This window comes from Chitinophaga agrisoli, from assembly GCF_008386695.1.
Classification (GTDB): domain Bacteria; phylum Bacteroidota; class Bacteroidia; order Chitinophagales; family Chitinophagaceae; genus Chitinophaga; species Chitinophaga agrisoli.
On the sequence record NZ_VUOC01000001.1, the window covers coordinates 576,715 to 634,385 of the forward strand.

General features: G+C 49.1%; 46 protein-coding genes and 2 tRNA genes (2 of these 48 only partly in view). 20 read left to right on the forward strand and 28 right to left on the reverse strand.

The window, feature by feature from the left end; all coding sequences use genetic code 11:
• On the reverse strand, positions 1-244 hold the 5' end (the start) of the coding sequence (locus F0L74_RS02350; RefSeq protein ID WP_149836223.1) for a hypothetical protein. 470 nt of this gene lie to the left of the window's left edge; the window shows 244 of its 714 coding nt (coding positions 1-244); the start codon lies at positions 242-244; the stop codon falls past the left edge of the window.
• Positions 245-460: 216 nt separating this feature from the next.
• Here F0L74_RS02350 and F0L74_RS02355 point away from each other — a divergent pair, with 216 nt between their 5' ends.
• Entirely contained in the window at positions 461-1,006 is a 546-nt protein-coding gene (locus tag F0L74_RS02355; protein WP_149836224.1) for a hypothetical protein, read from the forward strand.
• A 129-nt stretch (positions 1,007-1,135) separates the two neighbouring features.
• Here the strand turns inward: F0L74_RS02355 and F0L74_RS02360 are convergent, their stop codons facing one another.
• The 5 genes from F0L74_RS02360 to F0L74_RS02380 all read right to left on the reverse strand — a co-directional run bounded on the left by F0L74_RS02360 (position 1,136) and on the right by F0L74_RS02380 (position 6,911).
• The gene (locus F0L74_RS02360; RefSeq protein ID WP_149836225.1) at positions 1,136-2,560 is read right to left on the reverse strand and encodes an RtcB family protein; all 1,425 of its coding nucleotides are present in this window, start codon (positions 2,558-2,560) and stop codon (positions 1,136-1,138) included.
• Positions 2,561-2,571: 11 nt separating this feature from the next.
• Positions 2,572-3,633 carry a DNA polymerase beta superfamily protein gene (locus F0L74_RS02365; RefSeq protein WP_149836226.1) on the reverse strand — a complete coding sequence of 354 codons (1,062 nt, stop codon included), beginning with the start codon at positions 3,631-3,633 and terminating at the stop codon, positions 2,572-2,574.
• On the reverse strand, positions 3,575-4,384 hold the full coding sequence (locus tag F0L74_RS02370) for a nucleotidyltransferase domain-containing protein (RefSeq protein ID WP_149836227.1): 810 nt from the start codon (positions 4,382-4,384) through the stop codon (positions 3,575-3,577). Before F0L74_RS02370 ends, F0L74_RS02365 begins: the two co-directional genes overlap by 59 nt.
• Before the next feature lie 72 nt (positions 4,385-4,456).
• Positions 4,457-6,694, reverse strand: a complete 2,238-nt coding sequence (locus tag F0L74_RS02375; RefSeq protein WP_149836228.1) for a hypothetical protein — start codon at positions 6,692-6,694, stop codon at positions 4,457-4,459.
• A 91-nt stretch (positions 6,695-6,785) separates the two neighbouring features.
• Positions 6,786-6,911: transfer RNA gene (locus F0L74_RS02380), tRNA-OTHER, on the reverse strand.
• A 258-nt stretch (positions 6,912-7,169) separates the two neighbouring features.
• Between F0L74_RS02380 and F0L74_RS02385 the strand changes: the two genes are divergently transcribed.
• The 4 genes from F0L74_RS02385 (at position 7,170) to F0L74_RS02400 (ending at position 12,200) form a co-directional block, all read left to right on the forward strand.
• Positions 7,170-8,180, forward strand: coding sequence for a helix-turn-helix transcriptional regulator (locus tag F0L74_RS02385; protein ID WP_149836229.1), 1,011 nt, complete (start codon positions 7,170-7,172; stop codon positions 8,178-8,180).
• A gap of 218 nt (positions 8,181-8,398) precedes the next feature.
• A complete protein-coding gene (locus F0L74_RS02390; RefSeq protein WP_149836230.1) occupies positions 8,399-9,529 on the forward strand; it encodes an RtcB family protein in 1,131 nt (376 codons plus the stop codon).
• A gap of 265 nt (positions 9,530-9,794) precedes the next feature.
• Positions 9,795-11,300 carry a Gfo/Idh/MocA family oxidoreductase gene (locus F0L74_RS02395; protein WP_149836231.1) on the forward strand — a complete coding sequence of 502 codons (1,506 nt, stop codon included), beginning with the start codon at positions 9,795-9,797 and terminating at the stop codon, positions 11,298-11,300.
• Positions 11,301-11,327: 27 nt separating this feature from the next.
• On the forward strand, positions 11,328-12,200 hold the full coding sequence (locus tag F0L74_RS02400) for a sugar phosphate isomerase/epimerase family protein (protein ID WP_149837210.1): 873 nt from the start codon (positions 11,328-11,330) through the stop codon (positions 12,198-12,200).
• A 60-nt stretch (positions 12,201-12,260) separates the two neighbouring features.
• Here F0L74_RS02400 and F0L74_RS02405 read toward each other — a convergent pair whose 3' ends face one another.
• Positions 12,261-13,493 carry an RNA polymerase sigma factor gene (locus tag F0L74_RS02405; RefSeq protein ID WP_149836232.1) on the reverse strand — a complete coding sequence of 411 codons (1,233 nt, stop codon included), beginning with the start codon at positions 13,491-13,493 and terminating at the stop codon, positions 12,261-12,263.
• Positions 13,494-13,574: 81 nt separating this feature from the next.
• Positions 13,575-13,937 (reverse strand): YciI family protein, encoded by a 363-nt coding sequence (locus F0L74_RS02410; RefSeq protein WP_149836233.1) that lies wholly within the window; start codon positions 13,935-13,937, stop codon positions 13,575-13,577.
• Between the two features lie 301 nt (positions 13,938-14,238).
• Here F0L74_RS02410 and F0L74_RS02415 point away from each other — a divergent pair, with 301 nt between their 5' ends.
• From F0L74_RS02415 to F0L74_RS02435, 5 genes are all read left to right on the forward strand, one after another.
• Positions 14,239-14,655: a DoxX family protein gene (locus tag F0L74_RS02415; protein ID WP_149836234.1), complete on the forward strand. Its 417-nt coding sequence runs from the start codon at positions 14,239-14,241 to the stop codon at positions 14,653-14,655.
• 275 nt (positions 14,656-14,930) lie between these two features.
• Positions 14,931-15,665: a hypothetical protein gene (locus tag F0L74_RS02420; RefSeq protein WP_149836235.1), complete on the forward strand. Its 735-nt coding sequence runs from the start codon at positions 14,931-14,933 to the stop codon at positions 15,663-15,665.
• A gap of 94 nt (positions 15,666-15,759) precedes the next feature.
• Positions 15,760-16,821, forward strand: coding sequence for a helix-turn-helix domain-containing protein (locus tag F0L74_RS02425; RefSeq protein WP_149836236.1), 1,062 nt, complete (start codon positions 15,760-15,762; stop codon positions 16,819-16,821).
• Between the two features lie 75 nt (positions 16,822-16,896).
• A complete protein-coding gene (locus tag F0L74_RS02430) occupies positions 16,897-18,396 on the forward strand; it encodes a serine hydrolase domain-containing protein (protein ID WP_149836237.1) in 1,500 nt (499 codons plus the stop codon).
• Positions 18,397-18,514: 118 nt separating this feature from the next.
• Positions 18,515-19,180 carry a Type 1 glutamine amidotransferase-like domain-containing protein gene (locus tag F0L74_RS02435; RefSeq protein ID WP_149836238.1) on the forward strand — a complete coding sequence of 222 codons (666 nt, stop codon included), beginning with the start codon at positions 18,515-18,517 and terminating at the stop codon, positions 19,178-19,180.
• Positions 19,181-19,202: 22 nt separating this feature from the next.
• On the opposite strand, the gene F0L74_RS02440 is transcribed toward F0L74_RS02435, so the two are convergent.
• Entirely contained in the window at positions 19,203-19,580 is a 378-nt protein-coding gene (locus tag F0L74_RS02440; RefSeq protein ID WP_149836239.1) for a VOC family protein, read from the reverse strand.
• Positions 19,581-19,733: 153 nt separating this feature from the next.
• On the opposite strand from F0L74_RS02440, the gene F0L74_RS02445 reads away from it, so the two are divergent.
• Together F0L74_RS02445 and F0L74_RS02450 are read left to right on the forward strand one after the other, a co-directional pair.
• Positions 19,734-20,993: an alpha/beta hydrolase-fold protein gene (locus F0L74_RS02445; protein WP_149836240.1), complete on the forward strand. Its 1,260-nt coding sequence runs from the start codon at positions 19,734-19,736 to the stop codon at positions 20,991-20,993.
• Positions 20,994-21,068: 75 nt separating this feature from the next.
• A complete protein-coding gene (locus tag F0L74_RS02450) occupies positions 21,069-21,935 on the forward strand; it encodes an alpha/beta fold hydrolase (RefSeq protein WP_149836241.1) in 867 nt (288 codons plus the stop codon).
• Positions 21,936-21,964: 29 nt separating this feature from the next.
• Here F0L74_RS02450 and F0L74_RS02455 read toward each other — a convergent pair whose 3' ends face one another.
• From F0L74_RS02455 to hflX, 5 genes are all read right to left on the reverse strand, one after another.
• A complete protein-coding gene (locus tag F0L74_RS02455) occupies positions 21,965-22,726 on the reverse strand; it encodes a hypothetical protein (protein ID WP_149836242.1) in 762 nt (253 codons plus the stop codon).
• A 63-nt stretch (positions 22,727-22,789) separates the two neighbouring features.
• Positions 22,790-22,863: transfer RNA gene (locus F0L74_RS02460), tRNA-Asn, on the reverse strand.
• An 84-nt stretch (positions 22,864-22,947) separates the two neighbouring features.
• Positions 22,948-24,609, reverse strand: coding sequence for an ArnT family glycosyltransferase (locus tag F0L74_RS02465; protein WP_246197610.1), 1,662 nt, complete (start codon positions 24,607-24,609; stop codon positions 22,948-22,950).
• 92 nt (positions 24,610-24,701) lie between these two features.
• Positions 24,702-25,049 (reverse strand): Rieske (2Fe-2S) protein, encoded by a 348-nt coding sequence (locus tag F0L74_RS02470; protein WP_149836243.1) that lies wholly within the window; start codon positions 25,047-25,049, stop codon positions 24,702-24,704.
• Positions 25,050-25,077: 28 nt separating this feature from the next.
• Positions 25,078-26,268 (reverse strand): GTPase HflX, encoded by a 1,191-nt coding sequence (gene hflX / locus F0L74_RS02475; protein WP_149836244.1) that lies wholly within the window; start codon positions 26,266-26,268, stop codon positions 25,078-25,080.
• Between the two features lie 471 nt (positions 26,269-26,739).
• On the opposite strand from hflX, the gene F0L74_RS02480 reads away from it, so the two are divergent.
• Both F0L74_RS02480 and F0L74_RS02485 read left to right on the forward strand, forming a co-directional pair.
• Entirely contained in the window at positions 26,740-28,767 is a 2,028-nt protein-coding gene (locus F0L74_RS02480; protein WP_149836245.1) for a S9 family peptidase, read from the forward strand.
• 174 nt (positions 28,768-28,941) lie between these two features.
• Complete coding sequence (locus F0L74_RS02485; RefSeq protein ID WP_149836246.1) at positions 28,942-29,718, forward strand: enoyl-CoA hydratase-related protein; 777 nt, start codon at positions 28,942-28,944, stop codon at positions 29,716-29,718.
• 67 nt (positions 29,719-29,785) lie between these two features.
• On the opposite strand, the gene F0L74_RS02490 is transcribed toward F0L74_RS02485, so the two are convergent.
• Entirely contained in the window at positions 29,786-30,484 is a 699-nt protein-coding gene (locus F0L74_RS02490) for a porin family protein (protein ID WP_149836247.1), read from the reverse strand.
• Positions 30,485-30,659: 175 nt separating this feature from the next.
• Here F0L74_RS02490 and F0L74_RS02495 point away from each other — a divergent pair, with 175 nt between their 5' ends.
• Both F0L74_RS02495 and F0L74_RS02500 read left to right on the forward strand, forming a co-directional pair.
• Positions 30,660-32,777 carry a PAS domain-containing hybrid sensor histidine kinase/response regulator gene (locus F0L74_RS02495; protein WP_149836248.1) on the forward strand — a complete coding sequence of 706 codons (2,118 nt, stop codon included), beginning with the start codon at positions 30,660-30,662 and terminating at the stop codon, positions 32,775-32,777.
• Positions 32,778-32,807: 30 nt separating this feature from the next.
• Complete coding sequence (locus F0L74_RS02500; RefSeq protein ID WP_149836249.1) at positions 32,808-35,801, forward strand: PAS domain S-box protein; 2,994 nt, start codon at positions 32,808-32,810, stop codon at positions 35,799-35,801.
• 3 nt (positions 35,802-35,804) lie between these two features.
• Here the strand turns inward: F0L74_RS02500 and F0L74_RS02505 are convergent, their stop codons facing one another.
• From F0L74_RS02505 to gcvT, 13 genes are all read right to left on the reverse strand, one after another.
• Positions 35,805-37,505, reverse strand: coding sequence for an ATP-binding protein (locus F0L74_RS02505; protein WP_149836250.1), 1,701 nt, complete (start codon positions 37,503-37,505; stop codon positions 35,805-35,807).
• A complete protein-coding gene (locus F0L74_RS02510; protein WP_149836251.1) occupies positions 37,502-38,629 on the reverse strand; it encodes a sensor protein KdpD in 1,128 nt (375 codons plus the stop codon). The genes F0L74_RS02505 and F0L74_RS02510 overlap by 4 nt, the downstream gene beginning before the upstream one ends.
• A gap of 108 nt (positions 38,630-38,737) precedes the next feature.
• Complete coding sequence (locus tag F0L74_RS02515) at positions 38,738-40,096, reverse strand: porin (RefSeq protein ID WP_149836252.1); 1,359 nt, start codon at positions 40,094-40,096, stop codon at positions 38,738-38,740.
• Positions 40,097-40,295: 199 nt separating this feature from the next.
• Entirely contained in the window at positions 40,296-40,859 is a 564-nt protein-coding gene (locus F0L74_RS02520) for a K(+)-transporting ATPase subunit C (protein WP_149836253.1), read from the reverse strand.
• 18 nt (positions 40,860-40,877) lie between these two features.
• Positions 40,878-42,929, reverse strand: coding sequence for a potassium-transporting ATPase subunit KdpB (gene kdpB, locus F0L74_RS02525; protein WP_149836254.1), 2,052 nt, complete (start codon positions 42,927-42,929; stop codon positions 40,878-40,880).
• 85 nt (positions 42,930-43,014) lie between these two features.
• Positions 43,015-44,730 carry a potassium-transporting ATPase subunit KdpA gene (gene kdpA, locus F0L74_RS02530; protein ID WP_149836255.1) on the reverse strand — a complete coding sequence of 572 codons (1,716 nt, stop codon included), beginning with the start codon at positions 44,728-44,730 and terminating at the stop codon, positions 43,015-43,017.
• A gap of 55 nt (positions 44,731-44,785) precedes the next feature.
• Positions 44,786-44,866, reverse strand: a complete 81-nt coding sequence (locus F0L74_RS02535; RefSeq protein ID WP_149837212.1) for a potassium-transporting ATPase subunit F — start codon at positions 44,864-44,866, stop codon at positions 44,786-44,788.
• Positions 44,867-44,997: 131 nt separating this feature from the next.
• Positions 44,998-45,357, reverse strand: a complete 360-nt coding sequence (locus F0L74_RS02540) for a DUF7674 family protein (protein WP_149836256.1) — start codon at positions 45,355-45,357, stop codon at positions 44,998-45,000.
• 185 nt (positions 45,358-45,542) lie between these two features.
• Positions 45,543-49,283, reverse strand: a complete 3,741-nt coding sequence (locus F0L74_RS02545) for a DEAD/DEAH box helicase (RefSeq protein WP_149836257.1) — start codon at positions 49,281-49,283, stop codon at positions 45,543-45,545.
• A 461-nt stretch (positions 49,284-49,744) separates the two neighbouring features.
• Positions 49,745-50,545, reverse strand: coding sequence for an MBL fold metallo-hydrolase (locus tag F0L74_RS02550; RefSeq protein ID WP_149836258.1), 801 nt, complete (start codon positions 50,543-50,545; stop codon positions 49,745-49,747).
• 128 nt (positions 50,546-50,673) lie between these two features.
• Complete coding sequence (locus F0L74_RS02555; protein WP_149836259.1) at positions 50,674-51,411, reverse strand: 2-phosphosulfolactate phosphatase; 738 nt, start codon at positions 51,409-51,411, stop codon at positions 50,674-50,676.
• Positions 51,412-51,561: 150 nt separating this feature from the next.
• Positions 51,562-52,035 (reverse strand): SRPBCC family protein, encoded by a 474-nt coding sequence (locus F0L74_RS02560; RefSeq protein WP_149836260.1) that lies wholly within the window; start codon positions 52,033-52,035, stop codon positions 51,562-51,564.
• 337 nt (positions 52,036-52,372) lie between these two features.
• Positions 52,373-53,470 (reverse strand): glycine cleavage system aminomethyltransferase GcvT, encoded by a 1,098-nt coding sequence (gcvT, locus tag F0L74_RS02565; RefSeq protein WP_368732342.1) that lies wholly within the window; start codon positions 53,468-53,470, stop codon positions 52,373-52,375.
• 184 nt (positions 53,471-53,654) lie between these two features.
• Here gcvT and F0L74_RS02570 point away from each other — a divergent pair, with 184 nt between their 5' ends.
• The 4 genes from F0L74_RS02570 to F0L74_RS02585 all read left to right on the forward strand — a co-directional run.
• Positions 53,655-55,271 (forward strand): M28 family peptidase, encoded by a 1,617-nt coding sequence (locus F0L74_RS02570; protein ID WP_149836261.1) that lies wholly within the window; start codon positions 53,655-53,657, stop codon positions 55,269-55,271.
• A 2-nt stretch (positions 55,272-55,273) separates the two neighbouring features.
• Complete coding sequence (locus F0L74_RS02575) at positions 55,274-55,666, forward strand: hypothetical protein (RefSeq protein ID WP_149836262.1); 393 nt, start codon at positions 55,274-55,276, stop codon at positions 55,664-55,666.
• 9 nt (positions 55,667-55,675) lie between these two features.
• Positions 55,676-57,097 carry a nicotinate phosphoribosyltransferase gene (locus F0L74_RS02580; protein WP_149836263.1) on the forward strand — a complete coding sequence of 474 codons (1,422 nt, stop codon included), beginning with the start codon at positions 55,676-55,678 and terminating at the stop codon, positions 57,095-57,097.
• Between the two features lie 244 nt (positions 57,098-57,341).
• Positions 57,342-57,671, forward strand: the 5' portion of a protein-coding gene (locus F0L74_RS02585) for an RNA polymerase sigma factor (RefSeq protein ID WP_188315827.1). The gene runs 264 nt beyond the window's last position; only the first 330 of its 594 coding nucleotides appear in the window; its start codon is at positions 57,342-57,344; its stop codon lies off the right edge, out of view.

The window sequence follows — 57,671 nt, forward strand, 5'->3', positions numbered from 1 at the left end:
GGGTTACCTTTTTTTGGCCAGCGACGTGAAATAAAAAATAAATGAGGCCGATAACCGGCCATGGAAGCAATGCAGACCAAAAAACGCTTAAATATGTATTAAGGGTGATCCCCAACACCACAAAAGCAATAAGAAGAAAGGAAAAAAGTAAACAACCAGACAAAGCCGAGTCGCTCTCATTTATTTTGGGGGAGCTTCCTTTTCTGAGAATTTTTATTTCTTCAGCGTTAAACGGTCTTTTCACAGGCGTGGTTTATCTTGCTAAGATACATTTTAAAAGATATGACATACCGTTATATTCCAGTTTGCGCTTATTGATTATAGTTCCAGCAACCAGCTTTCACCCGCATCAAGAAAATAATTCGTATTTTCTGCCCAATAACAAACGCAGGGAAAGTAATTGTATAGTATGTGAAAATCCTCAAAAATCAGCGTGAAGCGCTCACCCTAAAACAAGAAAATGGAAACATTAGTAATCAAAGAAAGGAAGAAAAAATATAAAACCGACCTAATTGTTATGACGATAATATTCGGTCCATTACTTTTTTGGTTCATAAAATATTCCGTTGAGCCGGGATTTGCTATCTTTTTGACCATTGTATTGCTGATCATCCCGTTATTTATATTTGCCGGATATATATGGGATGTTAAATCGAAAATAGAATTATCGAAAGACGGGGTAGTGCTTTCCTATGGCAGAAGCATTTTTGACATTGTACATTTTGAAGGCAAATTCGCTATTCCCCCGGATACAAGACTTACGTGGGGTAATATCGCTGAATTTGATGTAGCATCCATCTCGCAACAAAGTTCAGGTGGTAGCGACGGGGCTGCCACTACTACGACTAATCACTATCTTTTTATATCGTTTTCCAACCAAGATGATTTCCCTGTATCCCAGCGTCTGGCCTCAATGAGGTTGAGACGTTTTGAAAAGACCCCGGGTGAAATTTTAGCCCTTTGTAAACAATATCAAACTGAATTTGGGAAGATAAAGAAAGGTTGAAATGCCCGGAATAATAGAATTGGCAGGAATAAGAAAGCGTTATCTGCGTTGTGGTGGCAAATGTCTGCAGTGCAAAAAAGTCCCGGTAAAACTGCCGCTTCACCAGGACTTCTATTTTATTCTGACAGTCTAATCTTCGCTGGTACCATCGTCCGCCATACGCACAATACGCGGGGAGAACCTGGCCACTACATCTACCAGGTCCCGCTGCGCGGCCATTACCTGGTTAATATCCTTATAAGCCATGGGCGCTTCATCCAGGCCGGCGCCAATCAGCGTTACATTATTTGCTGCCAGTATGGCCAGGAAATCTTCCTTAGCAATATTCTGTATGGCTTTTGTACGGCTCATCTGGCGGCCGGCGCCGTGAGAGGCGGAGTTCACCGCATCTTCATTGCCTTTACCCCGTACCAGGAAACCAGGCGCGGTCATACTACCCGGAATGATCCCCATCACGCCTTTACCTGCCGGCGTAGCGCCTTTACGGTGTACGATCACTTCCTGGCCCTGCCAGGTTTCTTTCCAGGCAAAATTATGATGGTTCTCCACCCTGGCCAGGATGGTACCGCCTATAGCCTGCGCCAGTTTGTTATGGATAGTCTCATGGCAGGCGGCTGCATAATCGCCCGCCAGGTTCATGGCCAGCCAGTATTCCTGTCCGGCGGCGGACTGCATATCCAGCCAGGCCAGGTTGGCCGCTTCTTTTGGCAAACGGCACAGCTGTTTTGCCAGGCGGGTATAATAACCCGCTATGGTAGCGCCTAAACCACGGGAACCGGAATGCGTTAACAGGGCTACGTATTTTCCTTTGTTGATATTCAGTGCCTCGTCCCGTTCAGAAAATTCGATCACGCCCCATTCTACAAAGTGGTTACCACCGCCAGAGCTACCCAGCTGTGACCAGGCTTTATCCTTTAGCTGTTTAATAAACTGCGTGAGATTAAACTCATCCCGTGACAAGACCGCGTGATCCGCACGGTAACGGCCATGGAAGCCAGCGCCTGCGCCGAATTTAGTATGTTCTATCAGTTCCTTCTTAAAGACATCTTCGTGCTGCAGCAGGTGTGTTTCCGGGATATCGAGGATAGTCAGCGCCATACGGCAACCAATATCCACGCCTACGCCATAAGGAATAATGGCGTTATTGGCAGCCAATACCCCGCCGATAGGCAGGCCATAACCCTGGTGGGCATCCGGCATCAGCGCACCTGCAGTGGTCACCGGCAGGCGCATGGCTACGCTCATTTGCTTACGGGCGCCTTCATCAATATGGGCAGCGCCGTAAATGGCGTAATCCTTTGGCTCCTCTGATAAGGCAATGGTAGTATCTACCGGGGCATTGGCATCCTCTATAATGGCGGTAGCCAGTGGTTCCAGCTTCTCGTCGTCCAGGAATTGCTCCGGTTGTTCCTTTACCTGTTTTAACAGGGCCAGCGCAGCGTCGTGCTCCTGTGGCAGACCTGGCTGGTTTAACAGTTCCAGCGCCATACCCAGGGTACGCCCCTCTGTATAACCGATAGCAATTAAGTCCCGTCCGTTTATTTGTTTTTCCATTGTATTCCTTTTTAGGAGTGATACAGGGTATCCCTCATGTGTACTAAAATAGCGGTTATTTTTTCTTTATCCGGCACATCCCGCAAAGTGCTGGCCGGGTAGGCGGTGGTGATCTCTTCCATTAGTACATTTGCCTTTTGCAACAGTTCCTCATAGGAGTAGTTACCTGCCTTTATGGACAACAGCTCCTCCCGGTTGGGCCGTTTTACCTGCAGCTTGTTTTCACGGGCTATCTCTACCGCCACCTGCAGCAGGCGGATGGTGTGCATCATGTTCTTGGCGTCGTAGCCTTTGCCGTGGGCCATGTTCCCCTGGTAGCGGTGCTCATTGCGCAGTTCTACCCAATCCCAGTACTCCCGGTATTCTTTGCAGTAAGCGGAATAGCCTTCCTGGTTAAAGCTCATGTAAGCCTGTACCGTTTGTCCTTTAGGGATGGGGGAAAGGGATACATCGTCCGCCGCGGGGCCGCTCACAATACCATTGTACCTGAACGTACCATCCGCATCATAAAACAGCGCGTACATACCTTTTGCATGTGGCACGCTGCTTAGCCCGCAGCGTTGCTGTATCCGGTCATGGGCAGCCAGCCAGCCCTGCAAGGGAACAGTGGTATGCCCCTGTAATACGTAGCAGAAATCCGGCACCGCTTTCCGTTCTTTAGGTATAGGGTTTACGATCTTCTTTTTATAACCCCGTGCCTTTTGCACCTGGGTGATAGCATAACCGGCAAAAGTATCCTTACATAGTTTTGACAGGAACATATCTACCTGTAGCTGTTCCATGATGGGATGCCGGTACCGTATCTCGTCTTCCGGCGTAGCCAGCAACTCCAGGATATTGGGATTATTTTTGAGCAGCAGTTCCAGAAAACGGCCGAGCTCATAATATACCTCATCATTTGTTTCGTTAGTGAGCTGTGTTACGCCATCCAGGCCATAGAACTGTTCCTTGGGCAGGTAGTACACGCCTTTCAGGTCTGTATCGGATGTAGGGGTATCCAGCCCATAAGCTTTGCTACCGCTCACACATTCCAGCAGCAGCCAGCCGTTCTGTTTCATTTCTGCTATTGTCATTGTATTCCTGCAAGGTTTTTATGAAAAATGCATCCAGCCTTTCAGTTTCGAATTCATTCCTGGGCAAGCTGGCCGAAGCCGCTGATATACTGGCAAACTCCTGTGCTATAAATGATCTCAGATCAGCAGCCAACCGTATCATGTATCCCTCTGCCGCAGTGGCTTTGAAGTCTATAAGCTCCTGTACCTGTTGCCGTAGGCTGTACGGCAGCAGTACCATCAGGGGCGCCATTTCCATGGGGGCTATGCTGTTACGCTCCAGGCACCATTTTGCCGCCAGTAGCGGCCGCAGGACGTAGAACAGTTTCTTGATCCGTATCTCGTCACCCTGCATGGTGTCCATTGCGCCCTGGGCTATCCCCAGGTAATGATGCATATTGCTCCGCTGGCTAAAGAAATGCGGGCACAGCGCCCACAGGTCTTCCCTGAATCCCGGCCGTTGGTCATATATTACCGGCGATTGCAGCCATTCAAACGGGGTGGTGTTTGACTTTCTCATCAGTTGCAATACCTTACGCAAATCCCATCCATAGATATCCAGCTCGTCATTTATGGGAAAGCTCAGCTGATACTGACTTTCCTGTACTGCAAGATAGTGGTTCAGGGGGCGTATATAGATAAATCTAACGTCATAATCGCTGTCCGGGGAGGGAAAACCCCAGCCCCGGCTGCCGGATTCGCAGGCGTACAACAGCTGTATGCGGTTGGCGGCGGCTATTTGTTTTAGCTTATTAAGTATTATAGTTTGCATTGGATCTTTGTTTTAAAAATAATGCCGGCTTTTGCTGGGCCGGCATTATTGTCATCACATAGTCGCTGCGCTTTAATCGCCCAGCAACAGTTTTGTCACGGCGGCCGCATTTTGTGCCCACTTAACGGTATAAGATTCTTCTGCGTCTGCTGTTTCCAGTTCCTGCAGGCCCTGTGCTTCCGCTTTTATGCGTAGCAGCTGACCAACGGACAATTTGCTATCCAGCTTCTTTAACATGGCGGTAATATTCCGCATATCCAGCCGCTGTACTATCTGGCCTTCGAACGGCATTTCCAACCACACGATCTCTGCCTGCTGCACATCCAGCACGCCAAATACCAGGCCTTTATCCAGGCTGTTGGTGATACGTACCTGGTACTGTACGCAGGACGGATCATATGCCACACCGCTATGCGCAGAGATCTTCATGGGGTATTTGCTGTTCATCCAACCCACTACCAGGTTAGGCGAAATACTACCATTGCTGTACGCATTACAGGTGAAGGTAACATAGCGGGCGCCGGCTTGTTGCAGATGGTACACGTCTATCTCAATGTATTCTGCCGTACCTACCCTGTTCGGGATGTGCCTGATATCGCCACTATGCTTACAACCTGATATCACCAGGGAGCTGTAAGAACAACGCTCCTGCCTGTTATCGTAGGTGACCATACAGCTCAGGTCCATATCCAGGTGCTGCGCCATCATACCGGTACCCCACTGCATGAACAAACGTACGGTATTGCCTTCTACCGTAAAACGGGTACCCATTAGGGCCGCCGGCAGGTCCTGCACGGTATTGCTCCTATCGCCAATAGCCATCGGCATTTTAAACAGCTTCGGATCTATATAGATAGTTTTGGCGGTGTTTTCTATGGCTTCAAAGCGTTTCTTCACTGCCAGTAAGCACAGGTCTGCCACGGCGTCTTTCATTTCCTGCAACTGCTCATTGCTGTACAGCTTTAACAGGCGGTTAGCCGGTATATTTTTGTTTACGCCACCCAGGGGCTTTACCACGCGGTTATTGTCCGGTTCAAAACAATTCTCCGCATACATGCTCAATGTTACCAGCAGGCGGGCCGGCACTTTATCCACTATGCGTGAAAAAGCTTCGACAGTGCACTGGTTACCGAACCACAGCATATTTGCAAACAGGGAGCGTGCAAACAAGCCGGGACGGTCCTGCAGCAGGTTGAAAGTGCTATCCGCATCAAAGCGCAGGCGGTAATGCTGCACATGAGCGTCCCATACATCGTACCGCTGATGGTAGAACATATCCAGCAGGGCATGCAGCTTCTCAAACCCTTTACGTTTGCTGTATTCCGGCAGGCGTAGTGCGCGGATGAAACGTACCCACATACCCCGTTTAGCGTGCATGTTCTCACACATGGCCGCCACATCCGGCGCCATATTATTTAACCAATCCGCCACCATCAAACACTCTTTACGGCCATATTTAAGCTTCAGATCATTTTTAGCATTAATCCGGGCCTTTGCGCTGTTATCCAGCGGGCGGTGTATATGGCTGTTATTTTTCTTTATACGTTTAACGATGGTCTTAGGCGCTATTATCTGCAGGAAACCGGTATGTTTAAACCACAGGTAACGCAGCACATCTGTAGGAGAAGCCAGTAACGGCTGCACCTTCTCTGGCTGGCCCGCATTGATGCAGGTATCTATCACCTCCATTAAGGTTTCTTTCATACCCACCTTTACTTCCGGCAAAGGCAGTACATTCAGCAATAAACGCAGGCTATCCGTCTGCGTAGCATCCAGCGCGGTTTTAGAGGTTAACAGGTCATGGAGAAAGGCCGACGCATCCTGACGGGTCCATAATTCCAGGACCTTTTGCTGGCTGCCTTGTTTAATATGTTCAATGGGCGCATTTACGAAAGGCATACCACAAAAAGGGCAGCCATTATAACGGTACAGCGGAAAAGTGTTATCCGGGATGATATGACCACAGGGCAAACATGCACCCTGATCCTGGAAAATATTGGCATAATAGGTAGCAATATGATCTTCCAGGGACTCATAGGTAGGTACCTCCCAGTCCTTTACCAGGGGCGTCCAGTTCTTATGCATACCCAGCACTTGCTGCAGTGTATCCAGGATCACGGACTGGTATCCAGGTATTGTGCTTTTTAAGGCCTGCAGCAGCGGCTCAGACACTGTAAAACCTAGTTTGGACAGGTTGATCAGCAGCATACCAGTGGTACCGGTTAACCGTGCACCTTCCTGCAGTAATGCAGTGTCCGGGATAAAGATGGCCTGTTGGCGAAGGCTGACGGTTAATAATTGATTCCTCATTTTCTTTACATTTTATAAACCAGATAATCTGGTGGCTCGTTTTTAATTTTAGGTGCATATGAAGTAAGCCACCATTGACCTAAATTTCTTGAGAAGCAGGCCGGAATCGAACCGGCGTCAGCGCCCTGGCACAATGAGCAGTAAGTTATAATTGACCGGGAGCGATAATTTCAGAACTCTTCATAAGGGCCCTATCCTACCACTAGACGACTGCCTCTACATTCAAAACTGTAATTGAAAAAGTGTGTCATTTAAAGGTGAGTTGAAGTAACTTTTTCTTGACCGCTTTGATGATACAAATATGCACGTGCATGTGCGCAGTGCACCTGCGCAGGAAAGTAAATTTGTAAAATATTTTTTAGATGGTTGATTTATACGGTTTTATCATCTACTATTTTTTGCATCTACACTATACTGCGCAGCTGTATTGCGCAGGAAAAAGCTTTCTATTACTTTTAAGCTCAAAAAAGGTGGTATGTCTATTAATAAACTGGCCCTGATGCGTTATAAAACCATTGATGAATGCCTGCGGAACAGGTACCGTAAATGGACATTGGAAGACCTGATAGGAAAAGTGGCGCATGTACTGTATGAATATGAAGGGATCAGCTCCGGCATTAGCCGGCGTACCATACAGGCAGATATACAAACCATGCGCAGCGATAAGCTGGGTTATAATGCGCCCATTGTGGTGCTGGAAAAGAAGTATTACAGCTACAGCGATCCCGCCTACAGTATTACTAATGCCCCTATTAATAATGCGGACGTAGAAAAGATGAAGGAAGTGGTAGGCCTGCTGAAACAGTTTAACGGGTTCAGTTATTTTGAGGAGATGAGCGAGCTGATTGCCCGGCTGGAAAATAACCTGTATAAGACCACCCATCCCGGCCATAATTATATACAGTTTGAGAACAACCACCTGCTAAAGGGTCTGGAACATATTAATCCCCTGTACCAGGCCATATTGCAACAAAGGTCCTTGCTGGTCACTTATCAATCCTTCCGGGCGGCCCAGGCGCAGGAACACATCAGCTATCCTTACCTGCTGAAAGAATACCGTAACCGCTGGTTCCTGATCTGCTGCGATAAAAAGGGGAAACAGCTGACAACCATGGCACTCGACCGGATCATTGGCTTTCAGGAGCTACCCAAGGAAAAGTTTGTGCCCTACGATGGGGTGGATTTTGACCAGTACTTCCATGACGCCCTGGGCGTTACCAAAACGGAGAAGGACCGGGCGCACAAGGTGGTGCTGTTCGTAGCCAAACACCATGCGCCGTATGTACTGACCAAGCCGATCCATCATTCCCAGACCTTATTAAAAGAAGACGAAAAGGGGATCATTATCTGTATAGAAGTGGTATTGAACTTTGAGCTGGAGCGGGAGATATTGGGATTTGGTGAATATATGAAAGTATTATCGCCCAAAACGCTGGCCGGGAGGATAACGAAACGGTTGGAAAAAGCGGTGGAAGGATATGAGTGAGTTTTAAGGATGGCCTGCGTACGGGAAATGTACGGATACGGGTTTCATAGCAATGTTATAGCAGTTTCATAGCAATGTCAAAGCAATTGTGGGGTAAATCTCCTATTTTCCCCTACCTTTGCGTTTCCGAAATCAATTCGGCTGCTGACATCTCTGCAAGGGGCAGATGTTCCTACCCAAGCCCCATCATCTAATCTTTTTTTTACAAATTAAAGAACATGCCATCTATTGGATTCTATTGTGATCCTCTCCGCATTGAACAAAATGCGATGGATCAGCTACAGCAGTATGCCCGGCGGCCGTTTGTAGATACGATCTGTGCGTTTACGGATATTCACTACTGTGCAGAAAAAGCGCTGCCGGTGGGGGTAGCTTTCCAAACCACTGATTATTGTTATCCGCTGATCACCGGAAAGGATATTGGCTGCGGTGTGATGTACCTTAAAATTGACAAAACATACTGGTTAAAGCCTCTTGATAAACAGGCGCATTTTCAGGCGCTGTACTTCGCCCATCAACAAATGACAGACGATGGGCTGGGCGGCGGCAACCATTTCCTGTCCGTAGAAGAGGACAGTGAGGCGGTATACGTAATCTGCCATACGGGCACCCGTAACCGGGGCATTGCCCTTTACCAGCGCTGCCTGGAGTTAACAAGGGAGTTTTCCCGTGCTTATGGACAGGACGTGGATTATGTGCACCGGGATTTTCTGCCAACAGATTTTCTGGAGTATTATAATAACACGCTTCAGTTTGGTTACGAAAGGCGGAAGAATTTCTGTATCAAAACCCTGTTGTTTTTGCAGAACGCCCATTATGTGGCCGCAGATAAACGCACCTTTGATAAAGGCTATCTCCATATCAACTACAAGGAGCTGCCCCATGAAGGAAAATTGAATGGTACGCCCTACCAACTGGAGGACTCCATTCATAATCACCTGCGGTTCGGGGGCGAAAACATTGTACACCGCAAAGGCAGTACGGAACTGGCTCCGGGTAAAACGGTGGTGATACCATTGTCAATGTCCCGTGGCAGCCTGTTAGTACAGGCCCGCACCATTGCCGCCGCAGAGACAGCCCTGCTTTCCTGCGCGCATGGAGCCGGACGGCGCCTGTCGCGGTTTGATGCCATGAAACACTGGAAAACGGTGTTAAAGGAAAAAGAACGTAAAGCTTATAAGGCACGTTTCCCGGAACTGCTGAACCGCTCCGGTAATTTTCCACAAGGGTACATACAGGAATTTGACTTTGCGTACAAGGACGCCACAGCCATATTCGCACATCAGACATACCTGAAAAAGGTAACTGAGACAAGGCCCGTGATAACGATCAAGTACACGGAGATTTGATAGTCGAACGGATGGGCTGCATATACTCATCCCTCCGCCGGATAACCATGAGGGTGTTGTTTATATTGAAAAACAAACCCTTAGGAAAAAGTTTGAAAAAGAACTTCAGAGGCTGGTCTTTTAGACCGGCCTCTATCTTTTAATATAAGCAGTTGTTTCCCGGTAGCCACCATACTACCATTGATATAAAAAGCCCCTGCTACAATCATATTTTTTGTATATTTTCTATCTCTGAAAACCCGTCTCTTTTTAAACCTTCCACGAAATGAAAACAAAGAACACCATTACCCGTCGTCAGTTTATTGACTCCGCCGCTAAAGCGTCCCTTGCTTTTACGATCGTACCCCGCCATGTATTGGGCGGACCCGGTTATGTAGCCCCCAGCGACAAGCTGAATCTGGCTTATATTGGCTGTGGCACCCAGGGCCTGCGCGAGATGTGTGAGCTGATCACCAACCCGGAACTGCAGATCGTGTCCGTTTGTGATCCTAACAAGGTGAGCACCAATTATGTAGACTGGTCGCCCAACGGTATCCGCAACGGCATCCGCACCGTATTAGGCGATCCCAACTGGGGCGCTTCCTTCCAGGGCATACCCGGCGGCCGCGATATAGGCAAGGAACTGGTAGAAAAGTACTACAGCAAACAGCAGCAGAGTACCTATAAGGGCTGCACCGCCTACAACGATTTCCGGGAGTTGCTGGAAAAGGAAAAAGATATTGACGCCGTAAAAATCATGACCCCGGACCATCTGCATGCCTATATTTCTATTGCCGCCATGAAAAAGGGCAAACACGTAGTGATCCACAAACCGCTGGCTAACCGCATGTATGAGGCCAAACTGGTAATTGAGACGGCCCGGCAAACAGGCGTAAGCACCCATCTGCTGGCCTGGAGCAAACGCCCCGGCGCTGCACTGGTGAAACAGTGGATCGCTGAAGGGCATATAGGCACGCTGCGCGAGATCCATAACTGGTCTAACCGCCCGGTATGGCCACAATGGACCAGCAACCCTACCGATACGCCCCCCGTGCCGGAGGACTTTGACTGGAACCTGTGGTTAGGCCCCGTTCCTGACCGCCCTTATCATCCCAATTATACCAATAATGTGTTCCGCGGCTGGTACGACTTTGGCGCCGGCAGCATTGCGGATATGGGGCATTACAGCCTGTGGCCCCTGTTCCTGACGCTGGGTATTAATACCGCCCCGCTATCCGCAGAGGCCTGGGGCACTACCACCAGCGCCATTGATAATCATGTAAGTCATGGTGTGCCTAATGATGTAGCCTTTCCTTACTCCTGTATAGTACGTTTTAAATTCCTCAAGCAGGAAACATTACCGTCCTTTGAACTGTTTTGGTATGATGGCGGCATGCGCCCCAATACGCCGGATGAACTGGGCGACGGTGTTCTGGAGCGGGAAGGTATGATGTTCGTAGGCGATAAAGGAAAGATCATTGCCGGTTTCCGTTGCGAAAGCCCCCGGCTGCTGCCGGACAGCAAAATGGCCAGCGTAATGAAAGGACAGACGCCGCCCAAAGAAGAGGCAGACCGTAATGACAAATACTGGATAGATGCATTCCGGAACAAGACCCAGTCTCCCGGCAGCTTTTTGCTGGCCGGCCCGGTAACGGAAACCATCCTGCTGGGCGGCGTGGCGCTCCGGTCTAAAAAACGGCTGGAATACAATTCCAAAGAGATGCGGATCACTAATAACGAAGACGCCAACAAATACTTTCACCGGGAGTACCGGAAAGGCTGGGAGCTGTAAGCATCATCTATCTAAAACTGTACTGTTATGAACCGACGTGATTTCCTGGAAAAAACGGCAGTGCTGGGCGCTGCCGGCTTAATAACACTCGTTATGACAATGATACCCTCCACACAAAGCCTGGCAGGCACACCACCTGTAAAAGACGATATATCCCTGGCCCAATGGGCCCTGGTAGAAGAGATACGGACCGGCAAATGGAAAAACCTTGATTTTCCACGTATTGCCCGTGAAGATTTTGGCCTGAACGGGATAGAATTTGTAAATACCCTTTTTGAGGTACCTACAGAAGGTTACCTCAAAAAACTAAAGCAGAACGCAGCTACCCACGGGGTGGCCATGGTACTGATCATGGTGGATGATGAAGGCGATGGCTGCGGGGCTACCGCTGCGGAACGCAAACAATTTGACATTAACCACCGCAAATGGGTGGATATTGCCCATTACCTGGGTTGCCATGCTATCCGCACCAACTGCCGCGGACCGGAACATGCAGATAAAAAGGAGGCATTGAAATGGGCGGCGGAATCCTATCATATGCTGCTGGATTATGCAGCCGCTTCAGGTATCAGCATAGTGATCGAAAACCATGGCGGCGTTTCCAACGATCCGGACTGGATGGTGGCCTTAATGAAGGAGGTAAACAACCCGGCCTTTGGCACTTATCCGGATTGGAGAAAGCCCGCGCCGGATTTTGACAACCTTACGTATCTGCAGAAAACGCTGCCGTATGCAAAAGGGATGTCTTATCGGAACCAGCCTTCTGATGAGTTGACTGTGAAGATGATCCAGTTAAGCCAGGCGGCGGGGTATAAAGGTTGGTATGGCATTGAATCCAGCGGCCGGGAAGAGATAAAGAAGGGGATTGGGCTGCTGAAGGAGCATTTGCTCAAAGTCTAAGTAGTTTATATACGGGGATCTTCCGTTATGCGGAAGATCCCTGGTTATTTATGTGATAATCTATTCCGTCAGGTCGGATAACTTCTTTGCAATCGTCTGCTTATCTGTATTAGTCTTCGCCAATGTCAGCGCATTCCGTAAATATTGTTTGGCCCGCTCATTATCAATACCGGTATACAATTCCCCCAGCAATGTGTAGTAATAATGATTATCTGTTAACTGCAGTTTCTCCGCCTCTTCAATAGCAGCAGCTTTGCCATTTGCTTTGGACAGCGCAAAGGTCCTATTAAGCGCCGCAATAGGTGAATATGCTATCTGCAGCAGGTTATTGTACAATTGGAGGATATGCTCCCATTTTTCTTTAGTATCTGCTTTGATGGTGTGCCAGTAGGCAATATTTGCTTCCAGGTGGTATTTTGATATACGGCTGCGCTGTGATGCCTCTTTCAGGAAATAAGCGCCTTGCGCTATCAGCGCATTATCCCATAGGGTTTCATCCTGCTCCTGGTACAGGATCATCTCACCGGTTTCATCTTTCCTGGCTTCAAACCGGGAAGCATGAAAACACATCAGGGCTAACAGCGCATTTACGGCAGGTTGGTTGGTGAACGGGTTTTCAATCAGCAGATACGTAAGCCGCATGGCCTCCAGGCATAAGTCTTTTCTCAGGGTGTTATCATTGCTTTCAGAATAATAACCCTCATTAAAGAGCAGATACAAGGTGATAAGCACGGTTTCCAGCCGTTTGCTGATTTCCGGCGGTGCAGGCAGTTCAATCGCTATGTTCTCTGCCTGCAATTTCTCCTTGCCCCGGGCCAGGCGCTTTTTGATGGTTTCCTTATTGGTCAGGAAAGCATTGGCGATCTCTTCCAGGCCGAAACCGCAAAGGATACGCAGCGCCAGCCCTATTTGTGCCTCCGTAGGGATAGCAGGGTGGCAAATAGCAAATAGCATCTGTAACTGACTGTCTGTAATATGCTGAGCAGATAGATCTATTTCCGGCTCAACGGATGATGCCGACAGATACTTCAGTTGACCCGCGATCTTATTGGTAAAAAGCTGTTTGCGATTACTGTAGTTGTGCGCTTTGTTCTTTGCCACGGTATACAGCCATGCAGTGGGATTTTCAGGGATGCCCTTATGCGGCCAGGTTTCCAGGGCTGCGATGAAGGTTTCGCTGGCAATGTCTTCTGCCGCCTCCATATGTCCGATACCAAAATGTTTACAAAGCACCGCCGTTATCCGGCTGAATTCGGATCTAAACAAATGCGGTATCAGTTCCTGTTGATTCATTATTAAGGTGATGGGCTGACTAAAAGCGCTGCCTGGTGATCCAACAACTCCTGCCTGCTTTTTGTCAGCCCTTTAAATACATTAATGTGTACCGTCGCCTTTGGCGATCTTTCTTACCTCTACGCTGTTGCCCTCGCCCTGGAGTACAGGACAGCCCTTTGCAAAAGCCACCGCTTCTTCCACAGAATCTGCTTTTACAATAATATAACCGCCAATAGTTTCCTTTATATCTCCAAAGGGACCGTTGGTAACCACATGTTTGGCGTCTTTGGTCATTACCACCTTTGCATCGTCAAATGGCAGCCCATTGCCCAGTACATACTTATTCTGGGCTGCAATGCCCCCAATCCAGTCCATTGTCTGTTTCATCCAGACTTGGATCTGTTCCGGAGAGGCAACTTCCTTACCGTCCTGGTGACGGAAGATCAACATAAATTCATTCATGAGTTTTGGTATTAGTAGTGATAGAACCTTTTAACACAGTTATACCCAGCTGCTTTATGAAGTTAAATACATTTGGCCATCATTTAAGCCCCTGGATAACTGTGTACACCATAATAACAAACGGGGTAACTGGCGGGGGACAACCTGGGGGATATAATTGTTTACCTCAGCAGTAGCAAATGATGAACCCTATTATTGTCTGGCCGGGGTACTAAATTGTCTGTTTCAGGTAGAAAGTTCGTTGTCAGCGGCTGGTTTTAAAACAGCTTTGTATCATCAAGCAACTTAAAACCTTCAGATCATGAACACAAAAACAGCAAAAACAATTTATTGGACAGGCGCCGTATTAACCTCATTATGGTTTGGCGCCAGCGGATTTTTTGAGTTAACCAAAAATCCGATCGTATGGGATATAACAGTACAATTGGGATATCCTCCACATTTCATTTATATCCTTGGTGTTGCCAAACTTTCAGGGATCATCGTTCTTTTAACGCCTAATAGATTACTTAGATTAAAAGAGTGGGTATTTGCCGGGATCTTTTTTGATATCACATTCGCCTTCTTCTCAAAAGTAAGCGTACTTGGCCTCCCAGCTACAACTGATGCTATTGTCGCATTTGTTATGGTAACGGTTACTTATACGATGTTCAGGAAGTTATACCCGGCAGCGTATACGCCGTGGCTTTTGCCAGGGCGTAATGCGGACATCCTGTAGCGCTCCCCCGGGGGAATCGGGAATTACCAATTCCCCCGGAACACCGGACGGCGACTATCTATGTCAACAATAAGGCTTGCACGTTAACTTTTCCCCAATCATCCAACGGTTATCCTAGGGCTGCAGTTTCAGTTTAATGGTGCAGCAGCGGTAAAGGAAACAAGGTTACCAGCCGGGGAAAAGTGTATGAGATGGACTAACATCTTTGGGTGAGGGCGGGGTAAAAGGTAGCTGAAAAATCTTATTATTGCGGACACAAGCATACAATACAACCTATGATCCCTAACCAACTGCATGTTCCCGGTATTCAGTTCTTTAAGCTCAAACCTTACCAACATCGTCAAAGAGAGCGCCATAGCAGCGGCTATCATGGCACTATGACAAACAATGGCGAAGTGTATTTACACAAGCATTATTACACGATGATAAAGGTTTCCAACGCATGGCGGATTGGTTTTAAGAATGTTTTGAATGTTCCGGTGGATGTCATGATGCAGTTCAGTATACATGATAAATACGGCCAACTGGAAACCTTTACACAGGGATATAATAATCTTCGTCCAACCGAGCCGGCTGAGATATTTTTTGATGTGCAGGATAAAAAGTTGAAAATCATGCTTGATATGGTGGAGGTTTATGCTAACGGTTACCTGCATACTGCTACTGAGGTAAAGCAGTTTATGCCGCCACAGCCCTGGGCCGTAAAAAGCTGGGTGGTGGCTTTGGTCATGGCTATCGTCTCCGCCGCGGCGTTAACTGACCCGCACCCCATGAATTTCATCAGCATATCATTGCCGTTCCTGGCGCTTGCCATGACGGGAGCGGGATTCCTTCACCGGACGCCTGTTATGCTCATGCTGATTTTCTTATCGCTTGTTCCATTCTCTTCACATAGCCTTGAAATAAAAACGACGATCGGGGTGATGGGATTGGGTTATCTGTATTGGGTATGGAAAAAGCGCCATTCGATAAAAGATTTTCTGATGGGGAGTGCTACGCCATTGAGGTAGGGATAGGATGCACTGGAAATTTGTTTCGTGGCGCCTATTATCTTTATATTTGAATAAAGAACCGCTGATTTGAAGCCGGGTAACAATGATGTCCATGAGCTTTGGAAGCAATCTACTCTTTTTCTTTAGCGCGCTGGGCGCGTTTAATGGCCTCATTGTTGGCACATACTTTCTTTGCTTCACGACGAAGAAAAACCTCTCCAATTATTTCCTGGGCGCCCTGCTAATTGCACTAAGTATCCGTGTTGGAAAATCTGTAGCCTATTTTTTTGACTATAATTTATCGAGAACAATATTGCAAATTGGACTGACAGCCTGCCTGTTCATCGGTCCTTTTTTATACCTTTTCGTGAAAACGGAAATGCAGCAAGTCCGGAAATTGCCGGTGTCGTGGAGCATACAACTGGCAGCCTGGGCGGCGGTAATACTGATAACCGGTTTAGTTTTTCCCTATGAGCAGTTCCCGCACCTTTGGACGCATTATATTATCCCGGCAATCTATCTGCAATGGGGAATTTACATCGGCCTCACGGTAGTGCTGATCAAACCGCTTTTTAAAAAGATCCGGGGCAGGGAAAAACTCAAACCTTTCGAAAAATGGATCCTGGCCATCTGCGCAACGATATTTTTGATATTTATTGCCTATGTATGGGCTTATGCAAACATCACCAAAGGCAGCTATATTTCCGGGCCTTTGTACTTTTCCCTGATAACCTATCTCATTATATTCGTATTGTTATACCGGAAAAAAGCAAATGATCTATCTTCTTTTGCCGGTCAGAAATACGGCGATAGGAAGTTGAATGAAGACGAAGCCCAAAAGATCGTTGCCAAACTACAAATGGTTATGAGCGGGAAAGCGCTCTTCCGGAACCCAAACTTAAAAATAGGAGATCTGGCCCATGAGATCGATGTTCCTGGTCACCAATTGTCCAGGGTCCTGAATGACAGTCTGGGGAAAAACTTCACCCTTTTTGTAAATGAATACCGGGTGAATGCGGCGTGTAAGCTGCTGTCCAGCCGGACAAATTTCACGATAGAGGCCATTGGAGACGAGGTGGGATTTAACTCAAAATCTACTTTCTTCGCCGCCTTCAAAAAAATTAAAGGATTGACACCCAATGCGTATATGCGGAAATCTACTCCGGATTCATAAATCCGTACTAATATCTTAGGGTTTGGCTTCCCCGAAAATACAGGAAACTGCATCTTTGGCTAAACGCCTTTTTGTATGAAAAAGATAGCCCTGTTGCTTAGTTTATTATCCACCTGTTTTTGGGTATTTTGCCAGGATATAGCCACCGAGCGGCCACTGATTGAAGCGGCCCCTACACCCCAAGCCGTCAGTGACGCTAACACAGAGGCGGGAAAGAAGGTGGACTCTTTGTTTGCTGCTTACAATTCACAAACCCCAGGGGCTGCTGTAGCCATTGTTAAGGACGGCAAAGTTGTCTTCCAGAAAGGATATGGAATGGCGGACCTGGATCATGATATACCGGTCACACCACAGACAGTTTTCAATATTGCCTCGGTATCAAAACAATTTACTGCCTTTGCCATATACCTGTTGGCCAGTGAAGGCAGGATCTCGCTCGAAGATGATATCCGGAAATACATTACTGAATTGCCGGACTACCAAACAGTTATCAAGGTGAAACACCTGCTTGGCCATACAAGTGGTTTGAGGGATCAGGCGGCTATCTGGTCGTTGGCCGGGAACCTGTCAGGCGATATCTCAACGACTGAACAGATTTTGAAGTTAATAGCAAGACAAAGAAACCTGAATTTTACGCCCGGCACCGCATTTAGTTACTGCAACACCGGCTATACCCTGCTCGCGGAGATCATACATCGCGTAACCGGTAAATCATTTGCCACCTACACAGCGGAGAAGATATTTAAGCCACTTGGGATGATCAATACACAGTTTTATGATAATTATGGGAAAGTGGTAAAAAATAAAGCCGAGTCCTACGAGCTGATAAATGGCGTTTATTTCCATCATCCATTGAATGTCTCCAATCCTGGCCCATCCAATCTCCTGACCACAGTAGAAGACCTGACCAAATGGGCATTGAATTTCGAGCACCCGGTGGTAGGAACGCCGGCCTTGATAAAAGCGTTTAATGAAGCATCCTACCTGGATAATGGCCGGAAAGTGGTGTTGCGGATATCCGGAGAGCGAGATACCATCTTCCATGCGAAAGGGCAGAATCTAAGTAATTATAAAGGGGTAGATATGATCACACATGGGGGACATACGGCCGCTTTCCGCACTTTTATGGGCCGTTTTCCCGGAGAACGTCTTGCCATCATTGCACTGAGTAATGATGAGAACAATGAAAGGCTGAATGCGAGATGGCAGATAGCTGACTTTTATATAAAAGATAAATTGAAAGAGGAAAAGCCGTCAGCTGCTGGTACAGGGCAATCAGTGGTTAAACCTGCTGTAGTGTATCCCAGTAATCTCCAGGACTTTGCCGGCGATTATTACAGCGATGAGCTCAGCACCAGGTACACGTTTGTGGTGCGGGGGAATACCCTTATCATGACTCATCTGAAGCTGGAAGATATTGAGTTGAAGCGCGCGGGGGAGCATAAATTCTCAGGTTCTGGCCCGGAGACGTTTGCGTTTGATATAGAGTTTCTGCGGGATGAGAAACAGGGGGTGAGCGGATTTACGATTTCGAATTTTGGGATAAAGGATTTGAAGTTTGTGAAACTGAAATAACCCGGGGGAATGTCCTTATTTGCTTTTTATAGGTAGAGCTATATGATTTGTTTCCAGGCTTTGAATTAACTTTAGAGATGATGATATAACGAGGCATTGATACAGTTAAAAAGCAATCATGAAACTCCTGCTCACTTCCGCCGGCATCAGCAATACAAGCATTCACAATGCACTGGTTGACCTCCTGGGCAAACCAGTTGCCGGGGCAAGCGCCCTATTTATCCCTACCGCTATATACGCAATATCCGGCGGTGGCGATATTGCACGACGGGTGATCCGTGGATCTTTAGGGGATCCCTTCTGCGAACTAGGTTGGAAGTCATTAGGGCTGCTGGAACTCACCGCACTACCCAGTATCAAACGGGAGCTTTGGGTTCCTATGCTCCAGGAAACGGATGCCTTGCTCGTCGGAGGCGGCGACTGCCAGTATCTCTGTTACTGGATGAAGCAATCCGGATTGGCAGACCTATTGCCGTCGCTATTGTATAAGATGGTTTACGTAGGCCTGAGCGCCGGGAGCATGATAATGACCCGATATGGAACGAGCTACCGCCACCATACGCTACCGCCCGACAGCGATAAATCGCTGGGACTAGTTGACTTTGCGCTGCATCCTCACCTGGATCATGAGTGGTTTCCGGACAATTCGCTGGCCAATATTGAAAAGCTGGCTGCAACGTTACCTATGCCATCTTATGCGATTGATGATCAGACTGCCATCAAAGTCGTGGATGGTTCCATCGAGGTTATTTCCGAAGGACATTGGAAGCTGTTAAGATCGTAAATACAGACGGCACATTGCCAGTTCAGGAACCAACTTTAAAATGGGGATTGTAGATCAACCCAATAATATTGCCCCAGGGGTCTTTTACTTTAGCCACAATAATGCCGCCTCCCACTTCTTCAGGCTGCTCATATTCCAGGGCTCCCAATGTTAGGAACCTGTCGAATACTTCCCGGACATCATCAACACCCCAATAAGCCACTACACTTTCTGTCTTATCTCTTGATGGGTTCTCTTCGGGTTGCAGTCCCAATTCATATCCCCCGATTTCAAATCCTACATAAAACGGTTCGTCAAAATAAGGTTGTGTTTCAAATACTTCGGCATACCATTCCTTTGCGCTGGTGATATCTCCAACCTGGTATATAGCCGTTCTGAGCCCTAAAACGGTAGTTTTCATCTTGTGGTCTTGTTTTTAAGTGAGTTCTTAACAAAGTTAAGCGGTTGGCGTATACCCTCCCCGGAAAATGTTGCAGATGATCGCTATTCTTCATAATCAGATGCAACGTTTCAGCGGATAATGAGTCCTTAATGTGGATCCTCAACATATCGCATGCATTTAACCATCCGCGCCCTTATCTTAGCCGGCCTTTTTAGCCTTTCGCTGACCTGCGGTCAGGCGCAGCAAAACAATGCCGTAGTGATCGGCACGATGGATAGTATCCATTCCCGGATCTTAAAGGAACAACGAACAGTCTGGGTGCATGTACCGGCATCAGCCCAAGGTAACGGACCGGCTAAAAAGAAGTATCCGGTCATATACCTGCTGGACGGCGATAAGAACTTTACCGGGGTAGTGGGGATGGTAGATCTGCTAAGCTCCGTAAATGGGAATAATCTCTGGCCGGAAATGATCGTTGTAGGGATACCGAACACAGATAGAACGCGGGACCTCACCCCAACACGGGTCACCAGTGGGCTCTGGATCGACAGCAGCACTGCACGAAGGTCCGGCGGCGGTGAAGCGTTTACGGCGTTTATAGAAAAGGAGCTAATACCGCATATCGATTCGTTATACCCCACCATTCCTTACCGGATGCTGATCGGACATTCCTTTGGCGGGTTGATAGTCATAAATACCCTCCTATATCATAAGGCCCTCTTCAATAGCTATGTGGCCATCGACCCCAGCATGTGGTGGGACCGGCAGCGGCTATTGCACGAAACAGGACAGGCCTTACATTCACATGCCTTTAGTGGCAAAACCCTTTATCTGGGTATGGCCCATACCCAGCCGCCCGGACTGGATACGGCCATGCTACAACGTGATACCACGGAAGGTACGTTGCACCCCCGTTCTATCCTCCAGCTTAGCCGGTACATTATGGACACGAGCCAAAACGGGCTGCAAGCGGACTTTAAATATTACGATGCAGAAACCCATGGCTCGGTCGCCCTGATGACTACGTACGACGCCCTGCATTTTATTTTCAAAGATTATCCGCTGCAATTTCAGGACAGTTATTTTACCGATCCTGCGTTTAAGCTGGCTCAATTCCTTACAGCACACTATCAAAAGATAACTACTAAATATGGATTCACCGCGGAGGATGGCAGCGCACTATTACCGCCCGAAGACATGGTAAACAACCTGGGGTATTTTGTTATGGGAAAGAAGGAATTTGAAAAGGCGGAGGAGATGTTTGAATTAAATATCAAGAATTACCCTTCCGGTTTCCAGGCATATAGTTATCTGGGGGATGTTTATGCAGCCAAAGGGGATAGGGAAAAGGCGATAGCTAGCTATAAAAAATCGTTATCGCTTAAGGAAACCGAAAAGACGAAAAAGAAACTGGCAAAGCTGGAACGGTAGAAAGAGGTAAATACCGGGCTTAGTACTGTCGCTTATGATGAGTCCTGGGGCACAATCTTTGATCGGCATACCAACATGAGTAAGCAGACCTTTAACAGATCCATTAAAGTTGACGGTATCGATATCTTCTACCGTGAGGCTGGGGATAGGAAAAATCCATCCGTATTACTCCTGCCTGGTTTTCCAACCTCGTCCGTAATGTTTAAAAACCTGATGACAGCGTTATCAGACAGGCTGCATCTGATTGCTCCGGATTTTCCCGGATTTGGGTTTAGCGCTTTTCCATCTAAAGATCAATTCGAATATTCATTCAGGAATATAGGGGCTTATATGAACAGGTTTACGGATGAGATAAACCTGCAAACATTTACCGTCTATCTTCACGACTATGGCGCCCCTGTTGGACTTCAACTATGTTTAAACCATCCTGAAAAGATCGAAGGAATAATTGTGCAAAACGGTAATGCATACGAAGAAGGTGTTCGTGGGATATGGGATGAAATGAGGGACTATTGGGAAAACCCTACTCCTGAAAAAAAGAAAAAGCTTTATGCATTTCTGAGCGAGGAAGGCGTGAAATGGCAGTATACTGCAGGATTGCCTGAAGAAATGTTATCAACAATAAGCCCTGAATTATGGATGCTTGACTGGGAATCGATGAAAAGGCCTGGTAATATCGATATGCAATATGAGCTGAATTGTGACTATCAGAGTCATATGAAAATGTACCCTGCCTTTCAAGAGTATTTCCGTGTTCATCAGCCTCGTGCGCTTGTCATATGGGGAAAATATGATCCGTTTTTTAATGTGGAGGAGGCGGCATGTTACAAGAGGGATTTACCTGATGCCCAGGTTCATATTGTTGATGGCAGCCATTGGGTGCTGGAGACAAACTTTGATGAGGTGCTGAAGCTTATAAGTGATTTTTTCGAGAAGGGGTGATAATTTGAAATTCAGTTAAGTATAAAAACTCACGTTCTATTTAACGGAATAATTCCCTTCTCTTCAAATAACCGCTTCAGATTGGTTGCATATCGATGAGCAAAATTTTCTTTTTCAACTACAGGCATTTGGTTGTAAAAGTCAAAACGCCGTTCCCATAATGACAGATTTTCGTCTTCATGTCCTGGCCGTTCAACAATAGTCAAGTAATGGACATAATGCCCGAATTCATGCAAAAGGGTTCTATATAACTGCGTATTTCGTACATTCTCCGGTTTTAGATCTGCCGTCCAAAATCTGCCATTGTTAATGAAATTATGACCATCTTCTTTTAGCCGCTCCAACTCTTTTTGGCTTTCTACTGAAAGGGATGTCTCCCATTTCATTTTTCCCGGATATTCGATTGCCTCAAGGATGACAGCGGGATAATAATCATTTTCAAACTCAAAAGAATAAGCAAGTCGTCCCCATACCGGCGATAATATCTCTTCCTTCCTTTTAGGCTGGCGCAATACAATTAGTCTAAGGCTGCCATAATCTTCAGTAGGAATATGTGCTATTATCTGTTGTATATCTTCAACAGAACATGCATGCAATGAACCTTCTCTTGTTTTTTCTGTTACAAAAATGAACTGGTAACCATTAATCTCCACCTCCTTCTTTTGATATGGACCAAGGGATTCGAGAGGGCTTAATCCATAGACCGTTTGAGGTATTCTTAGTTTATTTTGCTGGCCATGCTCTTGCTTCGCTGTTCCAATATTTCTGTTTCTTCTGGAAGGATTAAACATAGGGGCATTATTTGTCCGTAAATACAAAAAGGCCTGCATTTCTGCAAGCCTTCTCTTTCTTCGCTCCCCCTGCTGGACTTGAACCAGCGACCCTCTGATTAACAGTCAGATGCTCTAACCAACTGAGCTAAGGAGGAGTGTCCCGTTTGAATTGGGATTGCAAAAATAGGCAATTTTTCATTTTTGCAAAATCTCTTTTCACTTTTTTTCAAGAAACATTTCTAACGATCCTTCCCGGGCAGCGCCAACACAAGCCAGCGGCGGTCTACAGCCGATCCTCTTGTTTTATGATTTACGAAAGGAAGATCCAGTTTACTGATGTGAAACTGCACAAATTCCTTCACCAGCTGACAATTATACCCCTGTTGCTGCAAAGTATCCGCCTGCTGCGGGGTAGTGAACAACAGCACCGGCCCCTCGGCTACTGCCTGGCGCAGGCCGGCACTATCATAGCGCTCTACGGGTACATTAAGATAAAATTCCAGGGCGTAGGAGTTCACCTTCCAATAGCTTACCGGTACGCCGGGAAAATATTGGTTGGCATGGCGGGCTACCGTACTGCCACTCTGGTACCGCATCATATCCGGGTATAATACCAGGTTCAGGAACAGGGTAAGCACCAGGCTGGCCGCGCAGGTCCGGAAAAATACCAGGGCTACTGAGCCATTTCCCAGCCAGCGGGGCAGCAGCAGGAACATTAAAAGCCCCAGCAGCATGCAGAATAAGGCATAATAGTTCAGGATGGGCAGATACAGGAACCCAAGGACCAGGATACCCAGTGCCATGATCACCATAATGGTATATTGGGTGATCCGGAAGAACTTGAGCATTCCTTTTGCCTGAAGGGAAAGCACGAAATGTGCGGTTAATATGGCGAAAAACGGAAATACGATATTCAGGTAATGCGGCAGCTGGAACCGGGAAAGGGAAAATAGCGCAAAAGTGAGCAGGCCCCCGCAAATGCAGTAGTATTCCACTGCCTGCCGGCGTTTCCGGATAAATACCACAATGGCGGCATACAGCAATATAGACCAGGGTAAAAAGGCCCAAAGCACCGTATGGAAGAAAAAGAAAGGATCTCCTTCCCCTTTAATAGGCCCGGTATTCATAAAACGGCCAAACTGGCTGTCCCAGAAAAAGAAACGGATACCAGATACCCCGGTACGCCCAAACACCAGTTTTTCCGGGTGCAGGTCAAATTGCTGGTACAGGGAGTATAATTCAGGCGTAATGAATAGCGCCGTAAATACCCCGGCCAGTAACCAGCGCCAGTGGAACAGCTGTTTCCATTGGCGGGTAAGCGTCAAATGGCCGGCTATAGCCCCGCCTATTGGTACCAGGGCAAACGGCCCCTTGGTCATAATAGCGCAGCCGGTGAACAGGGCCCCCAAGATGAGGTCATAATTAAACCCTGTGCGCTGACTGCGGTATAGATGGTACACCCCGGCAATGATCAGCCCTGTCAAATACGGCTCTGCACGTACATCATTGTTAGAGATCACAATATGTTCAGCGGTTAAGAGGATACACACCGCCCAGCGGCCTACCTGCTCACCATACAGGCGGCGGCCAAACAGGTAGGTATACCCTGCGCCCATCAGGAGGAACAGGATGGCCGGCAATTTATACGCGGCCGTAGTAAACCCAAAGATATTGTAGCTTATCGCCATCATCCAGAAGGGGAAATGGGGCTTATCCAGCCAGTCATGCCCGTCTGCAAACATATTCCAGTAATCATGGTGCTGCACCATATACTTGGCAATACCGGCATACAGCGCCCCATCCGGCTCCAGGATGGTGATATTAAGCCCGGTAAAATTCATGAAGATGAGGAGCCCGATGATCAGCAGGCTTACCTGCCTTTCGTTGCTATTGGACATCATGTGCAAAAAATACTGGCTATTGGATATTCCTGGTATATGACAACCTAGTATTAACAGTAAAATAACTTAACGGCTATACGCTATCTGCTGATTTACAGCCATCCAAACAGGCCGCTCTTTTCCAGGCCTATATATACGCCATCGGCACGCTCCTCTACCGGGTAGGTCTTCAAGTGATAACCTTCCCCGCTGCTGTTATATCCATTCTTTACGCTAAAACGGTAACGGTGTATCGGACATACGGCATTTCCATCATTATCAATAAACCCATCTGCCATAATACCGCTGGCATGCGGGCATTTATAAGCAAAAGCATATAATTGGGACTGATAGCGGGTGCAACAGATCATCTTACTGTTCACTTCTACCGTTATGATCTCATTTTCCGCCACTATCAGGTTCTCTGCGTCTATCTTGTACCAGTTGTATTGTTTAGCCATAGGTTGTACGTGTAGGTCTATTCCGTGCTTAATAAAAGAATTCTGATTTATAGGGGTAGCGCTCCCGGTACAGGGTTACTACTTTCTCCATGATGGTTTTACGCAGCTCGTCGATATTACGCTTTTCCAGGGCAGATATGAAGATACAGTTGCCTTGTGTGCGCAGGTCCCAGGTTTCCTTGAGCTGGCGTAACATATCGTCCTTCACCTCCGGCGCCAGCCATTTGTCAAAGGTCTGTTCCTCATACAGGTCCATCTTGTTGAAGATCATGACGGTTGGTTTGTCAAAGGCTTTTAGCTCCTGCAGGGTGCGGTTCACTACTTCTACCTGGTCTTCGTATTTGGGATGGGAGATATCCACCACATGCAGCAGGATATCGCTTTCCCGAACCTCATCCAGGGTGGATTTGAAGCTTTCTACCAGGTGGTGGGGCAGTTTGCGGATAAACCCTACGGTATCGCTCAGCAGGAAAGGGGTCTGATCAAACACTACCTTACGGGTGGTGGTATCCAGCGTGGCAAACAGCTTGTTCTCCGCAAATACCTCGCTTTTGGCAAGCAGGTTCATGATGGTGCTTTTGCCTACGTTGGTATAACCTACCAGCGCTACGCGGATGTATTCGCCGCGTTCCTTACGCTGGGTAAGGGCCTGTTTATCTATTTCTCCCAGGCGTTTGCGCAGCAGGGAGATCTTATCCTTTACGATACGACGGTCCGTTTCAATTTCCGTTTCACCAGGGCCCCTGGTACCAATACCGCCACCAAGGCGTTCCAGGTGCGTCCACATACCGCGCAGGCGGGGCAGGATGTACTGGTACTGGGCCAGTTCTACCTGTACTTTGGCCTGTGCCGTACGGGCACGGCGGGCAAATATGTCCAGTATCAGGTCGCTCCGGTCAATGACCTTTACCTTCAGTACTTTTTCAATATTGGAGATCTGAGAGCCGGTCAGCTCATCATCAAATATGACCAGGGATACGTCGCGGCCGCTGATGAATGTCCGTATTTCTTCCAGTTTGCCTTTGCCTATGAAGGTAGCCCGGTCCGGATGCGCCAGTTTTTGCGTATACCGCTTTACGGTAATGGCGCCCGCCGTTTCCGCCAGGAAGGTCAGCTCGTCCAGGTACTCCTGTACCTGCCGTTCTGTTTGCTCCTGGGTGATCAATCCCACAATTACCGCTTTCTCCTCTTGTTCAACTACTTGTTTCTTGTCTAACACTACTTATTAAAATTTTGTGCAAAATTAGTGAATTATTACGCCATGGGCTTAATGTATCTCCACTGGCAACCCGCGCCAGGTAAAATCCGGCGCGCGGCGCTGTTAATGCTGGTATAAAATGCCGGCGAGTTTGGCCGGCCGGTCCTTATTGCCGCATCTATAACCCTGCCATCCCAAAAGGGTCAAAGAGGCTTGATATAATGCCTGAAATCCCTTCCTCACATGCTCTCAATCCCCCAGTCCCCTTGTACCAGGAGCCCCGCCAGCGTAGCTATACCAGGGTCGAGGCTTTCCAGGCAAAACCACCTAATGCCAACACTTAATTACCCCTCCACATTCCCAAAACCCTGCCATTCCCCCTCATATCGAACAACCCCTCATGTGCATACCGCCCCACGGTCGAAGCACTATTTTCCCTACATTTAACCATTCAAAAAACGGGCACTCCCCCTTCAAAAAAAGGTTACAACAATGCATAAACCATTTTTACTGACAGGATTATTGATCTCATCTATGACTATGGCGCAGGATAAAATGACGCCCGAACAGCTCTGGCAGCTGGGCAGGGTAAGTGGCGAAACCATTACGGCTGATGGTAAGACCGTAATTTATGGCGTAACGCAATATAATATTGCAGAAAACAAAGGCGAAAAGAACCTGTATGCCATTCCCTTAACCGGCGGCCAGGCCAAACAGATCACCAACCAGCCCGGCGGCGAAAACGGCGCTACGGCCCTGGAAGGCCAAAAGATCGGCTACGCCTATAAGGATCAATGGTGGGAAATGAATGCCGATGGCTCAGGAGCCGTACAAAAGACCAATGTGGAAGGCGGTTTGCAGAATATCCGCATCTCTCCTGATGGGAAACACATCCTTTTCTCCAAAGAGGTAAAGATCAAAAAAGTAAGCGGCAGTGATGTGTACCCGGATCTTCCCAAGTCCAATGTACAGATCTACGACAACCTTAACTACCGCCACTGGGATACCTGGGAAGACGGCAGCTTCCAGCACGTATTCTACGCTACCTATGATAATGGCCAGGTAGGCACGCCCGTGGATATCATGGAGGGCGAAGCCTACGACTGTCCGCAAATGCCTTTTGGCGGCGCAGAAGACATGATCTGGAGCCCGGATAGCAAAAGCATTTTATATGTAAGCAAGAAAAAGTTGGGTAAAGACTACGCTACCAGCACCAACACAGATATTTACGAATATAACCTTGATTCCCGCAACACCCGCAACCTCAGCGAGGGCATGAAAGGCTACGATGTTGCGCCAGCCTTTAGCCCGGATGGTAAATACCTGGCCTGGACCAGCATGGCGAATGACGGTTTTGAGGCAGATAAAAATGATATCGTTATACTGGACCGCAACAGCGGAAAGATCACCAACCTTACAAAAGACTGGGACGGCACCGCCTCCGCTATACGCTGGAGCAATGACGGTAAACAGCTGTTCTTCCTGGCCGTTGTAAAAGGCACAGAACACCTGCTGGAGATCACCCTTCAAAAAGATATAGCCGCTACCACGGCTAAGCATATACGGCAGATTACCAACGGCGATTTTGACGTAGCCGGTTTTGTAGGCCAGGCCGGCAATACCCTGGTAGTATCCCGTACGGATATGAACCACGCTACTGAGCTGTATACCATCACCCTGCCCAAAGGCGATATGCAGCCACTTACCGCCGTAAATAAAGCGGTATATGATAAAACTGCCATGTGCAAGGTGGAAAAACGCTGGATCAAGACCACAGACGGTAAGGATATGCTTACCTGGGTTATACTGCCGCCGGACTTTGATCCTGCCAAAAAATATCCCACCTTGTTGTACTGCCAGGGCGGCCCGCAGGCTGCTTTGTCACAGTTCTATTCTTACCGCTGGAACTTCCAGCTCATTGCTTCCCAGGGTTATATTGTAGTGGCGCCCAACCGCCGCGGTATGCCAGGTCATGGCGTGGAATGGAATGCTGCTATCAGCAAAGACTGGGGCGGACAACCCATTCGCGATTACCTGAGCGCTATAGATGCTGTAAGCCAGGAGCCCTATGTAGATAAAAGCCGCCTGGGCGCTGTAGGCGCCAGCTACGGCGGATACTCCGTATACATGCTGGCAGGCGTGCATAATAACCGCTTCAAGACCTTTATTGCGCATGATGGCCTGTATGACCTTAAAAGCTGGTACGGCACTACAGAGGAGCTGTGGTTTGCCAACTGGGATATAGGCGCCTGGTGGGATGCCGCCAATGCCAAAACCTACCAGGAGTTCAACCCCAGCAATTTTGCCAATAAATGGAACACCCCCATCCTGATCATCCAGGGCGGTATTGATTTCCGTGTACCAATAGAACAGGGCTTACAGGCCTTCCAGCTGGCGCAGCTGAAAGGTATTAAAAGCAAATTGCTGTATTTCCCGGACGAGAACCATTGGGTACTGAAAGTGCAGAATGCCCTGGTATGGCAACGGGAGTTTTTCCAATGGCTAAAAGAGACTTTATAATAAACCCGGATGACCCGAAAGGCGCGTTAAACTGATACTATATTAACCAGGTGGCCTGGAGTCATATAAGCCTACCTGAAGCCTAGGTGGAACCTAGGAGAAGCCTTGGTAAGGCCAGATAAAATAGTATTACTAATCCACTTTTGGGTCATCCTACATTAAAATCATACACCCATGCACCATTTAACCCTTCATGTAGAAAACGGCATTGCCACTATTACCCTTAACCGCCCGGAAGTTTATAACGCCTTTAACGACCCGCTGAGTTATGAACTACAGGATGCCCTGAAACAGGCGGAAAAAGACGCCACTGTCAGAGCAGTTGTATTAACCGGCGCAGGCAAGGCTTTTTCCAGCGGCCAGGACCTCAAAGCCTCTATGGAAGCCGGTACCCGCAGCTTCAGCGAGTCCCTGCACAAGCGGTATAATCCCATTATCCGGGGGATCCGCAATATGCCCAAACCCGTTATCTGTAAACTCAATGGTGTTGCCGCCGGCGCCGGCTGCTCCCTGGCCCTGGCCTGTGATATCATTATTGCCAGCGAAACAGCCACCCTTATAGAGATCTTTGTGAATATAGCCCTGGTGCTGGATTCCGGCTCCTCTTATTTCCTGCCCCGTACCCTTGGTTACCACCGCGCATTTGAGCTGGCGACCAAAGCAACCAAGCTTACCGCCCCGGAGGCCCTGCAACTGGGCCTGGTAAACAAAGTGGTGAAACCAGAGGAACTGGATGCCGCCGTACAGGCAGAGGCGGAGTTTTACGCCAATGCGCCCACCAAAGCCATTGCGCTGATGAAAAAGATGCTCACCAAAGGCATGACGGAAGATCTGGATACCGTACTGGATTACGAAGCTTATTGTCAGGAAATAGCCGGCCGTTCTGCAGATAACAAGGAAGGGGTAACCGCGTTCATGGAGAAACGCAAACCGGTGTTTAAGGGTATGTAAATAAAAATGCTGATGTGCTTATCTATAATTCGCACATCAGCATTTTTTATCAGAGATCAGCAGATCATTACAAACCGCTAAACGCAATCCCGATAGAATACGGCCGTATATCCACCAGGTTATTGCCGCCGGTATCTTTAAATAAAGGATTCAGATTATAAGACCCAAACAGGGCAATGTTACCCATACCTATACGAGCCGTAGCTGCATAACGCCAGGAGTTAAAGAAGCGTTTATTCGCTATCTTCTCCGTATTCTTAACGCCATCTATAGAATTCCTTTCTTTGGAGTGCGCATTCATAAGGGTACCCAATTTTAAACCAATAGCCGCCTTGAAGCCTTTATTAGCATTATCCGGTACACTGCGCCAGCGCAATTCCAACGGAACCTCCAGGTAAGTGGTCGCTATCTTGTATTTGCTGGGAGTCTGGTCTTCCGTGAACTTAGGCGCCGGGTTACCGGTTTCCGCCATATTCAGCACGTGATCCTTCAGGAATATGCCGCTTGTAGAGACACCAAGACCCGCCGCCAGACTCAGATTCGTCTTTTTGATAGGAAAATCATACATAAAAGCCACGCTAAAACCACGGTTTAAGCCGGTGCTCACACTATCTGGCCGGCTGGCCCAACCATCATAGGAGAGCGATACCACCAAAAAGTCCCGGGAGCGGGAAACGGAATTCATAGCCTTATCCATGGCGCCCTGCTGGGCAAAAACACTCAACGAGCAAACCATCAACCCTAAGGCGAAAAATATTTTTTTCATAAAATTTATAACGGCTTAAGAAAAAGAATATTAGGCAAATCTAATGGAATTAGGAATAAAACAAAGAGTAAAAGCATTAAAAAAATAATCATACAGCCGGGCTTTCAGTCAACAATTTGGCCCCTACAGGTGTAAATTATCGTTTCTATCCACCGCATGTTATGAAATACCCGGCATGAAGCTGCTCACAAAACCTGTCCTCATCCTGCTCATCCTCAGCGCAGCAGGCTTTACCTGGCTGTCGCTCAGCGCCCGGATCCCCCTCGTTATGGGTATCTGTATGTATCTGCCCTTCCTGGTAGCCCTGCTTTGGCTAAACCGCGATATGCAGCTGCTCAGGCAAACCGATATCAAGCTGCGTAAAAGCGAGCAGCAGTACAGGCGCCTTATCCAAACTTCTCATGTGTTGATGTATACCTGTAACCGGGGCGGCTATTTTACCTTTATCAGTAAACATGCCGCGGCTATGACCGGTTATACGGACCGTGAGCTGCTGGGCCAGCACTACTCCATGACCCTGGATAAGACCACTTTTAACCGACTCAAGGATTTTTACATTAAACAGGCGGCCAGCAATGTGCCCGTTACCTACCAGGAGTTCGAGATCATTACCAAAAGCGGGGAACGTAAATGGGTAGAGCAGGAAACCATTATCCAGTATAAAGAAGGAGTGATGATAGGCTACCAATGCCTGGTAAAGGATATTTCAGAAAGGGTACGCCATGAGCAGGAGCTGGTCGATGCCCGCATGGAAGCAGAAGAGGCCAAGCGCCAGCAGGAGATGTTCCTGGCCAATATGAGCCATGAGATCCGTACGCCCATGAACGGTATCATTGGTATGACCAACCTGCTGCTCAATACCCCGCTATCCCCGGAACAGCAGGAGTACATCCAGGCCACCCGCCAGTCTGCCAACAACCTCCTGGCTGTTATAAACGAGATCCTGGACTTCTCCAAGATCCGCTCCGGCAAAATGGCCCTGGAACAGATAGCCTTTAACCTGCGGGAAGCTATCGATAAAACCTTGTTCCCCCTGCAACTGCAGGCGCAACAGAAAGGGTTGCAATTCTCCCATGAGATAGCGGAAGAGATCCCGGACCACCTGCTGGGCGATCCTACCCGTCTTGGCCAGGTGCTGGTCAACCTGGTGGAAAATGCGATCAAATTTACCCCCGCTGGCGCTATTCACCTGCATTGCCGGCTGCTGGAGACCAATAATACCCAGGTACGTATATACTTTGAAGTAAGCGATACCGGCATTGGCATAGCGGAAGATAAGCTGGCCATGATCTTCGACAGCTTTACCCAATCCAATGCCGCCCATACCCGCCATTACGGCGGTACCGGCCTGGGGCTGGCCATTACCAGGGAGCTGGTGACCCTGCTGGGCGGAGTTATTCATGTGGAGAGCCGGCAGGGACAAGGCTCCTCTTTCTTTTTTGAACTGGTCTTTAACAAGAACCCATTCCTGTACGAGCCCTTACCGGCAGCCTCCGCCCCGGCTTCTTCCCTGCCCCTGGTATTGCAGGGCAGAACCCTGCTGGTGGCAGAAGATAACCCCATTAATCAGCAGGTGGCGCTCAAAACGCTCAGCAAAGCCGGCGCCGCGGTAGATATTGCCGTTAATGGCAGGGAAGTGCTCCAGCACCTGCAGCATAAACAGTACGACTGTATCATTATGGATATACAGATGCCCGAAATGGATGGCTACAGCACCACCCGGCGGCTGCGTACCCAGGGCGTTACCACCCCGGTAATTGCCATGACGGCCGCCGCCATAAAAGGGGAGCGGGAAAAATGCCTGCAATCCGGCATGAATGATTATATCTCCAAACCTTTTGTGCCGGAAGAGCTGTTTATGAAGATCTTAGACAACCTGGGCAGCCCCGTTACCATCCAGTTACGTACGCACGATACCGTGATCCCGGATGAACAGCCGGATCTTCTTCCGCAGAATGTGGTAAATTTTAACAAGCTCCGTAGCCTGTTGTTCAACGATATCCCGTATATAAAAGAAACATTGCGTGAGTTTCTGCAGCTGGCGCCCCGGAATATCCAGGAATTAGAGACGGCCGCCACCGGGCAGGATTGGAAACAGGTGGCATTTTTAGCCCACCGGCTTAAGTCCAGCCTGGGTATTGTGCCGGTTACGAATGCCCTGGAAATTACCCAGGAGCTGGAACAGGCCGCCAGAAACGCCGCCGCCACCGTGATCACGGCTAAACTGCAGGAACTGAGCGCTTTATTAACTAACGCGTGTAAAGAGATTGCCCGTAAAGTGGACCAGTTGTAAGCGTGCTACTTTGCCCCTAAATTTACCTATATGGAGCGATTGAGAAATATGCTACTCGCTTTATCCATGCTGCTGAAAAAATGGATGCTTCCGCTCAAAAGCAGCGCCGTACTCTTCTACCTGTTAATGCTAACCTTGTTTGCCTGGCTGGCCTGGTATACCGTAGACCTTACCCTGCAGCTTGCAGATAACAACCGCCAACTGCATACCCTGGCAGAAAAACAACGCCATATCCGCACCGTACAGGTGTCTTTTTACCAGCTGGAAACAGGCGTGCAACGGTTTATCCTCACCGGTAATGCCACCCACCTGGATGCCGCCCCCCAGCAGACCGCCAGCCTCTACACCGCCCTGGACGAGATCAGCCATCTTTCCCAGGACGATCATCTGCAGCTCCAAACAGTTGCCACTATAAAAAACGGGGTCATCCGGCAGCTGGCCCACCAGCAGCAATATATACAGCAACGTTACAAAGCCGGCAACAGCGGTCAGCAGATAGCTATGCTGCCGGTAGACAATACCGTGGATGAACTGCTGACCAACCTGCTGGAGCAAACCCGCACGGGCATTCTCGCCGCCGGGGACCGGCAAACCTTTTATACAAGCCGGCTGCGGCTGCCCCTGCTGTTAGGGGGACTCATCACCCTGCTCACCTTACTGGCCAACCGTTCCTACCGCAAACGCAACCGCACCCTCCAGGATACTATGGCCCGCCGGGAAAAACGCTTCCGCAGCTTTATAGAGGAAGCGCAGGTAATGATGTTCATCGCTGACCTGAACGGCAATTTCACCTACGTAAATAAAAAGCTGGCAGAAACCAGCGGCTATACCCGCGAGGAGCTGATAGGCCGGCATTACAGCATTTTCCTGGACGCAGATACCGTAGAACGCCTCCGTATTGCCTACACGGAACAATACGTTTATAATAAACCCCATACCAACCATGAATTCCTGTGCACCGTTAAAACCGGCGAACGGAAATGGGTGGAGCAGCACCTGACCCTTTACCGGGAAAACGGGGTGGTAAAAGGGTTCCAGGCCATCGTAAAAGATATCCATGAGCAAAAACAGCTAAAGCTGGAAATGGAACGGCTGGCGGCAAGGCAAAAAGAAACACAATCCCGCCTGCAGGCTATCCTGGATTACTCTACTTCCATCATATTCATAAAAGACCTGCAGGGCCGCTACCTGCTGGCCAACAAACCTTTTGAAGAGATCAACAACCTGGAGCCCGGAACTGCCATCGGCTATACTGACCAGGACCTTGCCAGCAACGGCGCTACAAAATCCGGCAACAGCGACCATGTGGTATTTGAAAAACAGCAACCCCTTAAGGTAATAGAGACCGTTACCGTAAACGGTGCGGAACGGCACATCTTTATGAGCCGTTTTCCCTTGTTTAACAGCGACCAGGAAATGTTTGGCATCTGCGGTATAGGCATGGACATTACAGAGCGCGTTATCTATGAACGGGAAGTGATCGCCGCCAGGAAAATGGCGGAAGACGCCAAACAAGTACAGGAAATGTTCATGGCCAATATGAGCCACGAAATACGTACGCCCATCAACGGTATCATGGGTATGGCCTACCTGCTGGATAGAAGCCCGGTAAATACCCGGCAACAGGAGTACCTGGATGGTATTAAGGACGCCTCCCGCAACCTGCTGGTGATCATCAATGATATACTGGACTTCTCCAAAATGCAGGCAGGCAAGATGGTGCTGGAAAAAGTCCGCATCAATATCCCCAGCCTGGTGGCCAAGGAAGTAATGCGCTTAAAACCCCAGGCAGATAAAAAAGGCGTACACCTGTCTTATTATACAGACGAGCGCATTCCCGCCAGCCTTACCGGCGATGCTGTACGCATCAGCCAGATCCTGGGTAACCTCATAGATAACGCCATTAAGTTCACCGCCCAGGGCAGCGTTAAGGTAACAGCCCGTTTACTGGAAACAGACGATCACAATAATACCCATGTGGGCTTTGAAGTACAGGATACCGGCATAGGCATACCGGCAGAAAAGCAGGAAATGATCTTTGAAAGTTTTACCCAAACCAGTGCGGAAAATACCCGCCGCTATGGCGGTACCGGTCTGGGACTGGCCATCTGCAAGGCATTGGTGACCATGCAGGGTGGCTATATCGCCGTTAAAAGCACCGTTAGTAAAGGCGCTACTTTTTATGTGGAGATCCCTTTCTGCAGCCATGCGGATGCGGAACAGGAGCAGGAAACCCATGCAGGCCCCATACCAGAGAACCTGCTCTTGGGCAAAAAACTGCTGCTGGCAGAAGATAATACCCTTAATCAAAAAGTAGCCTATTACCTGCTGCAACAGGCCGGCGCCAGCGTAGATATTGCGGATAATGGCAGGATAGCCCTGCAACGCGTACTGGAAACCAACTATGATTGTGTGCTGATGGATATACAGATGCCGGAAATGGACGGCTACCAGACCACTACCCTCATCCGGCAAACAGGCAGCGATATTCCCATTATCGCTATGACAGCTTCCGCCATTGCCGGCGAAGAGGAGAAATGCCTCAAGGCCGGCATGAATGATTATGTTTCCAAACCCTTTACGCCGGAAGTACTTTTCAATAAGATCTTACAAAGCACCGGCACGCCGGTAACCGCTATACGACCTGCAGCGCCTGTCAATGGGCATACCGCGCCGGAGGGCCTTACAGATCTCCATTACCTGCATACCCTTTTAAAGGACGATACAATATATGTGCGGGAACTGCTGCAGGATTTTCACGATACGCTGCCCGGCATTATCGAAGAACTGGAGCAGGCCGCTGCGCTGGAGCAGTGGGAGCTGATCCACTACCTCGTACACCGCCTTAAATCCAGCCTTAGCATTGTACGTATCCCCACCGCTATGGAACTGGCCGGCACGCTGGAAGAAAATGCCCTGGGCAGGCAACATCTTAATACGTTGGCAGCCCAGGTACATCAGCTTACGGCCATCCTGCGGGAGGCCTGTAAAGAAGTAGCGATGGAAATAGAGAATATCACCTAACCACTATACCGCTACCGGCAACCGGAAGTAAAACATACTGCCTTTACCCTCCTCACTCTCTACCCCAATAGTGCCGCCCTGCGCTTCAATGAACTCCCGCGCAATGGCCAGCCCCAGCCCGCTGCTGGTTTGGTGTTGCGTACCCGGCACCTGGTAAAACCGTTCAAAGATCTTTTCCCGGAAAGCTGCAGGAATACCTTTGCCTTTATCCCGCACGCTAAAGGTCAGCATACGTTCATCCTGCTGTTCTACATTCAGCGCTATATCGGCCCCCTCCGGAGAGTACCGGATGGCATTAGTCAGCAGGTTCACCAGCACCCAGGCGGTTTTCTCCACATCGGCCAGGATCTGCGGGGTATGCTCCGGCAGGCTGGTACGGATGCTGATCTGTTGCTGGGCAGCCTGTTTCTGTACCGCATCCAGCGCATAACGCACTACCTGGTCTGGCGATACGGGCTGCGGTTGCAGCTGTATATTGCCGCTTTCGACCTGGGAAAGGTTCAGCAGCTCGCTTACGATCTTGATCATACGCAGGTTATCCTGCTTCAGGCTTTCTACCAGTTCGCGCTGCTCCGTGGTCAGATGGCCAATACGGTCGTCCTCCAGCAGCTTTAAGCTGAAGTCAGAAGAGGAGAGCGGTGTTTTTAGCTCATGGGATACCGTGGCGATGAAATGCGTTTTAGCCTGGTCCTGTTCCCGGAAAGAAGTAATGTTCTTGAGGATGATCACATGCCCTATCCGTTCATTTTCATAATGGATATTTACCTGCTCCCGCGTAAAAAAGCTCTCTTTGCCATCTACTACTATCTTCAGCGGCGCGTTATCCTGCCGGCTCACCAGGAAGGTGAGCAGATCATTATACTTACCTGCTTCTGTAGCGGGTTTGCCTACCAGGTCACTTTCCTGCATATTCAATAACTGCAGGGCCGGCATATTGGCAAAAAGGATGGTGTTTTTATTATCCAGACCGATGGTAGCATCGCGCAGACTGTTGATAACCGCTTCCGCACGCTGTTTCTCAAATAGGATACGGGCCAGGTTACTATGCTCGTAATCATCCAGCCGCTGGGCCATGGTATTAAAGGCCGTGGCCAGCTCGCCAAATTCATCCGCGCTTTTAAAGTGCAGGCGCTGACTGTATTTTTTCTCCGCAATACCGGTAATCCCTTTGGTGAGCTCGTGAATGGGATTGGCAATATAACCTGGAAAATTATATACAAACGAAAAGCCCAGCAGAAAACAGACCCCGCTGATAATAGCAATATACAACAAGGCCCTGTCGGCTATCTTCTTTACGATCTCATTCTTACCTACAATGGCCTGCATATTCAGGTCCATGATCACATAGATACTTTGCCGGATGGTTTTATCTACGCCCGTTCCGGGGATGGAATCACGCTTCAGCTGTTCAAATCCTTTCCGCACGGCGGCGGTGGCGGCGGCTTCGCCGGATTCTGTTACATTCTTTTCCTCATTCTTAAGATTATTTTCAAAACGTTGCAGGGCGCTGCTGCGGTCCAGGGGCATGGCGTCCAGCGCGGTTAGCATGTTCTTGGAGAACTCCAGGGATTCATAGTTATCTTCCAGGATAGTACGGGCCTTACCGTTCAGGTTCTTGAGGTAATAGTAGCCCAGCACACTTACCAGCAGCATCATCAGATACAGGAACAATACACCCAGGGTTATTTTTGCTTTTAACCTCATGATAAAATAATAAGATCTATATCGTTAGAGGATAAGGTTTTTAATAGCTGATTAAACAGATTCGTACGCAAGATAATGCGGAATAAACTGATATGCGGTTTACCTATACATACCGTGGTGGCCCGTTTTTCAATAGCGGTGTTGATAATGGCCTGCGCAATATGCGCATCATGCAGTTGTACCACTTCCGCCCCCAGCTCGGTGGCCAGTTTCAGGTTATTGATAAGGTGCCGCTGGGTGGCCAGGTTAATACGGGAGGCATTTTCCCGCGGCGCCTGTACATACAGCACATACCAGTCCGCATGGTAATAGGCAGCCAGACGGGCCGTTTTGCGGATCACTTTACGCGCTACTTCATCATTGGTGGAAATACAGGCCAGGAAATTCTCATGCCGCATCTGCTGACTGCGCGGTATCTCTATTTCTACCTTACGCTCTACTTGCGTAGCTACTTCTTTCAGTGCGAGCTCCCGCAACTGTAGTATCTTCTCTGCCTGAAAAAAATTCTTCAGCGCCGTTTCTACTTTGGATTTATCATAGATCTTGCCTTCCTTCAACCGGGAGATCAGCTCATCGGCCGTCAGGTCTATATTCACCACCTCATCCGCCATTTGCAGCACCAGGTCCGGTATACGTTCCTGCACTTCTATGCCGGTGATCACTTTTACCTCGTGGTTAATACTTTCTATATGTTGAATGTTAACGGCAGAGATCACGTTGATACCGGCTTTCAACAGTTCCATCACATCCTGCCAGCGTTTTTCATGACGGGCGCCGGGGATATTGGTATGTGCCAGCTCGTCTACGATCACCCATTCGGGGTTTAACAACAGTATACTATCCAGGTCCATCTCTTCCAGCATCTTGCCTTTATAGAAAACCTGCTTACGCGGTATAGCGGGCAGGCCATCTATCAGCGCCTGGGTTTCTGCGCGTCCATGCGTTTCCACATATCCTATCTGCACATTCAGCCCATTACGCAGCATGTTATGCCCTTCCTGCAGCATGCGGTAGGTCTTACCTACACCTGCGCTCATGCCTATATAGATCTTGAATTTGCCCCGGCCGGATGATTTGTTGGCCAGATGCAGGAAATGCTCTACAGAATGTTCTTTATCAGTCATTTGTGAGGCGTTATATTAAAGATACCAAATCCGGCAATAAAGCCGTTACGCCCTATTGCCGGATAAAAAATCAACCAAACCAGTTTTATATTACTAAATAGCCCAGTTTTATAATCTAAATAACAATGCCAATACGATCCTGTCCTCAGACTTCACCAGGTCCGGACGCCAATCTGCAGGCAGCGGGGTGGTGGTGTAACCATTAGGAGAGGTTACGCCGCCGGGACCTGCAAAATAGGGTACATTGGCATGTCTGTGCACATATTCTATACGGAACAGCAGGCTCTGATTCGGCATCCAGTCCAGGTTAGTGGAGCAATCCCAGGCTTTGAACTGATCGCCCGGGTTGGCGCTGAAAGGATAGAGGCCTTCCGTTTTGGTAGGATCTACCGGGTTAGGCAGCGGACTGGCCTGACCGGTAGGGTACAACACCAGGTAACGTCCCGGGTTGTTCATAATACCGCCGCCCACTGTCCATGCAAATTTGTTCTTGTAAAACCAGATACGGTTATAGATCATACCACTCGCAAAGTATTGAGCAGGGCCTTTTGCAGAGTCAGCGCTGAAACCGTTTACGCCGCCGCCTTTTTCAAAGCCTACGTCGCCCGTCAGGGAGAACGCCATTTTGCTGATCCCTTTTGATTTAGGGCGGTTATAATACCTTACCATTAAGCTGTTATCTGAGTGGAAACGCTTGCGGTCCGGCAGACCGGCGGCATCCGTTCCATAGTAGTCATTGGTCAGGATCTTGAAATTGCTGGTCGGGTTCCAGGTAATGTTGGCGCCAAATCCGGGCATGCTGTTAAACTTACCATAACTCTGCCAGCCGTTAATGATCCAGGGCTCAATTTTCAAAGTTTTGCTGGGGAAGATCTGGATACGTACCCCGTTAAAGAACCAGGGAGTATTATCAGAAGTGTAGGAAGCCTGGTATTCCCAGTTCTCTACCTGGTAGTAGGAGTTCAGGCCAATATAAGACATGAACAAACCTGCATCGATATTGATACCATACCATTTGTTAATATGATAACCTACATAGGCTTCACTTAAATAACGGTACACATCTGCCAGCTTATATTGTCCCCTGTAGGGGCTAAGATCGTTCCTGGGCACTACAACGCTGCGGGTACCAAACTGCAGTAATACTTTAGCCCTGGCGTTGTTGTAGTTAAACTCGCCGCCAAGGCTTAACTGCGAAAGTTCCACCTCATTATTGCGGGCCAGGGCGGTAGAGCCCACTACGGTGTTATCATTAGGGCTATTGAACGAATGGGTGTAGTTCAGGTCCATCATGAGGATGGGCGTAAAATATTTGGTCTGGAAAGGAACGGAATCCCTGCGGTCATTACCATTCTGCCAGTTTGTTTCAATACCGTCCAGCGGTACCTTTGGTTGAGTAGCATCCTGGGCAACTGCATGCAGGCCTGTTATACCTAACAGGGCTGCGCTCACTAGAAATTGTTTCATATAGTTTTATTATTGGAAAGATTGCATTGGTGACTGTTCTATACTGGACACTCCTGAGATATTTGATTGTTACAATAAGCGTTTAAAAGTGGCGCTGCCGCTACCCTTTCAGTAGCGGAGCGCCGGGCACTTTACTTAAGCAGGGTTAAACACTTTCATAGGCTAGAGGATATAGATTATTAAACGCATGAAAAAAACACTATTTAAGATCGTCCAGCGCAATATTCAACTGCAGCACATTCACTTTGGACGGGCCTAACATACCCAGTAAAGGACCTTTGGTATATTGATCTACCAGGGCATGTAAACGGGTGGCAGGGATGCCGCGTATTTTGGCAATACGCGCTACCTGTATATCTGCCGCTGCGGGCGACAGGTCCGGGTCCAGACCGCTGGCAGATGCGGTAACCAGTTCCACCGGTATATCTTCCTTCCGCACGCCGGGATTATGCACCAGGAAAGTGTCGATCCTCTCCTGTACCGTCTTCAGGTAATCCGGGTTAGCCGCTCCCTTGTTTGAACCGCCGGAACCGGCCGCATTGTAATCAACAGCAGAAGGCCTTGACCAGAAATATTTATCGCCTGTAAATTTTTGTCCTATGTTGGCATAGCCCACTATACGGCCATTGTGTGTTACCGTTTCGCCATCCCCCTTACCAGGCGCCATTTTAGCAATAGCGGAGATAAACAGGGGGAAGATGCCGGCCAGTACTACGATCAGCACCACAGTTAATCTTATAGCAGGCAAAATGTATCGTTTCATTGGGTGATTTTTAATGATTTAAAAGAATACGCTTACTACCAGGTCTATCAGCTTAATACCTATAAAAGGCACTATAATACCGCCTACGCCATAGATCAGCAGATTACGCCGCAGCAGCGCGCTGGCCCCTATGGGCTTGTACGCTACGCCCCTTAATGCCAGGGGTATCAGCAGCGGGATAATGATGGCGTTAAAGATCACCGCACTGAGGATAGCAGATTCCGGGCTATGCAGCTTCATAATGTTGATGCCTTGCAGCGCGGGTATGGAGGCAATGAACAGCGCGGGTACAATGGCAAAGTATTTAGCCACGTCATTGGCAATGGAGAAAGTGGTTAAGGTACCGCGTGTCATTAGCAGCTGTTTGCCTATTTCCACGATCTCGATCAGTTTGGTGGGATCGTTATCCAGGTCTACCATGTTGCCGGCCTCTTTAGCGGCCTGGGTACCACTGTTCATAGCCACGCCTACATCTGCCTGGGCCAGTGCCGGCGCATCGTTGGTACCGTCGCCCATCATGGCTACCAGGCGGCCTTCTGTCTGCTCTTTTTTAATGTAGTGCATCTTGTCTTCCGGCTTGGCTTCGGCAATAAAATCATCCACACCGGCTTTGGTAGCTATATATTTGGCGGTTAAAGGGTTATCACCTGTTACCATCACTGTTTTCACACCCATCTTACGCAGGCGTTCAAAACGTTCCTGTATGCCTGGTTTGATGATATCCTGCAGTTCTATTACGCCCTGCACTTTATTATTGAGGGCCACTACCAGAGGCGTACCACCATTCTTGGAGATGGTTTGCACCCAGGCCAGCGTTTCTGCTGGGAAATCGTTCCCCGCATTGGCAGCCATATTGCGGATAGCATCATAAGCCCCTTTACGGATCCGGGTGCCGTCTCTCAGATCAATACCGCTGCTGCGGGTCTCTGCGGTGAACTTTATCATGGAGGCCCCATCCGTAGAGAGTTTATTCACGATGTCCTTACCGGCCAGTTCCACGATGGATTTACCTTCCGGGGTATCGTCAGAAAGGGAGCTAAGCGCGCACAGGCGGATGAACTCTTCCTTAACTACCCCATTGGTAGCGTAGAAATTGGTGGCCTTACGGTTACCGATGGTGATGGTACCGGTTTTATCCAGCAACAGCACATCTACATCGCCGGCGGTTTCTACGGCCTTACCGGATTTGGTGATCACATTGGCCCGCAGGGCGCGGTCCATACCCGCAATACCAATGGCAGATAACAGACCGCCGATAGTAGTAGGTATCAGACACACAAACAGTGAAATGAAGGCTGCAATAGTAATAGGGGTTTGCGCATAGTCTGCGAAAGGCTTCAACGTTACGCACACGATAATGAACACCAGGGTAAAGCTGGCCAGCAGAATGGTGAGCGCAATCTCGTTGGGCGTTTTCTGACGGCTGGCGCCTTCTACCAGGGCAATCATTTTGTCCAGGAAAGACTCGCCAGGCTCTGTGCTTACCTGTACCGTAATACGGTCGCTCAGTACCTTGGTGCCGCCTACTACGCTGGATTTATCACCGCCGGCCTCGCGGATCACCGGGGCGCTTTCACCGGTGATGGCAGATTCGTCTATGCTCGCAAGCCCTTTAATGATCTCACCGTCTGCGGGTACAATATCACCCGGCTCACACACAAATACATCGCCTTTACGCAGGCGGGAGGAGGATACGATCTTGATCTCATTGGTAAAGATCTCGCCTACTGCTTGTATCAGTTTGGCAGGGGTTTCCTCGCGGGTCTTGCGCAGGCTTTCCGCCTGTGCCTTACCCCGGGCTTCTGCAATGGCTTCTGCAAAGTTGGCAAACAGCACTGTCAGGAACAGTACAATAAACACCAGCAGGTTATAGGCTGCGCTGCCCTGCTCTTTATTGCCGGTGATCATGGCGTACAGCGTAACAACCAGCATTACGATGGTGCCTATTTCCACGGTGAACATCACCGGGTTTTTTATCATTAACCGGGGGTTAAGCTTTACGAAGGATTGTTTGAGGCTCTCCTTCACCAGCTCTGCCGGGAATAATCTGTTATCTTTATTTCGCTTCATCTGGAAATCATTTGTCTTTATTGTGGCCGCCGGGTCGTCCCTACTACAGGAGGACGCCGGAGCCACGTTTCAATCTATATGTACATCAATGCAGGGAAAGGTATTCTGCTATGGGACCCAGCGTCAGGGCCGGGAAATAAGACAGCGCATTTATGATGATGATCACCGCCAGGGTCACCACCCCAAAAGTGAGCGAGTCTGTTTTAAGCGTACCGGCAGATGCGGGTATATACTTCTTCTTAGCCAGCAGGCCTGCTATCGCCAGCGGTCCTATAATAGGCAGGAAGCGGCCCAGGATCAGCACAAAGCCTGTAGTTATGTTCCAGAAGATATTGTTATCGCCCAGGCCCTCAAAACCAGACCCGTTATTGGCATTGGCAGAAGTATACTCGTATAACATTTCAGAGAACCCATGATAACCGGGGTTATTAAGCCAGGCCGATGGTTTCACCGCCCAATCCGCATCCGGATGATGCGCCAGCACATAGGAGGAAAGCGCCGTACCGGCCAGTATCAGGAAAGGGGACAGCAGGGTGATGAGCGCCGCGATCTTTACTTCCCGCGCTTCCAGCTTATGGCCCATGAACTCCGGCGTACGGCCTACCATCAACCCGGAGATAAATACCGCTATGATGATGTAGACAAAGTAGTTCAGGAAGCCAACACCGCAACCACCGTAGAAACTGTTGATCATCATGCCCAGCAGCTGCATTAAACCGCTCACCGGCATGGTGCTATCGTGCCAGGCGTTCACAGAGCCGGTGGAGATGATCGTGGTAACAACGCTCCAGTATGCGGAGCCGGCTGGTCCAAAACGCACCTCCTTGCCTTCCATGGCCCCGGTTGGCTGTGTAACGCCCATGTGGGCAATAGCAGGGTTTCCGTTCACCTCTGTTATAATGGTAGGTATCAGCAGGCATAACATGCCTATGGTCATGATACCAAAGACGACATACGCAAATTTCTTCCGGCGGATAAAATAGCCCAGGGCAAAGATCATCGCGATGGGTATGATCACCTGCGCCACCATTTCCGTGATATAAGTGATATAGTTAGGATTTTCCAGCGGATGGGAGGAGTTAGCGCCAAACCAGCCGCCACCATTCGTACCCAGGTGTTTAATAGCGATCATACCGGCCGCGGGACCGCGGGATACATTCACTGTATCGCCCTGCATGCTTACATAGGAACCTTTGCCCTTGTAGCTGGCCGGCGTACCGTTAAATGCCAGGATAATAGCCATTACGATAGAAAGCGGTAACAGCAGGCGGGTAATGCTTTTTACAAAAAACTCCCAGAAGTTGCCCAGCTTATCGGTGGTCTTTTCCCGCAGGGCTTTGAGCACTACCACTAAAGCGGCAATACCGGTAGCGGCGCTTACAAATTGCAGGAAGGCCAGTACAAACAGCTGTGAAAAATAGCTTACGCCGCTTTCGCCGGAGTAATGCTGCAGGTTACAGTTCACCACAAAACTGATGGCCGTATTAAAGGCCAGGTCAGGCGTTTGACCCGGGTTGCCATCAGGGTTCAGCGGCAGATGATCCTGGAAGATCAGCACAAAAAAGGCATATACAAACCACACCAGGTTAATGGTGAGCAGGGCCTTCAGGTGCTGTTTCCAGTTCATTTCCTCCCTGGGGTTAATGCCAGAGAGTTTGTAGAATAGGCTCTCCATCGGCGCCATAAAATCAAGCATCGTCCTGTCACCGTTAAATACCTTGGCAATGTATTTTCCCAGTGGCCAGGCTAATAGTAATGTTAGTCCATAGGTAACAATTACGCCTAAAATTTCTGTTGTCATTTTCAATTAACTTTTAGCTGTTATCATTTAATGCTTAGTGGCTAACAGCTGTTGTTTAAAACTTTTCAGGTTTAAGCAGTACGTAGATCATGTACAGGAAAACCAGGATGGACAGGATAAATAATGCGTTCATCATATGTAGATAGCTTTAGCGCTCATTTTGTTGATCATATTTCTTCGAAATAATCTATTGACCGGAAGAACAATACAAAGCAGGCTAAACCTGCCAGTAATAAAAGGATGGTGAACATGGTGGTGTTATTTAAATTAGTTGTGAGTGCCGTTCTGTACGTCCCTGATACGGATATGTTGTAGGGTGGCTGGTAACAGTGCCTTTACCGGATGATTCTCATAAGCGGTATCCAGTAAGGGCGATAACCCATACAGGTATACGCTCTCAATGGCATTCCGCAGCAGGTTGCTGCCATTGCGGTATAATACCGCCGCTATAGTAAAACACTTCTTCGCTTCATTTAGCTGTCCCCCGCGGATCATCCTTTTGGTATAATCCGTAAATACGTGTACTACCTCATACACCGGGGCCGTGATCCGGAACTGCCACATAACATAGGTAAGGCCCGGGATCTGGAGGCTAATAAGCTGTGATATCTTTGAATCTGGTAACATGGTTTGTTGTGTATTGTTACGGGCATAGGTAAGCGATTGTAATGCCAGGAGTGGGTAAGGGGAACAAACAACAACGCAACAAACTGATTATTAACTAATAATAATCAACAGTGACTAAAATGGCTATTGTGCCAAATTATAAAACCATGCAGAAATGGAAAGGTAGGTGCAGAAACGGGTGGGGGTTAACTAAACAAATACAACACATCTTCCTTCGTCAGCTTCTTGATAAACCCGGTATCATCGGCAATAATATCCTTCACCAGGGATTTTTTACGCTCCTGCAACTGCAATATCTTCTCCTCTACCGTGTCCTTACAGATCATACGATAAGCGAAAATGTTCTTTGTCTGGCCAATACGGTGGGTACGGTCAATGGCCTGTTGTTCTACGGCGGGGTTCCACCAGGGGTCCACAATGTATACATAATCCGCGGCGGTGAGGTTTAGACCTACGCCACCGGCCTTCAGGGAGATCAGGAACACCCGGCATTCCTCGTTGTTCTGGAAGTTCTGGATGGCCCTTTCCCTCTCTATAGTACTGGTGCTGCCGTCAAAATATTCAAAAGGTATCTTTAAATGCTGCAGGCGGTCCTTAATAAGCGCCAGCATGCCCAGGAACTGGGAAAACACCAGCACCTTATGGTTGCTGATATTCTCAGACATCTCACGGGTGAGCTCATGCAGCTTTACAGAATGGTTGGGATACTGTTCAGATTCATTGAGGATAGCAGGCGAGTCGCAGATCTGCCGCAGCTTCATCAGGCCCTGCAGGATGGTAAGCTGGGAGCGTTCCATACCCTGGTCCTCTATTACGCCCAGGATCTTGGAGCGGTAGGTATTACGGTAGGCGTCATAAATATGCCGCTGTTCCGCATCCATTTCGCAAAAGATCACGGTTTCTATCTTTTCCGGCAGCTCTTTGGCCACCTGTTCTTTGGTACGGCGTAAGATAAACGGATAGATGAGCTTACGCAGATGGTCTTTCCGTTCTTCGTCCTGGAACTTATCGATAGGTGTGGCAAACTCATTCCTGAAAAAGTCTACGCTACCCAGCATGCCGGGGTTCAGGAAGTTCATCTGCGCATAAATGTCAAACGTATTGTTCTGCATAGGCGTACCGCTCAGCGCCAGGCGGTTACGTGTATGCAACAGCTGGGCAGCCTTGGTTACCTTGCTCTGCGGGTTCTTGATGGCCTGGGATTCATCCAGTATCACGTAGTCAAATTCCATCTTCATCAGGAGCTGCACATCACTGCGCAGGGTGCCATAGGTGGTGATGATAATGTCTGACTTCTGCAGCTCTTCCGCATCTTTTTGCCGCGCCGGGCCATGGTGGATGTGGTAACGCATGGTGGGGGTGAACTTCTTGATCTCGTTCTCCCAGTTATAGATCAGCGTGGTAGGACATACTACCAGCGCCAGGCATTTATCGTTATGCGCGTTCTTATAATGCTGTATAAAGGTGAGGGCCTGTATGGTCTTACCAAGACCCATATCGTCTGCCAGTATACCGCCCCATTTCACTTCATCCAGGTAATTCAGCCACTGGAAACCGCTCTCCTGGTAAGGGCGCAGGGTGGCATTCAGGTTTTCAGGCAGGGTAATGTTCCGGATCTCATCAAACTGCAGCAGCTTTTTACGCTTCTGCTCCAGCTCTATTACAATGGCTTCATCATCTATGAACTCAAACAGTTCATCTATTACGCTGAAATTGTATTTGCTCAGCTTTAAGCCCTTATCCTTTTCCTCGCCTATCTTAAACAGCAGGGAGTACTTACGCAGCCATTCTTCCGGCAGCAGGCCCAGGGAACCATCTGCCAGCTGTACATAGTTCTGTTTGTTGGCCAGCGCATGTTTGATATCCTTGATACTCACGCGCTGATCGCCGTACAGTACCTCTATCTGCGCATCAAACCAGTCAATACCGGAGCTGATCTGCAGGTTGGTAACCGGCTTATGGGAGTTAAACTTGAAGTTACGCAGGTTATCAAACCCAAACACCCGCACATTCATCTCCTTCAGCGTATCAAAGAACAGGAAGAACCAGTTGTTCTTCAGGGCTTCTTTGGAGCGCAGGTAAAAATAATTGTTGCTGGATGGCTGGCTGAAATTAGTGTGCAGCGCCCTTAGCTGTTCTACAAACTGCTGTTCTGCCTCCTTGTTACGGTGGATGATCAGCACTTTATTACCTTCCTGCACGGTGATGCGGGTATCATCATTCCACTCCACTTCATGCCCATGATAGGCAAAACCGGGTTGGATGATGAATGTTTCGCCCATCTCTTTCAGGTACACCCGGCATTCCGGCACAATATCATCTACTTCCGCCAGCAGGGAGGCGTCAAACTGTATATCATACTGCCGGCTTAAAGGCAGCAGGTAATCTTTAAGGTAGGTACCCCATTCCGCCACGGGTATGCGCAAACGGCCATTCTGGCGGAACAGCTCAATATGCAGCGCATCCTGGGCATTGGCAAACAGGTGCAGCATGCCTTTGTACAGGAAGATGAGGGAGCTTTCCCATTCATTTTCCGTTACATTCACCAGTTCCCCTTCTATGTTCACATAACAGCAGATCTCCACCTCTTTTTCGCCGGTCTTTGTTTTAAACACCGGTTGTAAACGGGCGGCGCCCAACTGTATAGGCAACAGGTGACGGGTCTTGAATATCTGCCGGTTGGGCAGCATAAATATCAGCCCATGCTCTGCCAGCACCGGGAACAGTTTATCGAACCTGGGATGCAGGTATTCCAGCATCAGCTCTTTTGTTTCCGTGGGCAGCTCTTCAGAATTATCATGGGTGATGTTTTCCCATATCCCGGCAAAAGGAGAGTTTTTGCTCAGGTATTTGCTCACTTCGGCGGACTGTAACTTACGTATAGGCGAGATCAGTTCGCGGTCTGTTTCTTTATACTGATAAAAATCGACGTACTTGGTAAGATCCAGCTTATTCACCAGGGTTACAAAGCCGTTCTGCTCCTCATTCACCTCGCCGCTCACCAGATCCATACGGAAAAATGGATATAACGGCTCATTGCCGTTAAATACCACGCCCAAACGCTGGGTAACGGTAATGCCTGCCGGCGGAGGGGGCGGAGGCGCTTGTTGCCGGCTGCTACCGTTCACGGGGCCTTCTACGCGTTTGATGCTGGGATCCAGCACCCGCAGGAAAGGTTTGCCCTCCATATAGGAAAACGTGAATTTCCCTTCCAGGTTATCCGACAGGGAATAACCATAAGAGGCCAGCAGTTTGTTCTTTTCTTTGTCCCAGTTACGGAGGGTATCAAAATAGAAGGGCCCGTTGGCCTGCAGCAATTGCAGGAACAGGGCTGTTTTATGTTTGCACAGCGGATGCTCCGTTTCATCGCAGGTGCAATGTGTATCAAAATTACGTTCCTCATTCCGCTGTATGATCAGCGGAAATTCCTCTCCATCCAGCGTTAACGTGGCCTCCACCTTCTCATCCTTGGCGCTGCGTACCTTGATCTTATGCTTCTGCAGTATCTTCTCTGCATCTGCAAAAATGGCCGCAGAGGTCAGAAGTTTAATACTCTTGAGGTCGATGGATTTCATCTTTATCAGCGTATGATGCTGATTATACTGCGTTTCAAAGGCGTCGAAATGATTCTTGTCCAGCATTTCCTGTAGCTGGAACAAGGCGGCTGCCTCATGGCGGCAAATATCCCCCAGGTTATAGGGGCATTGGCAGCGCACAGACATACCGGATATTTCGTGGTATTTGGCAATGGTAACTTTGTAGTAGTTGGCGTGTGTATCGCTTTTTACCCGGAAAGAGGCGGATTTAAGTACGGGATCGGCTTCCAGCAGCTCTACCCCCCCTGTCGCAAAGATGCGTTTACCCCTTCGGATCACCTCATCAGTGCCGTTATTATAAACGTATTTTAATAACTGGGGTAGCGACATAATTCTACACTAAAATATTTAGCACCTCTTAAAAAGGCAATCCACAAAAGTAAGCAGAATTTTTGGAATAGTCTACAGCGTGAGGGGTGTAGCGCAAAGGTGTAACGTAATATTAACGCTGGCCGGCAGCTATCTAAAAAGGAATATTTATGCTTTGTTGTATGATAGAGAGGCGGTTACAGGCAGATCGCCCGCCGGCGGCCATCCGGGATGGGGTAATGGCGGAGGGTATAGCAGCATTAAATAAATGTAAATATTAACTAAAGAAAAGCGGGAACTGGCAGATGGTCTAACAACCCGGAACTGGTCATCCTTATGGGAATCTTATCTCCGGCGCCATATCGCATTCCCATATGCCATCCATATGCCACTTATATAACACCCATATGCAACCCATATATTTGCCCATAAACCGGGCATTTTAACAGGGTTCAGCAAGCAAAACGCCCTATGGTAGCCCATTATTCGTATATCCGCAGGTACCGTTCAATGGAAAAATCCACTGCCTCACGGCCATTGGCGCGGATCACACGTCCAAATGCGCCGTACACCGCATCGTATGGCAGGGGCTGTACCGCGGCCTGTATCTGCAGGATGTCCCGTTTAGGCAGGGGTATCAGGTTGGGATAGCTGTACATAAAGGAAACCGTCTTCAGATCAGGGGATACCTGTATAATATCGCCCACCAATAAAGCCCCTTTACCCTCATGTCCGGCCGGCCAGTGCAGGATATTGCCACCGGGGAAATGCCCGCCGCAGAGCACCAGCCGTATATCGTCCCACAGGGGCTGTTCTGCCCCTTCCCACAGCCGTATCACCGGATCAGTACGCCCCAGCCACTGGCTGTCAAGGGCATGCACATATACCGGGGCCTTGTTAAAGGCATGACTCCATTCTACGATGGTAGAAAAATAATGCGGATGGGAGATAGCAATGGCGTGTATGCCACCCAGGTGTTGTATCAGGTCGATAGTAGAGGCGTCCAGGTTAGTGATGCAGTCCCAGAGGATATTGCCGCCCGGCGTGATCAGCAGGTAGGCCCGCTGGCCTATGGCAAAAGAGGGGGTGGTATAGATGGCGTACAGGTTCGGGGCCACTTTTTCGATAATATTCCGGTGCTGGCGGGTCACTTGTTCCAGCGTGGTCCAGGATTGCCCGCCAGGCCCTACATACTGCCGGTCATCCTCACAAACCGGGCACTGTGCCGACGGCTGGCTGGTTTCGTTATATTGAATACCGCAGGTAGTACAGATGTAATGCATAATGTGCTGATGTGCTAATATGCCGATGTGCTAATGATGGATATATACCGCTGCAAATGTAGGCAAAACAATGTGCTGATTGGCCAACCTGGCTATTTAACTTAAACATTAAACATTCGATCAGTACATTAGCACATCGGCGCATTAACCAGCTCCCCATCCCGCAGCAACGGCAGCACATTCGCGCCATCCGGGGTCAGGCAGTAACGTATATCCTTTTCTAACCCATAACGCGCCAGGCGCTGATAATGTGAGGCCTGTTGCATAAAGCCGAACAGATCATCTTTGGCAAGATTATACAGGGTCTGGGCTGCCAGGGCAGAGTCGCAGTTCACATTAAAATGATCACGGATCCGGCTCACCACCGCACCGGCAAACAGGGTATCTTCCATATTCACCCGGTCTTTCCAGGCGGCGCAACCCAGTATCACGTTCTTACCCTGGGCTACCAGGTAATCACATACGGCAGAAAGATTAGGGAAAGAGCCGGTAACGATCTGTATGGCGTCTTTGGCCATATGCAGCAGTTTGGTACCATTGGTAGTGGTCAGCACCAGTACCTTACCTTCCACAAAATCCCGGGGATATTCAAAGGGGGAGTTACCGTATTCCAGGCCTTCGGCAATCTTACCGTCACGTTCACCGGCGGTAATGGCGCCCAATTGTTTGCCAATATTCACACATTCCGCTACGGAGGCTACCGGTATCACTTTGGCGGCGCCGTTATACAAAGCCGTACAGATGGTAGAGGTGGCCCTCAGCACGTCAATGATCACCACAATACTGTTCTTCACATCGTATAGGTGCAATAGGGCCGGCGACAGGCACACTTCCAGCGAAGGCCGCCCTTCGGTACTTTCAGTCATTTATCTGCTTTTATGGTTATTTAGCTGATGACCATCCGTTATGAATGGATCAGCGATATTATCAACATTGTTTCCGGCAGGCGGGCGGTATGCCGGGCAACCATGCGATCTCTTTGCTTACGTAGCCTGCATAATGCCCCTAGCTACCCGCTATTCCAACACTACCCGCCACTTTTCCGTCTCCGCATAGTCCTTTATCACGGTGTTCCGCTGCTCCAGCAGCTTGTACATATAGTTCGCCAGGTAAAACTTCACCACCATACGGCCTATCCAGCCATACGGCGCTTCAAACTCCATCACATCAATGGCAACAGTACCGTTTTCGATCTGTTTGAAATGATGCTCATGGCGCAGGTATTTGAAATCCCCGTGCTCCATTTCATCGCAGAAGTACTCCGGGCCGCGCATATCTGTGATCCGCGAGGTGAACTCCCGCGTTTTACCCAGGTGGCGCGCCCGCCAGGTAACGGTTTCATTAAGCGATATCAGTCCGCTAAGGCGGCCCTTTATGGCCTCCTCCCCCGTGTGCGCCATACTGCGCTTGTGCAGGGTTATACTCCTGCTTAGGTCAAAAACCCGCTCCATTGGTGCATGGATAACGGTTGTCAGATGAATAGTAGGCATAGATATGGTTATAATTTAGCAGTCAGCTGTTAGCCATTAGCCGTTGGCATGTAGCTTTATGGCCCAAACATCAAAAGTTACGTTATGTTATCCCCTCGCCCGCAAAGCTAATCGTCAGCCAGGAACGGTGCTGGTTTCAGCTATGTTAAAAGCCAATAGCTGGTCAGGGAACGGTGCTGCCGTCATAATGCCCCAGGGCTATAAGCGGCGCAGCACAAGTACTGGTCCCCGGCAAAGCCAATAACCAGCCCGGAAACCGCACTGGCCACTCCAAAGCTAACAGCCACCAAAGATCCGCTGCATTAAAGCTAAAAGCTAACAGCTACCCCGTAACAGCTTAACCCAGAAACGGTACCTTCATCACCCTGGCTTTCAGCTGTTTGTCCCTTACAACTATGTAAATCTCGCTGTCCAGCGCCGCATACGGCGTTTTAACATATCCCAGTCCAACGGCCTTCTGCAGGGAAGGTGACTGTGTACCAGAGGTAACACGGCCTATCGTTTCGCCCTGCGCATTCCGGATCTCGTAATCATGGCGGGGAATACCCTTGTCTATCATTTCAAAACCTACCAGCTTTTGTGTAAGGCCGGCGGCTTTCTGTTTTTCGATGATCTCCCGGGCGGTAAAGTCCTTTGTGAACTTGGTGATCCAGCCCAAGCCCGCTTCCAGCGGCGAAGTACGGTCGTCAATATCGTTACCGTACAGGCAAAAACCCATTTCCAGCCGTAATGTATCACGTGCGCCCAGCCCTATCGGTTTCAGCCCCTTGGGCGCGCCGGCTTCAAAGATAGCATCCCAGATCTTTTCTGCGGCGCCATCTTTATCCTCAAAATAGATCTCTATACCACCGGCCCCGGTATAACCGGTGGCGCTCATCAGCACATTAGGCACCCCTGCAAAAACGCCTTTCGCGAAGGTGTAGTATTTCAGGTTCACAATATCTATATCCGTAAGGGGCTGCAGGATGCTGGCGGCATTAGGGCCCTGTATGGCCAGCAGGCAGGTTTTTTCGGAAATATCATGCATTTCCACCCCTTTGGTGTTGTGTTTACTGATCCATTCCCAATCCTTCTCTATATTACTGGCATTCACCACCAGCATATATACCTTGTTCTCTTCAATACAATATACCAGCAGATCATCCACAATACCCCCTTCTGCATTGGGCAGGCAGCTATACTGGGCCTTACCGGCAGTGAGCTTCGAAGCGTCATTGCTGGTCACCCGCTGAATAAGATCCAGCGCATCTGGCCCTTTTAATATAAATTCGCCCATGTGGCTAACGTCAAACACTCCGGCGTTGCTGCGGACGGCCTGGTGTTCTTCATTGATGCCAGTGTACGATACAGGCATATTATAGCCTGCAAAAGGAACCATTTTTGCTCCCAGTGCTACATGTTTTGGTGTAAACGGCGTGTTTTTGATTGCTGCCATGTTTTGTAATGATTTGGGTATGATTGGTTTTTAAACCCGGCAAAAATAACGGGAAATTCGAAATTTGGTGTAATAATTGCACTTTACCCGGCACTTTCATGGACAGCACCTAATTTTGTACCGGATCTCATGTGCTGGTGCAAGGTTACCTGGAATACCTGATACATCCATCCAAAAATCTCAAATGAAAAAGACCACCTGGCTCCTTGTATCTTTATTGGTGGCAGGGTACTTACCTGCCCAGAAAAAAGCCGACCGGAAAACCCTGGCCAATCTTCAGGCACATGTGAACTATCTCTCCAGCGATAAACTGGAAGGCCGCCGGACCGGCACACCCGGCGAGCAACTGGCGGCAGACTATATTGCTGCCCAGATGAAACAGGAAGGCCTTGTCCCTAAAGGCGATAACGGCTACCTCCAGACATTTACTGTACGCGAAGGCAAGGATATTGCAGACGCTACCCAGCTCACCATTAACCAGGAACGCCTTATACCCGGCGAACAATTTACGCCCCTGCCTTTCAGCGCGGAAAAAACCGCCAAAGGAGAGGTATTGCCACAGGTAAAGGAACCGGATAATATCTGGTTGATAGACGTACAGGAACTGGAGCTCAATCCCCACGACTCCCCCCTGGAAGAATACCGGAAGAACGCCATCGAAGCCGCTAAGAATGGCGCTACCGGCGTTATCTTCTTTAATGCCAAAGAAAGCATCACCACCGCCCTGCAATGGCTGGATACCGATCCTAAAAAGCTGACTATCCCCGTGTTATGGGTAAACAGCACCATCAGCAAAAAGCTGGGCGATGACAATGCCAACGGCTTCCAGATCAATCTGCAGGTGGCCTTTAAACAAACAAAACGCACCGGCACTAACGTGATCGGTTATATTGATAACGGCGCGCCAAAGACCATTGTGCTGGGCGCCCATTTTGATCATTTAGGTTATGGGGAGGATCATAATTCCCTGGCTACCGGCGCTAAAGCCATCCATAACGGGGCAGATGATAATGCCAGCGGCACTGCCGCCCTGCTGGAGCTGGGCCGCCTGCTCAAAGCCAGCCGCCTGCGGAATAATAACTATGTGCTGGTGGCCTTTTCCGGCGAGGAGCTGGGCCTTTTTGGCTCCAAATACTTCACCACGCATACCCCGGTAGACCTGTCGCAGCTAAACTTTATGATCAATATGGACATGGTGGGCCGGCTGGATGCCAGCAAAGGCCTGCAGATAGGCGGCGTAGGCACGTCCCCCTCCTGGGGGCCGCTTTTACAGGCTATACAGGGCGATGGTATTAAGCTGAATTATGACTCATCCGGCGTAGGCCCCTCTGACCATACCTCCTTTTACCGGCAAAAAGTGCCGGTGCTTTTCTTCTTTACCGGCTCGCATGCAGACTATCACAAGCCTACAGACGATGCGGATAAGATCAACTACGAAGGGGAGCTGGCCGTGGTAAAGCTCATCTATCACCTGGTAGAAAAAGCAAACGGTCAGGAGAAGCTGGCTTTTACCCCCACCCGGGAGCCGCAGACCAGCAGCACCCGTTTTTCCGTTACCCTGGGCATTATGCCGGATTACACCTATAACAAGAGCGGGGTAAGGGTGGATGGCGTGTCTGACGGCCGGCCGGCACAAAAAGCGGGACTTGCCACGGGGGATGTGATTGTACAGCTGGGGCATAAGTCCATCACAAATCTCGAAGCATATATGCAGGCATTGTCTACCTTTAAGAAAGGAGATAAAACCACCGTGACCATAAAACGCGGTACCAAACAACAGACTTTTAATATACAATTCTGACCATGCGCTATTTTTTCTTATCTATCCTGCTGCTGGCTGCGTGTAACAATGCCTCCCGCGACCAGCAGAGCACCGGCAATTATGACCTGATCACGCAAAAGGTATATGTGCTCCGCAACGTGAAACCCGCCGCCGGCGATACTGCTGCCGCCGCCGTTCAACAAAAACAGCAGGAAATGATCACTTACCTGGAACAACACCAGTTTACCCGTCATGTGGCCGCCGGCGACAGCCTGCTCTTCCGCCGCACCAACGGCCAGGAAGTACCTATTGAGCTCACCGCACCGCAGGATACCTGGGAAGCCCACACACTCATCGTATTTGATCCGCAAAAGAATCCGCTCTTTATAAATTTGCATAAAGGCACGGAACAGATAGATCAATATCTTAAGTAAAAAACAGGCATGCAGGATAATCTCATCTTACTGGCAGACGCATATAAGTATTCCCATCACAAGCTGTACCTGCCAGGCTCCCAGTACATCTATTCTTACCTGGAGAGCCGCGGCGGCAAATTCGATAACACGGTGTTCTATGGCCTGCAGTATTTGCTGAAAGCCTACCTGCAGGGCCCCGTTATTACCAGAGAAAAGATCGATGAAGCAGCGGCCCTGCTGCCGGAGGTGTTTGGCCGTAATGATATATTTGACCGCAGCAAGTTTGATTATATCCTCGATACGCACGGTGGTCACCTGCCCGTGCGTATAAAAGCAGTGCCGGAAGGTACCGTGGTGCCCGTACGGAATGTGCTCATGACCATTGAGAATACAGACCCGGCCTGCTACTGGCTCACCAATTTCCTGGAAACCCTGCTTATGCAGGTATGGTATCCCTGTACGGTGGCCACCCTTTCCCGCGAGATCCGCAAAACAGTTACCCACTATTACAACGCCACGGCCAGCGCGGCTTCCTTTGCGGGCATAGACCTGGTGCTGAATGATTTTGGCTTCCGCGGCGCAAGCTCCGTAGAAAGTGCCGGCATTGGCGGCAGCGCCCACCTGGTGAACTTCTCCGGTAGTGATACCCTGCCCGCTTCCGTATTTGCCAAACGTTATTATAATGCGCCTACCGCGCCGGGACTGTCCATTCCCGCTACGGAACACTCTATCGTTACCCTGCTGGGCGAAAAAGGCGAACCGGAGATCTTCCGCCATGTACTGGATACCTTCCCCACAGGGGTGGTGGCCTGCGTATCGGACTCTTACAATATCTTCCGCGCCTGCGAACAGTATTGGGGCGGCCAGCTCAAAGAACAGGTGCTCAACCGCGATGGTGTGCTGGTCATCCGCCCGGACAGCGGCGATCCTATCAAAACTCTGTTAAAGGTGTTTGATATACTGATGACGCAGTTCGGCTGCACCGTCAATGAAAAAGGCTACCGGGTACTCCCGCCGCAGGTACGGGTCATACAGGGCGATGGCGTAAGCCATTCCTCCATAGGCGAGATCTATGCCGCCCTGCAAAAGGCAGGCATCAGCGCGGAGAACCTGGCGCTGGGCATGGGCGGCGCCCTGCTGCAACGCGTAAACCGCGATACGCAGGAGTTTGCCCTTAAAGCCTCCCACGCCATTGTGAATGGACAGGAAATAGACGTGCAGAAAATGCCGGTGGAACTGGATGCACAGGGCCAGCTACGCACCTCCTTTAAGCAGTCTAAAGCCGGCCGGTTAAAACTGGTACAGGAAGATGATACTTACCGTACCCTGGAGCAGGGGGAAGCGCCCGGGCTAAAAGATGAACTGGAATTGGTTTTTGAGAATGGGGTGGTGGTAACAGAACACCGTTTTGAGGAAGTAAGGCAAAGGGCCAGGGCAGGTATCGTTTGATGAATGCCAGCGGCAGGCCACCCACCCAATACCTTATTCCTGCTCCCACGATCTGCCAATCCCCTTGCTTACCAATTTTTTTACTACTTTTAAAATGGTAAGGCTCAATCTTTGTTAATAATACTGCAATAAATTCACGGTTATGATCGCTGGCTTTGCCAGCTGCTATCACCAATACTGCTATGAAATTGAAGGTTGTCAACCGTTAAATATACCTGTAATAAAGAGGGGCACAGGCGCGAGGATGCAAACCAATGTGAATTATAATGAAAGGGAGTTACTTCTGCTGATAGCCGGCGGAGATGAGCAGGCTTTTGCCGCTGTTTTCCATCATTACCGTAATAACATTTACCGCACCGCCTACCGCCTTACAGATTCCGCCACCACCGCAGAAGATGTGCTGCAGGAGGTATTCCTGGCCATCTGGATGAACCGCGCCGCCCTGCCGGAGATCGGGAACTTTCCCGCCTACCTGCTTACCATTGCCCGTAACCAGATCATCAACTCCTTTAAAAAGGCCTGCCGTCAGCAGGATGCCGTACTGGCCCTTTCCGGTATGCCCGCCCTTAATACT

Excerpts from the sequence above, each read along its gene's own strand:
- F0L74_RS02480 (WP_149836245.1), top strand. The coding sequence starts at position 26,740 with ATGCATAAACCATTTTTACTGACAGGATTATTGATCTCATCTATGACT.
- F0L74_RS02515 (WP_149836252.1), bottom strand. The coding sequence starts at position 40,096 with ATGAAACAATTTCTAGTGAGCGCAGCCCTGTTAGGTATAACAGGCCTG.
- F0L74_RS02395 (WP_149836231.1), top strand. The coding sequence starts at position 9,795 with ATGAAAACAAAGAACACCATTACCCGTCGTCAGTTTATTGACTCCGCC.
- F0L74_RS02535 (WP_149837212.1), bottom strand. The coding sequence starts at position 44,866 with ATGATGAACGCATTATTTATCCTGTCCATCCTGGTTTTCCTGTACATG.
- F0L74_RS02580 (WP_149836263.1), top strand. The coding sequence starts at position 55,676 with ATGCAGGATAATCTCATCTTACTGGCAGACGCATATAAGTATTCCCAT.
- F0L74_RS02415 (WP_149836234.1), top strand. The coding sequence starts at position 14,239 with ATGAACACAAAAACAGCAAAAACAATTTATTGGACAGGCGCCGTATTA.
- F0L74_RS02555 (WP_149836259.1), bottom strand. The coding sequence starts at position 51,411 with ATGACTGAAAGTACCGAAGGGCGGCCTTCGCTGGAAGTGTGCCTGTCG.
- F0L74_RS02355 (WP_149836224.1), top strand. The coding sequence starts at position 461 with ATGGAAACATTAGTAATCAAAGAAAGGAAGAAAAAATATAAAACCGAC.
- F0L74_RS02445 (WP_149836240.1), top strand. The coding sequence starts at position 19,734 with ATGCATTTAACCATCCGCGCCCTTATCTTAGCCGGCCTTTTTAGCCTT.
- F0L74_RS02425 (WP_149836236.1), top strand. The coding sequence starts at position 15,760 with ATGAGCTTTGGAAGCAATCTACTCTTTTTCTTTAGCGCGCTGGGCGCG.
- F0L74_RS02575 (WP_149836262.1), top strand. The coding sequence starts at position 55,274 with ATGCGCTATTTTTTCTTATCTATCCTGCTGCTGGCTGCGTGTAACAAT.
- F0L74_RS02495 (WP_149836248.1), top strand. The coding sequence starts at position 30,660 with ATGAAGCTGCTCACAAAACCTGTCCTCATCCTGCTCATCCTCAGCGCA.
- F0L74_RS02370 (WP_149836227.1), bottom strand. The coding sequence starts at position 4,384 with ATGCAAACTATAATACTTAATAAGCTAAAACAAATAGCCGCCGCCAAC.
- F0L74_RS02365 (WP_149836226.1), bottom strand. The coding sequence starts at position 3,633 with ATGACAATAGCAGAAATGAAACAGAACGGCTGGCTGCTGCTGGAATGT.
- gcvT (WP_368732342.1), bottom strand. The coding sequence starts at position 53,470 with ATGGCAGCAATCAAAAACACGCCGTTTACACCAAAACATGTAGCACTG.
- F0L74_RS02360 (WP_149836225.1), bottom strand. The coding sequence starts at position 2,560 with ATGGAAAAACAAATAAACGGACGGGACTTAATTGCTATCGGTTATACA.
- F0L74_RS02375 (WP_149836228.1), bottom strand. The coding sequence starts at position 6,694 with ATGAGGAATCAATTATTAACCGTCAGCCTTCGCCAACAGGCCATCTTT.
- F0L74_RS02420 (WP_149836235.1), top strand. The coding sequence starts at position 14,931 with ATGATCCCTAACCAACTGCATGTTCCCGGTATTCAGTTCTTTAAGCTC.
- F0L74_RS02570 (WP_149836261.1), top strand. The coding sequence starts at position 53,655 with ATGAAAAAGACCACCTGGCTCCTTGTATCTTTATTGGTGGCAGGGTAC.
- F0L74_RS02410 (WP_149836233.1), bottom strand. The coding sequence starts at position 13,937 with ATGAATGAATTTATGTTGATCTTCCGTCACCAGGACGGTAAGGAAGTT.
- F0L74_RS02505 (WP_149836250.1), bottom strand. The coding sequence starts at position 37,505 with ATGAGGTTAAAAGCAAAAATAACCCTGGGTGTATTGTTCCTGTATCTG.
- kdpB (WP_149836254.1), bottom strand. The coding sequence starts at position 42,929 with ATGAAGCGAAATAAAGATAACAGATTATTCCCGGCAGAGCTGGTGAAG.
- F0L74_RS02545 (WP_149836257.1), bottom strand. The coding sequence starts at position 49,283 with ATGTCGCTACCCCAGTTATTAAAATACGTTTATAATAACGGCACTGAT.
- F0L74_RS02385 (WP_149836229.1), top strand. The coding sequence starts at position 7,170 with ATGTCTATTAATAAACTGGCCCTGATGCGTTATAAAACCATTGATGAA.
- F0L74_RS02465 (WP_246197610.1), bottom strand. The coding sequence starts at position 24,609 with ATGATGTCCAATAGCAACGAAAGGCAGGTAAGCCTGCTGATCATCGGG.
- F0L74_RS02405 (WP_149836232.1), bottom strand. The coding sequence starts at position 13,493 with ATGAATCAACAGGAACTGATACCGCATTTGTTTAGATCCGAATTCAGC.
- F0L74_RS02550 (WP_149836258.1), bottom strand. The coding sequence starts at position 50,545 with ATGCATTACATCTGTACTACCTGCGGTATTCAATATAACGAAACCAGC.
- F0L74_RS02540 (WP_149836256.1), bottom strand. The coding sequence starts at position 45,357 with ATGTTACCAGATTCAAAGATATCACAGCTTATTAGCCTCCAGATCCCG.
- F0L74_RS02430 (WP_149836237.1), top strand. The coding sequence starts at position 16,897 with ATGAAAAAGATAGCCCTGTTGCTTAGTTTATTATCCACCTGTTTTTGG.
- F0L74_RS02520 (WP_149836253.1), bottom strand. The coding sequence starts at position 40,859 with ATGAAACGATACATTTTGCCTGCTATAAGATTAACTGTGGTGCTGATC.
- F0L74_RS02455 (WP_149836242.1), bottom strand. The coding sequence starts at position 22,726 with ATGTTTAATCCTTCCAGAAGAAACAGAAATATTGGAACAGCGAAGCAA.
- F0L74_RS02560 (WP_149836260.1), bottom strand. The coding sequence starts at position 52,035 with ATGCCTACTATTCATCTGACAACCGTTATCCATGCACCAATGGAGCGG.
- F0L74_RS02390 (WP_149836230.1), top strand. The coding sequence starts at position 8,399 with ATGCCATCTATTGGATTCTATTGTGATCCTCTCCGCATTGAACAAAAT.
- F0L74_RS02450 (WP_149836241.1), top strand. The coding sequence starts at position 21,069 with ATGAGTAAGCAGACCTTTAACAGATCCATTAAAGTTGACGGTATCGAT.
- F0L74_RS02440 (WP_149836239.1), bottom strand. The coding sequence starts at position 19,580 with ATGAAAACTACCGTTTTAGGGCTCAGAACGGCTATATACCAGGTTGGA.
- F0L74_RS02490 (WP_149836247.1), bottom strand. The coding sequence starts at position 30,484 with ATGAAAAAAATATTTTTCGCCTTAGGGTTGATGGTTTGCTCGTTGAGT.
- F0L74_RS02485 (WP_149836246.1), top strand. The coding sequence starts at position 28,942 with ATGCACCATTTAACCCTTCATGTAGAAAACGGCATTGCCACTATTACC.
- F0L74_RS02400 (WP_149837210.1), top strand. The coding sequence starts at position 11,328 with ATGAACCGACGTGATTTCCTGGAAAAAACGGCAGTGCTGGGCGCTGCC.
- F0L74_RS02510 (WP_149836251.1), bottom strand. The coding sequence starts at position 38,629 with ATGACTGATAAAGAACATTCTGTAGAGCATTTCCTGCATCTGGCCAAC.
- F0L74_RS02500 (WP_149836249.1), top strand. The coding sequence starts at position 32,808 with ATGGAGCGATTGAGAAATATGCTACTCGCTTTATCCATGCTGCTGAAA.
- F0L74_RS02435 (WP_149836238.1), top strand. The coding sequence starts at position 18,515 with ATGAAACTCCTGCTCACTTCCGCCGGCATCAGCAATACAAGCATTCAC.
- kdpA (WP_149836255.1), bottom strand. The coding sequence starts at position 44,730 with ATGACAACAGAAATTTTAGGCGTAATTGTTACCTATGGACTAACATTA.
- F0L74_RS02470 (WP_149836243.1), bottom strand. The coding sequence starts at position 25,049 with ATGGCTAAACAATACAACTGGTACAAGATAGACGCAGAGAACCTGATA.